This window comes from Kitasatospora sp. NPDC006697 (assembly GCF_042869935.1).
Classification (GTDB): domain Bacteria; phylum Actinomycetota; class Actinomycetes; order Streptomycetales; family Streptomycetaceae; genus Kitasatospora.
Genome location: NZ_JBIAGU010000005.1, coordinates 1 through 55,141, shown reverse-complemented (window position 1 = coordinate 55,141; position 55,141 = coordinate 1). Strand labels below are relative to the sequence as shown.

The following is a 55,141-nucleotide window of genomic DNA, read 5'->3' as shown; positions in this document are numbered from 1 at the left end:
TCCTTGAAGTCGAGGCCCTGGCCGAGCACCCTGATCACCGGGAGCCACAACCGTGGCGAGACCGGTGCCCGACTCCGGAAGGCGACCACCGTGCACTCCGTCGAAGAGCCCAATGACCGGCCCGCGCCCACCACGGCCGGCGGCATCGAGCCGAGCGTCGGCGCCGCACCCGCCGGCGCACCGTCCTTCGAGCCCTACCACCATCCGGCGGCCGGCTGGGGTGCGGCCAAGAGCGTCACCAAGTTCCTGGTCCGCGAGGGCGAGTACCTGGACGGGCCGCGCGCGATCATGAAGATGAACCACGAGAACGGCGGCTTCGACTGCCCGGGCTGCGCCTGGCCGGACGACATCAAGGGCCTGAAGCTCGACCTGTGCGAGAACGGCATCAAGCACGTCACCTGGGAGATGACCCGCAAGCGGGTCGGCGCGGAGTTCTTCGCCGCGCATACCGTCACCGAACTCGAACAGTGGTCCGACTTCGCGCTGGAGGACCAGGGCCGGCTCACCGAGCCGATGGTCTACGACCCCGCCACCGACCGCTACGTCCCGATCGCCTGGGCGGACGCCTTCGAGCTGGTCGGCCGCACCCTTCGGGAGCTGGACGACCCGAACCAGGCCGCCTTCTACACCTCCGGCCGGCTGGGCAACGAGGCCACCTTCCTCTACCAGCTGATGGCCCGTGAGCTGGGCACCAACAACCTGCCCGACTGCTCCAACATGTGCCACGAGGCCAGCGGCCGCGCCATGCAGGCCTCGCTCGGCACCGGCAAGGGCACCGTGGACCTGAAGGACTGGGAGTCGGCCGACGCCCTGTTCATCCTGGGCGTCAACGCCGCCTCCAACGCCCCGCGGATGCTCACCGCGCTCGCCGAGGCGCACAAGCGCGGCGCGCAGATCGTGCACGTCAACCCGCTGGTGGAGGCCGCCGCCCGGCGCACCATCATCCCGCACGACTTCGTCGACATGGCGCTGAACAAGGCGACCGCGACCAGCACGCTGAACATCCAGCCGCGGATCGGCGGCGACATGGCCCTGCTGCGCGGCATCGCCAAGGCCGTGCTGGAGTCCGCCGGCACCGACCCGCAGGCGCTGGACAGCCTCTTCATCGAGCGCCACACCAGCGGCTTCGAGGAGTACCGCGCGGTCTGCGAGGCCACCGGGTGGGAGGAGATCGAGCGGCAGAGCGGCGTGCCCCGCGCGCAGATCCTGCGGGCCGCCCGGATCTACCGGGACGCGGACCGCAGCATCATCAGCTGGTGCCTGGGCGTCACCCAGCACGAGCACGGCGTGGACACCGTCCGGGAGATCGTCAACCTGCTGCTGCTGCGCGGCAACCTGGGCCGGGAGGGCGCGGGCCCCTCGCCGGTGCGCGGTCACAGCAACGTCCAGGGCAACCGCACCTGCGGCATCGACCACCGGCCGGCCCGGGCCTTCCTCGACCGGCTCGCCGAGGTCTGCCGGATCGACGTCCCGCGCGAGCACGGCAAGGACACCGTCGCCACCATCGAGGCAATGAACCGCGGCGAGGTCCGGGTCTTCGTCGGCATGGGCGGCAACTTCGCGCTGGCCGCGCCCGACACCGTGTACACCTACGCCGGGCTGCGCGCCTGCGAGCTGACGGTGCACGTCTCCACCAAGCTGAACCGCAGTCACCTGGTGCACGGCCGGCAGGCGCTGATCCTGCCCTGCCTGGGCCGCACCGAGAAGGACCTGCAGCGCGGCGGCGAGCAGCAGACCTCGGTCGAGGACTCGATGAGCATGGTCCACCTCTCCAAGGGGATGAAGCGCCCGGCCTCCACGCAGCTGCTCTCCGAGCCGGCGATCATCGCCGGCCTGGCCGCCGCCGCGCTGCCGCAGAGCGGGACGCCGTGGCAGTGGTACGTCGAGGACTACGACCGGATCCGCGACACCATGGCGCAGGTCCTGGACGGCTTCGAGGACTTCAACCGGCGGGTACGGCTGCCGCTGGGCTTCAGGATCAAGCAGCCCGCCCGCGAGCTGGTCTTCCTCACCCCGTCCGGCAAGGCCGAGTTCTCCGCCGCCCCGCTGCCCGACGTGGTCCCCGCCCCCGGCACCCTGGCGCTGGGCACCATGCGCTCGCACGACCAGTGGAACACCACCATCTACTCCGACGACGACCGCTACCGGGGCGTCAAGAACCTGCGCACCCTGGTCTTCATGAACCCGGACGACATGCGCGAGCGCGCCATCGCCCGGTTCGACCCCTGCGAGATCACCGCCACCGCCCGCGACGGCTCCACCCGGTCGCTCAGCGGCTACCTCGCCATCCCCTACGACATCCCGCGCGGCTGCGCGGCCGGCTACATGCCGGAGATGAACGTGCTCTGCGCGATCGGCGACTACTCCACCCAGAGCGACCAGCCGATCATGAAGCACCTCAAGGTGACCATCGAGCCCACGCCGGCAGGCGCCCGCTGAACAGCTCGGCCACCCGTGCCGGTCAGCCGTGGTGGAGGCGGTCCAGCAGCAGGTAGGCGCGCTCCTCGGCGGCGGCGAGCACGGCCGGGTCCACCCCGGCCTCCCACAGCTCGCCCGCCGCCGCGTCGTCGGCCTCGCGCAGCTCCACCACGGCGCTCGCCAGCCGGACCTGCACCTCCGGCGACCCGCCGCCGGGCCCGGCCAGCGCGCCTTCGGCCGCCCGCACGGCCGCCGCGCAGGCCGCCAGCGCCCGGTCCACCCGCACCGCCGCCCGGTCGTGCACCACCAGCAGGGCGCAGAGCAGCCCGACACCGATGCCCAGCAGGCTGCCCAGCCCCCGGTCCAGCACCAGGTCCTCCGTGGAGGTCGGGGCCGCGAGCTCGCTCATCAGCAGCGCCAGCGGCGTCACGAACACCACCCCCAGCGCGTAGTTGCGCACCACCAGGTACTCCAGCCCGAACTCCAGCAGCACCACCACCAGCACCAGCGCCACCGGCCCCGGCCGCGCCGCCAGCACGGCCACCGCGATGCCCAGCCCGGTCAGCGTGCCCAGCGTGCGCTGGACGGCCCGCTGCACCGTGGTCCGCACGTTCACCGAGTGCAGCACGGCCGCCGCCGAGATCGCCGCCCAGTAGCCGTGGCCCAGCCCCAGGCCCAGCGCCAGCAGCCCGGCCGCGCCCGTGCCGAGAGCCATCCGCAGCGCCGGGACCGCGAAGATCCCGAGCCGCCGCCCGTGGCCGCCGAGGAGTTCGGCCGCCCGGCCGCCGACGGCCGGCCCGCGGCCGCGCCGGGACAGCCAGAGGTCCGCCAGCAGCACCGGTGAGCGCCGCCGGTCGCCCAACAGGCGGCCCTGCGCCCGCAGCTGCCCCGCCAGCGCCGCCCGGTCCCCGGCGGGCCACCGGGCCGAGCCGACCAGCACCGACCACGCCAGGTCCGCCAGCGCCAGGCACACCCCGCCGCGCACCGCCCGCTCCCCACCGCCCGGCGGCCGCGCCCCCAGCGTGCCGTAGGCGGCCAGCACGAGGGCCGTCGCCCGGTACCGCGCCCGGGTCCGGCCGATCCGCGGATCGGCCTCCAGCAGTTCGGCCACCGCACGCAGCGCGGCGGCGACCGCCAGGCGCTGCGGCCGGTCGGGGTGCCAGAGCCGGCCGGCCAGCGACAGCGCGTACGCGGTCGCCGCGCCCACCGCGGCCACCGCCGTCCGCTGCAGCACATCGGTCCCGCTCGGCGCGCCGTTGGCGGCGACGGCGAAGGAGAACAGCACCAGCACGGCACCCAGCCCGCTCAGCCGCGCCGCGTCACAGGCGAACTTCGCCGCCCCCGCCACCGCCCCCGTGGCCACGACCACCACGGCCGCACCCCATCCGCCCTGCTCGGGCCGCACCACCCACGCCAGCAGCGACCCGGCGCCCACCGCGGCCGTCATGGCGACCGCCACCAGCGCCAGCACCCACGCCCGCCGCCGGTAGGCGAGCCCGCGCCCGAAGGTCGTGGTGAACGCCCCCAGCATCGCGTACACCGCCAGCCGCGCCTGCTCGCCCACCACCAGCGGCAGCGCGGGCAGCGCCATCGCCAGCGCCGCCCGCACCGCGAACCCCAGCGCACCGTCCACGGGCACCAGCACCAGCGCACCCCGCGGCGACACGGCCCGCACCACCCCGGCCCTCGACAGCCGCCGGGGACCGGAACGCGGAGCGGGGGGCGAAGTGCGTGGCACGGGCATACCTGCTGTATACCAGCCCTGACCAGGCCCGAAGCCGCCCGCACGGTGTTGCTCCGGATCTCCCCGGACAGTCAGCAGAAGGTCAGCATCGGTACGAGCAGACCCCGTTGTCCGCGTGTGAACCTGAGAACAGGTCACCCTCCCCCGGGACGCCTGAACCGGCCGCCAGCCGCACGTTTCCGCAGGTCAGCTCTCCCGCCCCCGCGCCCGCAGCACCCCAGGCGGCAGCGCCGGAGCGTGCAGCCGCTCCCCGTCGTACCCGTGCACCGCACCGAACCGGTCGCCCGTCTCCCAGTCCTCCCGCGCCTGCGCGATCTCCTCGTGCGTGCGGCCCACGAAGTTCCACCACATCACCAACCGCTCCTCGAACGGCTCCCCGCCCAGCAGCAGCAGCGACGCGTCCGTCCGTGCCAGCAGCGGCAGTTCGCGCCGGCCGCAGCCCAGGTAGAGCAGTGAGCCGGGCTCGACCCGCACGCCGTCGACGTCGACGCTGCCGCTGATTGCCAGGGCGGCGTACTCGAAGCCCGGGTCGAGCGGGAGGTGCCGGACGGTGCTGGACTCGGCGAGGGTGAGGTCGACGCCCATCAGCGGCGTGTACGTGGTCCCCGGCGAGGCGGCGCCGTCGACCGACCCCAGGATCACCGTGCCGTGCAGGCCGGCGATCGAGACCGTGGGCAGCTCGGCGTGGTGCTCGAAGGCGGGGGCGGTGTGGCGGTGGGCGTCGGGGAGGGCGACCCAGAGCTGGGCGCCGTGCAGCAGGCGGGCGTGCTCGCGCGGGGACTCCTCGGAGTGCGAGATGGCCCGGCCGGAGGTCATCAGGCCGAGCTGGCGCGGCCGCACGGTCTGCAGGCTGCCGAGGCTGTCGCGGTGCAGCACCTCGCCGTCGTGCAGCCAGCTGACGGTCTGCAGGCCGAAGTGCGGGTGCGGCGGCACCTGCATGCCGGGCTCGTCGGCGATGTCGTCGGGGCCGTAGTGGTCGACGAAGCACCAGGCGCCGACCATCCGGCGGCCGAGGGTGGGCAGCAGGCGCCGCACCTGGGTGCTCTCGCCGAGCTGCACGGTCCGACCCGTCAGCAGGTCGCGGGTCGGACCGGCGCTGGCGTCGCCGCCGCACAGGGTGGTCACGGGCTTGAGGTCGAGGTTGCTCACCCGCCCACCGTAACCCGCCGGCCCCCTACGCAGCGTCAGTGCGAGCAGGCCCACCCGGCGTTGGCGGTGGCGGCCTCGGCCTGGGCGCGCAGGGCGCGCACCGCCTCCGCCGGGTCGGCGGCGCCGTAGACGGCGGAGCCGGCCACGAAGACGTCGGCGCCGGCCTCGGCGCAGCGCTCGATGGTGCTCGCGGAGACGCCGCCGTCGACCTGGAGCCAGAGGTCCAGGCCGTGCTTGCCGATCAGCTCCCGGGTGCGGCGGATCTTGGGCAGCATGATGTCCAGGAAGGCCTGGCCGCCGAAGCCGGGCTCGACGGTCATGATCAGCACCATGTCGAGCTCGGGCAGCAGGTCCTCGTAGGGCTCGATCGGGGTGGCGGGGCGCAGCGCCATCGAGGCGCGGGCGCCCTTGGCGCGGATCTCCCGGGCGAGCCGGACCGGGGCGGCGGCGGCCTCCACGTGGAAGGTGACCGAGCCGGCGCCGGCCTCCACGTACTGGGGGGCCCAGCGGTCGGGCTGTTCGATCATCAGGTGGCAGTCGAGCGGGGTGCCGGTGGCCCGGGCCAGCGACTCGACCACCGGTACGCCCAGGGTGAGGTTGGGCACGAAGTGGTTGTCCATCACGTCGACGTGCAGCCAGTCGGCGCCGCGCACCGCCTCGGCCTCCTGGGCGAGGCGGGCGAAGTCCGCGGACAGGATGCTGGGGTTGATCTGGGCCATGGCCGACTACCTTCACGCGAGTACGAGAGCGAGTGCGGCCCCATCATCGCGCGCCGCACCGCCGGCCACCGCACGGCACGGCCCCGGGTGATCGTGATCACACCGCGCCCGGGGTTACCGGCGGCGCCGCCGTGGCCATCAGACCTGAGCATCCCCAGCAGCGAGGAAGGTCTCCCGATGTCCGCTCCCGTCCCGCCCGCCCGCGCGCTCTGGCGGCTCTTCGAGCCGGTGTACGCCGTGGCCTTCCTGCAGCCCGAGAGCCGGGCCGAGTTCGAGGCGGCGGGGCTGGACGGCGGCTGGCGCGGCTACTTCGCCGGCCGCGCGGCCCCGCTCGGCGCGGTGGACGCGCCGACCGTGGTGGCCGCGTTCTTCAGCTTCGCCCCGGCGATGGTCGAGCGCGCGGTGCCGCGGGTCTGGGCGCACGCCTCCCCCGAGCAGGTGCTGGCGGCCCGGACCAGGGGCGCGGCGGCGGCGCTGGCCCGGCTGCTGGAGCCCGTGCCGGCCGAGCAGGTCGAGGCGGCGGCCGCGGCGCTGGAGGCGGCGGTGGGCCGGCTGGACTGCGCGGGGCGGGTGCTGGGCGCGGCCAACGCGGCACTCCCCCGGCCGGCGGACCCGTACGGACGGCTCTGGCAGGCGGCGAGCACACTGCGCGAGCACCGCGGGGACGGCCACCTGGCCGCGCTGGTCTCGGCGGGGCTGGACGGCTGCGAGGCGCCGGTGCTGCACTGCGCGCTGGACGCCAGCCGCGAGGTGCTGCAGCCGCTGCGCGGGTGGACGGACGAGGAGTGGGAGGCGGCCGGGGCGCGGCTGGCGGAGCGCGGCTGGCTGACGGCGACGGGCGAGGCCACCGAGCTCGGCCGGCTCCGGCACCGGGCGGTGGAGGAGGCCACCGACCTGGCGGCGGGCCGGGTCTGGGCGGCGCTGACCCGCTCCGAACTCGACGGCCTCGCGGCAGCCCTGCGGCCGATCGCGGTGCTCTGCCAGGAGCGGATGCCGATCAACCCGCTGGCGATGCCCCCGCTGGACGCGTAGCGAGCTCCAGCACCAGCACGTCGTACCGCTCCAGCACCGGCCCGCCGCCGCCCGCCGCCGCGGCAGCGGCCAGCCGGGCCAGTCCCGCCGCGAACTCCCCCTCGCTCAGCGCCCGCAGCTTGGACTCGGCGCGCAGCGCGTACCGTTCGCGCAGTTCGGCGAGCGAGCCGGCGATCGGCTGGGCGAAGGAGTGCACGGCCAGCAGGCCGAAGCCCGCGCCGGCGAAGTCGGCGACCAGCTCGGCCTCGCCGGCGAACCGCCGGGAGTCCACCGCGAGCAGCTGCGGCCAGTAGGTGTAGACGGGGCTGTCCAGCCGCTCGCGCACGGTGGTGCGGATCACCACCCGGCTGCCGGGGCGCAGCACCCGGGCGAGTTCGCGGGCGGCGGCGGGGCGGTCGGGCAGGTGGTGCACCACCCGGGAGAGCAGCGCGCCGTCGCAGGAGGCGTCGGGCAGCGGCAGGGCGTCGGCGGGGCCGGGCAGGTAGCGCACCCGGGGGTGCGGGTGGTGGCGGGCGGCCTCGGCGAGCATCGGCCCGCTGGGGTCGACACCGGTGACCTCGGCCCCGGGCAGCCGGTCGGCGAGCGCGGCGCAGAACACCCCCGTCCCGCAGCCGACCTCCAACGGGCGCTCCACCGGCCCCAGCTGACGGATGATCAACTTCGCCCAGGCGCCCAGACCTTCCGCCGGCAGGGCGTTGCCGCGCTCATAGGCGCCGGCCAACCCCGGGTCACGGTGCGCGATGGCGCCACTGTTGCCCTCGGTACTGCTCACAGGAATCCCCCAGCGGTTCGCTGCTCGTAGACTTACAATACATTGTGCCTCGAAATTGCGATGCCGCTTCTCCGGAGCCTGGAGCTGAGACCGTGTCACAGTCGTCCCCTCGCACCATCCTGATCACCGGCGCCACCGATGGGCTCGGCCGCGCCCTGGCCGTCCGGCTGGCCGCACCGGGCACCCTGCTCCTGCTGCACGGCCGTTCCGCCGAGCGCGCCGAGGAGACCGCCCGCCAGGTCCGCGCCCTGGGCGGCGCGGCCGAAGTGCACCTCGCCGACCTCGGCGGGCTGCGCCAGGCGGACCGGCTGGCCGAGACCGTCCTCGGCGCCCACGGTCACCTGGACGTGCTGGTCAACAACGCCGGAGTCGGCGCCGGCGCCCCCGGCGCACCCCGCGAACTCAGCGCCGACGGCTATGAGTTGCGCCTCGCCGTCAACTACCTCGCGGGCTTCCTGCTGAACGGCCGGCTGCTCGGGCTGCTCGACGCCGCCCCGCTCGGCGGACGGATCGTCAACGTCGCCTCGGCCGGCCAGGCCCCGGTCGACTTCGCCGACCCGCACCTCAGCCGGGGCTTCGACGGCTTCGAGGCGTACCGCCGTTCCAAGCTCGCGCAGATCCTGCACACCTTCGACCTCGCCGAGCGGCTGGCCGCCGGGCGGTCCCGGGTGACCGTCAACGCCCTGCACCCGGCCAGCATGATGGCCACCACCATGGTCCGCGAGGCCGGCATCGAGCCCTGGAGCACGGTCGAGCAGGGCGTCGAGGCGGTGCACCGCCTGGTGGCCGGGCCGGCCGGCGAGCGCGGCGGGCGCTACTACGACGGCACCCGGGAGGCGCGGGCCGCCGACCAGGCGTACGACCCGCGCGCCCGCGCCCGGCTGCGCCTGCTCTCCGAGGAGCTCGTCGGCAAGGCGCTCGCCGGCTGACCGGCTGCTACCAGGCGTAGTCCTCCGGCGCCGGCCGGTGGCCGGGGAAGATCTCGTCCAGCCGGTCCAAGGCCTTCTGGTCCAGGGTCAGTTCGACGGCGGCCAGCGCACTCTCCAGCTGCTGCAGGGTGCGCGGGCCGACGATCGGCGCGGTCACGGCGGAGCGGCTGAGCAGCCAGGCCAGCGCCACCTCGCCGGGCTCGTGGCCGAGTTCGGCGGCGAACTCCTCGTAGGCGGCGATCTGCTCGTGGTGCTTCTCGAGGTCGGCGGAGACCCGCTCGCCGGCCCGGCGCCCGGTCTCCCGCTCCTTGCGCAGCACCCCGCCGAGCAGGCCGCCGCAGAGCGGGGACCAGGGCAGCACGCCGATCCCGTAGTGCTCGGCGGCCGGCAGCACCTCCAGCTCGACGGTGCGGCGCAGCAGGTTGTAGTAGGACTGCTCGCTGACCAGGCCGAGGAAGTGCCGTGCCCGCGCGGTCTCCTGGGCCTGGGCGAGGTGCCAGCCGCCGAAGTTGCTGGAGCCCACGTAGAGCACCTTGCCCTGGGCGACCAGCTGCTCCATCGCCTGCCAGACCTCGTCCCAGGGGGTGTCCCGGTCGATGTGGTGCATCTGGTACAGGTCGATGTGGTCGGTCTGCAGGCGGCGCAGGCTCGCCTCCACCTCGCGCCGGATGGCGAGCGCGGAGAGCCCGCGCTGGTTCGGCCAGTCGCCCATCGCGCCGTAGAGCTTGGTGGCGAGCACGGTCTTCTCCCGGCGGCCGCCGCCCTGGGCGAACCAGTTGCCGATGATCTTCTCGGTGATGCCCTCGCCCTGGACCCATCCGTAGACGTTGGCGGTGTCGAAGAAGTTGACGCCCTGCTCCAGGGCGGTGTCCATGATCAGGTGGGCGTCGGCCTCGCTGGTCTGCGGACCGAAGTTCATGGTGCCCAGGCAGAGGCGCGAGACGCTGAGGCCGGTGCGGCCGAGGTGGGTGTACTCCATGATCCCCACTCTCTGCCACACCGGCCGCACTGTCCAGGGTGAATCGCCCGTTCTCGACTCCCCTCCTACCGCCCGTGCCGGCCGTAACTGCGCACCGCCAGCGGGGCGTAGAGCAGCAGCAGCGCCGCCGACCAGCCCAGGATGCCGACGACCGGGTGCTGCAGAAACCAACTTCCGCCACCGGCACCGGCATTGCCGAAGAACTCCCGGCAGGCGGCGACCAGCAGGCTGACCGGGTTCCACTCGGCCAGGGCGCGCAGCCAGCCGGGCATGCCGCCGGTCGGCACGAAGGTGTTGGTGATCATCGCCACCGGGAACGTGAGAGCGGCGAGTTGACCGGCCATCTGCTCGTCGGGCATCAGCAGGCCCAGGCAGGTGCCCAGCCAGGTCATGGTGAACCGGAAGAGCAGCAGCAGGCCGAAGCCCGCCAGCGCGAGGCCGAGGCCGCGGTGCGCCCGCCAGCCGGCCGCCAGGCCGACGGTCGGCCTGGCCGGGCAGAACGCTGCCGTGGACGAGGGTTCGCCGACTGGGAGCGGGCCACCGCGGCGGCGAGCCAACCCGGGCGCTGGCACCGCGATCTGATCGCCTACCTCACCCAGGTCGCGGGGGAGGGCCGCCACCCGCACCTGACGGCGGCCCTGGCCGAAGGCGGCGGCGCGCCCGCCCCGGACCCGGACGCGACCTTCGCGCGCTTCCTGGACCGCCTGCTCACCGTGCTGTTCCAGACCTGACGGCGCCCGCCGCCGGCCGAGGCCCTATCGTCCCACCCATGACAGAGCAGCGACAGCGCCGCAGCATCCTCAGCGGCTCCCCCTTCGAGGAGAAGGCCGGCTACGCCCGCGCCCTGGTGGACGGCGACCTGGTGTACGTCTCCGGCACCACCGGCCTGGACTACGCCACCGGGACCATGTCCGAGGACATCGCCGAGCAGGCCGAACAGGCCCTGCGCAACATCGCGGACGCCCTCGCCGAGGCCGGCGGCACCCTGGCCGACGTGGTCCGGGTGCGCTACCTGCTGCCCGACGCCACGGAGTTCGAGCGCTGCTTCCCGGCCCTGTGGCGCGCCTTCGGCGAGATCCGCCCGGCGGCCACCGCGATGATCTGCGGCCTGCCCGACCCGCGCGTCAAGATCGAGATCGAGGTCGACGCCCGCCTCCGGCACCAGGCCTGACCAGCCGTCAGTCCGGGTACGCCGCCAGCGCCTCCCGCGCCCCGCGCCGCACCACCCGCCGCGCCTCCTGCGCCCGGTGCGCCAGCCAGCGCCAGCCGGTCTCCACCGGCAGGCCCTGGCGCCGCCGCCCCAGGTCCCGCAGCAGCGCCGCCGAGACCCCGAACTCCGGTAGCACGTCCAGTGCCTGACTCTTCGTCAGCAGACTGCCGTCGCGCAGCGTGGCGGTCGCCCGGGCCAGCGTGAAGAGCCCGAGGTCCACCCAGACGTCCCGCCGCCAGCGCAGCCACCCGCCGGTGGCGGGCAGCCAGAACTCGGCCAGGTCCCGCCGGATGAAGGCCCGCAGTGCGGCCTGGTCCACCGGCGGCGTCAACTCCCCCGGCGGCGGCCCGAGCAGGCAGCGGCCGCCGAGCTCCAGCTCCCGCCAGGTCACCAGCGTCACCGGCCGCTCCATCAGCTCCCGGTGCGCCCAGGTGAGTTGGCACTCCCCCGCGATGGCCCCGGCCAGCTCCCCCGCCACCAGGTACGAGCAGTGCAGCCTCTCCGCGACCGCCGACCCGCGCTCCAGCCGCTGGTGCAGCGCCGTCAGCGCCGCCAGCTCACCGGCATCCGGAGCGCGCTCCAGCACCGCCAGCACATCCAGGTCGCTGCGCCCCGGCTGGTAGTCGCCGAGCGCCAGCGAGCCGTGCACCCAGAGCGCCACCAGCGGGACGGCACCCGCCAGTTCGGCGCCGAACCGCTCCAGCACCTGCTCGGTCGCCGTGTCCCCGCGCATCCATGGCCTCCCCCGGCTCAGGCGAGCACCCTACCCCTCAGCCCACCCGCCGCAGCAGCGCCAGGTACATCGCGTCCGTCCCGTGCAGGTGCGGCCAGAGCTGGACGTCCGGGCCCTCGCCGAGCCCCGGCATGCCGGGCAGCAGCGGGCGCGCGTCGACGAACTCCACGTCGCCCCGGCCGCGCAGCACGTCGTCCACCACCGCGCGGGTCTCCGCCAGGTGCGGCGAGCAGGTCGCGTAGCCGACCACCCCGCCCACCCGCACGGCGTCCAGCGCCGAGCGCAGCAGCCCGCGCTGCAGCGGGCCGAAGCCGGCCACGTCCTCCGGCCGGCGCCGCCAGCGCGCCTCGGGCCGGCGCCGCAGCGCGCCGAGCCCGGAGCAGGGCACGTCGACCAGCACCCGGTCGAAGCTGCCGGGCTGCCAGGCGGGCCGGGTCCCGTCGGCGGTGATCACGGTGTACGGACCGGGGTTGCCCGCCAGCGCCCGGGCCACCAGCCGGGCCCGGTGCGGCTGCCGCTCGGAGGCGACCAGCGCCGCGCCCCGCTCGGCGGCCAGCGCGCCGAGCAGCGCGGCCTTGCCGCCGGGGCCGGCGCAGGCGTCCAGCCAGCGCGCGTCGCGGCCCTCCACCGGCGCGGCGGCCAGCGCGAGCGCGACCAGCTGGCTGCCCTCGTCCTGCACGCCGGCCCGGTTCTCCTGAACGGCCGTCAGCTCGGCCGGGTCGCCGCCCTCGGCCAGCCGCACCGCGTACGGCGACCAGCGGCCGTCCTCGCTGCCGGTCAGCTGCTCGGCCAGCTCCGCCACCGCGATCCGCCCGGGCCGGGCGACCAGGGTGACGGCCGGGCGCTCGTTGTCGGCCCGCAGCAGCTCCTCGATCGCGGCCCGCCCGGCCGAGCCGGGCTGCCAGCGCCCGAGCGCGTCCCAGAGCGCGGCGACCACCCAGCGCGGGTGCGAGTGGACCACGGCCAGGTGGTCCTCGGCGTCCTCCTCGAACGGCGGGGCGACCTGGGCGATCCAGCTCTCCAGGTCCTGCGCGCTGATCCGCCGCAGCACGGCGTTGACGAACTTCGCCCGCCCGTCGCCGAGCACCACCCGGGCCAGCTCCACGGTGGCGGAGACCGCCGCGTGGGTGGGGATCCGGGTGGCCAGCAGCTGGTGCGCGCCGAGCGCCAGCACGTCCAGCACCGGCGGATCGACCTCGCGCAGCGGCCGGTCCACGCAGGCGGCGATGATCGCGTCGTAGCTGCCCTGGCCGCGCAGCGTGCCGTAGACCAGCTCGGTGGCGAGCGCCGCGTCCCGGCGGTCCATGCCCTGCTTCTCCGCCTCGCGCAGCAGCGGCGGGAGCACCAGGTTGGCGTAGGCGTCGCGCTCGTCCACCGCCCGCAGCGCGCGGAAGGCGGTGATCCGGGCCGGGTCCTTCTTGGGGCGGCGGTGCGGACGGGGCGGGCGCTTGGCGCCGGGGGCGGTGCTCATCTCAACAGGCCTTCGGGACGGAAAAGTGCGGGCAAACAGGTCAACAGTACGTCAGGCGCCGAGCGTCTCGCCGCTCTCGATCCGCGCCCCGCGGGCCCAGTCGGCCGCGCGCATCGGCTTCTTGCCCTGCGGCTGCACCTCGCCCAGCTCCAGGTCGTGGCTGCCGGTGCCGACCCGCACGCTGTTCTTGCCGACGGCCAGCTCGCCCGGCTTCAGCGTGCTCTCCCCGGGCAGCAGCTTCACCGGGCCGGAGAGCTTCAGCCGCTCCTGCCGGAACAGCGTCCAGGCGCCGGGCGCGGGCGCGCAGCCGCGCACCACCCGGTCGATCCGCAGCGCGGGGTGGCTCCAGTCGATCCGGGCGTCCTCGACGGTGATCTTGGGGGCCAGGGTGATGCCGTCGACCGGCTGCTCCACGGGGACCAGGCTGCCGTCCTCGATGCCGTCCATGGTGGCGGTGAGCAGGCCGGCGCCGGCCCGGGCCAGCCGGTCCAGCAGCACGCCGCTGGTGTCGCCGGGGCGGATCTCCTCGGTGATCACGCCGAAGACCGGGCCGGAGTCCAGGCCGTACTCGATCCGGAAGGTCGAGGCGCCGGTCACCTCGTCGCCGGCCAGCACCGCGTGCTGCACCGGCGCCGCGCCGCGCCAGGCGGGCAGCAGCGAGAAGTGCAGGTTGACCCAGCCGTGCACCGGGATGCTCAGCGCCGGGTCGCGCAGCAGCGCGCCGTAGGCGACCACGGGGCAGCAGTCGGGGGCGAGTTCGGTCAGCCGGGCGACGAACTCCGGGTCGCTGGGCTTCACCGGCTTCAGCACCTCGATGCCGGCCGCCGCGGCCCGCTCGGCGACCGGGCTGGCGACCAGCCGGCGGCCGCGCCCGGCGGGGGCGTCTGGGCGGGTGACCACCGCGACCACCTCGTGCCGGTCGGAGGCGAGCAGCGCCTCCAGGGCGGGGACGGCGACCTCGGGGGTACCGGCGAAGACGAGACGCAAGGTGACAGCCTTTCGGAGATGGACGGGTCAGCTGATCGGGCCGAAGGTGCGGTGCGGCGAGAGCCGCACCTCGGGGGCGGGCCCGGAGCCCCAGTCGGCCTCCCGGATCGCCCGCATCGCCTCCTTGCGGCGCTCCCGGTCGAGCCGGTCGATGAAGATGATCCCGTCCAGGTGGTCGGTCTCGTGCTGGATGCAGCGGGCCAGCAGCTGGGTGCCCTCGACGGTGACCGGGTCGCCGTACTCGTTGAACCCGCGCGCCACCACGCCGAACGCGCGCCGGGTGTCGAACCGTAGGCCGGGCAGCGAGAGGCAGCCCTCGGGGCCGTCCTGCTCCTCCTCGGTCAGGCTGAGGTCCGGGTTGATCAGGTGCCCCGTCACCCCGTCCACGTGGTAGGTGAACACCCGCAGCGAGATGCCGAGTTGCGGGGCCGCCAGGCCGGCGCCGGGGGCGTCGAGCATGGTCTCGGTGAGGTCCTTGACGAGGGTCCGCAGCTCCTTGTCGAAGGTGGTCACCGGCTGCGCCTTGGCCCGCAGGACCGGGTCGCCGAAGATCCGGATCGGCTTGATGGCCACGTGGTTCGGCTCCTTCTGGTCACGGTGGACGGGCACCCCAGTCTATGCGTCCGCCGACGGCCCCGGCCGAAGTGGGGCGGCCCGGGGCGTGACCTGGACCGCGCTCGGGACGTTGGTCAAAAAGGATTGACCGTGATGCACACCGGGCCGGCGCGAGGCCCACTCACTGGCACGGAAGGTGGCCTGACCACAATGGCCGAGCAGATCAACCACGACACCCGGGCGCGCGCGAGCCTGCACCTGCTGGTGCGCGACATCGAGCGGGTCCGCCGCCAGGTGGACGCGCTGCGCACCCTCACCGCCCAGCTGGGCAACGTCTACCGGCCGCGCCGGCCCAGCAGCTCCGGCGGCTTCGTGGTCTACGGGCGGGCGCCCGCGCCGACCGTCCGGCTGGCCCAGGAGCTGCGGGAGAGCGTGGAGACGCTGGTCGCGGCGGCGGTGGAGTTCGACCGGGCCCTGGGGTTCTCCTGGGACTCGGTCGGCTCGGCGCTGGGCGTGACCAAGCAGGCGGTGCACCGGCGGTACGGCATGCGGCGCTCGACCGAGCTGATCGGCGCGGCGGGCGGCGGCACGCTGCCCGCCCAGCCGACCGCGCCGGCGCTGCCCGGGCCCACCGCGCCCCGGGACGACGAGCCGGTCCAGCCCCCGGCGGCGGCCGGCGGGCTGGCCCGGACCGTGCCGGCGGCCCGGCAGGGCGGCCTGGACCGGCAGGGCGTGCACAACTGACCTGGCGTCAGCTCCGTTGACCGCGCAGGAAGTCGGCCAACCCGACTTCCTGCGCACGCCCACGCCCCGAACACGCCGTCACTCCGAACACGCCGTCACTCCGAACACCCCGTCACCCCGAACACCCCGTCACCCGATGTCGGTCGGATCGATCCGCACCTTCACCGGCTCCGACCCCTTCAGCGCCAGCCGGGCGATCTGCGCCGCCTTGAGCGCCGCCGCCAGCGCACCCCCCTGCCCCGGCCGGACCCGCAGCAGTGCCCGCTCCCGCTCCTCCCCCCGCAGCGGCGGCAGCCCCACCGGCCCCAGCACGTCCGCCCCGTCCGGCAGCCGGGCCACCCCGAGCAGGTCGGCCACCGCACTCGGCGTGCCGGTCACCGCCGCCATCCGGGAGACCGGCGGGAACCCCAGCTGCGCCCGCTCCGCCAGCTCCAGCTCGGCCAGCCCCGCCGGATCCCAGCGCACCAGCGCCTGCACCGGCCGCGCCGTCGGCTCCGCCACGACCACCACCAGCCCGCCCTCGCCGGCCGGCCGGACCAGCGCGGCGGCCGTCAGCCAGAGCCGCAGCGCCTCCTCCGCCGCCCGCAGGTCGGGCCGGTTGAGCAGCGCCCAGCCGTCCAGCAGCAGCGCCGCCGCGTAGCCGGCCCCCTCGGCCACCGGCTCGGCACCGGGCGTGGAGATCACCAGCGCCGGCTCGTCCGGCACGGTGGCCAGCACCGACTCCCGCCCGGAGGTCCGCACCGGGATGCCGGGGAAGGCCTTGCCCAGCTCCTCCGCCGTCCGCCGGGCGCCGACCACCTGCGCCCGCACCCGGAACGAGCCGCACTCCACGCAGTGCCAGTCCGGCTCCTCCACCCCGCACCAGGCGCAGCGCAGCACCTGCCCGGCCCCGGGCGACTCCAGCGGCCCGGCGCAGTGCGCGCAGCGGGCCGGCTCCCGGCAGCGCTCGCAGGCCAGTCGCGGCACGTAGCCGCGCCGCGGCACCTGCACCAGCACCGGCCCGGAGCGCAGCGCCTCGCGCGCCGCCTGCCAGGCCACGCTGGGCAGCCGGGCCGCCTGGGCGGCCGCGTCCCGGGCCTGGTCGGTGTCCTCCACGGTGCGCACCCGGGGCGCGGCGGCCCGCACCCCGGCCCGGTCGGCGGCCAGCGGGCGGGCCCAGCCGGTGCGCAGCAGCTGCGCGGCCTCCACGGTGGTGGACAGCCCGCCGAGCAGCACCCCGGCGCCCTCCTCGGCGGCCCGCAGCAGCGCCACCTCGCGCACGTGCGGGTGCGGGGCGCGCGGGTCGCTGTGGCTGCTGTCGCCGTCCGACCAGACCACCAGCAGGCCGAGGTCGTGCACCGGTGCGAAGACGGTGGCCCGGGTGCCGATCACGGCGTGCACCGAGCCGCGGCTGACGGCCAGCCAGTTCCGGTAGCGCTCGCGCGGCCCGAGGTCGGCGGTGAGCACGGCGTGCCGCTCGGCGCCGCCGAGCAGCTCGGTGAGCGCCCGGTCCACCCGGTCCACCGACCGCCCGTCCGGCAGCACCACCAGCGCGCCGCGCCCGCCGGCCAGCGTGGCGGCGACGGCGAGCGCGATCTCGCGCGGCCAGTGCGGTCCGGGCAGCGCCGTCCAGACCGCCCGGGGCGCGTGGCCGGCGGTCAGCGCGGCCAGGAACTCGGGGCCCTGCTGGTAGCGCTGCCAGCTGTCGGGCGCGGGGGCGGGCGGCGGGGGCAGCGGGGCGGGCGAGGGCTCGGCCTCGGCCTTGGCGTGCCGCGGCGGCACGGCCAGCTGCAGCACGTCGGCCAGGGTGCCCGCGTAGCGGTCGGCGACGGTCCGGCTGAGCGCCAGCAGCGCCGGACCGAGCACCGGCTCCGGGGAGAGCACCTGGGCCAGCGGCGCCAGCACCCCGGGGTAGTCGCTGGCGGCGAGCCGGGCCACGATGAAGCCGTCGTGCAGCTCCCCGCCCTCGCGCCGCCCGGCCGAGGTCATCCGGGCGCCGAACCGCACCCGCACCCGCACCCCGGGCTGGGCGCTCTCCGCCATCGCCACCGGCACGGCGTAGTCGTAGTACTGGTCGAGGTGGAGCAGCCCCTTGTCCACCACCACCCGGGCCACCGGCAGCTCCTCGGCCAGGTGGGCGCCGCGCCAGGTGCGGGGCTTGGCCCGGCGCACCGTCTCGCGGATCAGGGCCAGCTGCTCGGGAGGGTTCTCGCTGCTCATCTCAGGTCAGTCGTACCACGTGATCACGACAGCACGAGGCGGTGGCCACCCCGCGGGGTGGCCACCGCCTCGGTGCGGAAGCGGGCTCAGGCCTGGACGGCGGCCTTCAGCAGCTCGGCGCGGTCGGTGCGCTCCCAGGTGAAGTCCGGCAGCTCGCGGCCGAAGTGGCCGTAGGCGGCGGTCTGCGAGTAGATCGGGCGCAGCAGGTCCAGGTCGCGGATGATCGCGGCCGGGCGCAGGTCGAAGACCTTGGTCACGGCCTCCTGGATCTTCAGCACCGGGACGGTCTCGGTGCCGAAGGTCTCCACGAACAGGCCGACCGGCTCGGCCTTGCCGATCGCGTAGGCGACCTGGACCTCGGCCCGCTTGGCCAGGCCCGCGGCGACGATGTTCTTGGCGACCCAGCGCATGGCGTAGGCGGCCGAGCGGTCGACCTTGGACGGGTCCTTGCCGGAGAAGGCGCCGCCGCCGTGGCGGGCCATGCCGCCGTAGGTGTCGATGATGATCTTGCGGCCGGTCAGGCCGGCGTCGCCCATCGGGCCGCCGATCTCGAAGCGGCCGGTCGGGTTCACCAGCAGCCGGAAGTCGGAGGTGTCGATGTCCAGGCCCTGCAGCACCGGCTCCACGACGAACTCGCGGATGTCCGGGGTGAGCAGCGAGTCCAGGTCGATGTCGCTGGCGTGCTGGGTGGAGACCACCACGGTGTCCAGCCGGACGGCCTTGTCGCCGTCGTACTCGATGGTGACCTGGGTCTTGCCATCGGGGCGCAGGTACGGGATGGTGCCGTTCTTGCGGACCTCGGTCAGCCTGCGGGCGAGCCGGTGCGCCAGGGTGATCGGCAGCGGCATCAGCTCGGGGGTGTCGTCGCAGGCGTAGCCGAACATCAGGCCCTGGTCGCCCGCGCCCTGCCGGTCCAGCTCGTCCTCGTCGCCCTCGACCCGGTGCTCGTGGGCACTGTCCACGCCCTGGGCGATGTCCGGGGACTGGGCGCCGATCGAGACCGAGACGCCGCAGGAGGCGCCGTCGAAGCCCTTCTTCGAGCTGTCGTACCCGATCTCCAGGATCTTGTCGCGGACCAGCTGGGCGATCGGCGCGTAGGCCCCGGTGGTGACCTCACCCGCGATGTGCACCTGACCGGTGGTGATCAGCGTCTCGACGGCGACCCGCGAGCTGGGGTCGTCCTTCAGCAGGGCGTCGAGGATGGTGTCGCTGATCTGGTCGGCGATCTTGTCGGGGTGGCCCTCGGTGACGGACTCCGAGGTGAACAGGCGGCGAGACACAGCGCTCCCTGGGGTTGCAGCGGCTGCTGACTGAATGCTTCCGGGCGGTCCCGGGGCATCCTGAAAGACTTGATGCCTGGAGTGTAACGGTCAGCTATCGGCGTTCAAGACTCTCCGGCGGATTCGGTCACTCCTGTCTCAAACCGTGAGAGTGCGACCGTCTCCCGGGCCCGGGATCACAGCAGGTCAGCCGTGCTCCGCACCCCCTCGCGGGCCACCTGTTCAGACCAGCCGGGCGGCCACCTGGTCCCAGATCAGGTCGGCCAGTTCCTCCTTCGCGCCCAGCGGCAGCGGCAGCTCGCCGCCGTCGGCGGCCAGCAGCACGGCCTCGTTGGTGTCGGTACCGAAGGCCTTGCCGTCGCCGACCTCGTTCACCACCAGCAGGTCGCAGCCCTTGCGGGCCAGCTTGGCCCGGCCGTTCTCCAGCACCTTGTCCGTCTCGGCCGCGAAGCCGACCACCAGCTGGCCCGGGCGGGCCCGGTGCGCGGAGAGCTCGGCCAGGATGTCGGGGTTGCGGACCAGCGCCACCGGGGCCGGCTCCTGGCCCTCGACCTTCTTGATCTTGCCCTCGGCGTAGACGGCGGGACGGAAATCGGCCACCGCGGCGGCCATCACCACGGCGTCCGCGTCGGCGGCCGCCCGCAGCGCGGCCTCGCGCAGTTCGAGGGCGCTGGAGACCCTGACCACGTCGACCCCGGCCGGGTCCGGCAGCTCGGTGTTGGCGGCCAGCAGGGTGACCCGGGCCCCCCGCGCGGCGGCGGTGACGGCCAGCGCGTAGCCCTGCTTGCCGGAGGAGCGGTTGCCGAGGAACCGCACCGGGTCCAGCGCCTCCCGGGTGCCGCCGGCCGAGACCACCACGTGGCGGCCGGCCAGGTCGGGCGCGGCCGCGCCGCGGTCCAGCACCCGGCGGCAGGCGGCGAAGATCGCGTCCGGGTCGGGCAGCCGGCCCTTGCCGGTGTCCTTGCCGGTCAGCCGGCCCACCGCGGGCTCCAGCACCACGGCACCGCGCCGCCGCAGGGTGGCGACGTTCTCCTGGGTGGCCGGGTGCTCCCACATCTCGGTGTGCATGGCGGGCGCGAAGACCACCGGGCAGCGGGCGGTCAGCAGGGTGTTGGTCAGCAGGTCGTCGGCCATCCCGTGCGCGGCCTTGGCCAGCAGGTCGGCGGTGGCGGGGGCGACCACCACCAGGTCGGCCTGCTGCCCGATCCGCACATGCGGCACCTCGTGCACGCGCTCCCAGGTCTCGGTGGCCGCGGGCCGCCCGGAGAGCGCGGCCCAGGTCGCCTCGCCGACGAAGTGCAGCGCGGCCGCGGTCGGCACCACCGTCACCTGGTGGCCCGACTCGGTGAACCGCCGCAGCAGTTCGCAGGCCTTGTAGGCGGCGATCCCACCGCTCACGCCGAGCACCACACGCGGAGTCTCACTCATGCGCACACCTTAGGACATGCGAAGAGGCCCACCGGACAGTGTCCGGTGGGCCTCTCGAAGCGCCGTCAGGCCGCGTCGACCGCCTCGGCGGTCAGCATGCCGGCGTTGATCTCGCGCAGCGCGATCGACAGCGGCTTCTCGTGCACGTGGGTGTCGACGAGCGGGCCGACGTACTCCAGCAGACCCTCGCCGAGCTGCGAGTAGTACGCGTTGATCTGGCGGGCACGCTTGGCCGCGTAGATCACCAGGCTGTACTTCGAGTCCGTGGCCTCGAGGAGCTCGTCGATCGGCGGGTTGATGATGCCCTCGGGCGCGGTCATGGAAGAGGACACGCGAAAACCTTCCGAAAGGGTGGAAAAACTTAAAAGGTCAGGCTACACCGAGCAAGGCTAGCAGCTCGGCCGCTACCTGCTCGACGGAGGTGTTGACCAGCGTCGTGTCGAACTCCGGCTCCGCGGCCAGCTCGACCCTGGCGGCGGCCAGCCGCTCGTCGATGACCTCCTGCGGCTCGGTGCCGCGGCCGGTGAGCCGGCGGACCAGCTCCTCCCAGCTCGGCGGAGCCAGGAAGACCAGCTGCGCGTCCGGCATCGACTCGCGCACCTGCCGGGCGCCCTGCAGGTCGATCTCCAGCAGCACCGGCTCGCCCCGGTCCAGCCGCTCCTGCACGGCCGAGCGCGGGGTGCCGTACCGGTTGCCGGCGAAGACGGCCGACTCCAGCAGCTCGCCGTTGGCGACCAGCTTGTCGAACTCGTCGGGATCGACGAAGTAGTAGTGCACCCCGTTCCGCTCGCCGGGGCGCGGACGCCGGGTGGTCACCGAGACCGAGAGCCAGACCTCGGGGTGCTGCTGCCGCATATGGGCGACGACCGTGCTCTTGCCGACCCCCGAGGGGCCGGAGAGCACGGTCAGCCGCGGACGTTCACTCATGCACCGATTATCCCGGATCCCGGACGGTCCGGAGACCACCCGGCGCCCGGGGCGCCCTGCTCAGGACGCGGTGCCACCGAACTCGCGCTCCAGCGAGGCGATCTGGTTCGTACCGAGGCCGCGAACCCGGCGGCTCTCGCTGATGCCGAGGCGCTCCATGATCTGCTTGGCGCGGACCTTGCCGACGCCCGGAAGGCTCTCCAGCAGTGCGGAGACCTTCATCTTGCCGATGACCTCGTTCTCGGCCTTGCCGGCCTTGATCACCTCGTGCAGGGAGGCGCCCGAGTGCTTGAGCCGGTTCTTCACCTCGGCGCGCTCCCGGCGAGCCTCGGCGGCCTTGGCCAGCGCGGCGGTGCGCTGTTCAGGGGTAAGGGGCGGAAGAGCCACGCCGTTCACCTCAGGGTCTGGAAGGAATTGAAGTGCTAGGACATTGGTCGAACCAGGGGCCTGCCACTGCCCGTTGAGGCGTGGCCGCAGTGGAACCTAGCCGCTCTGACCTGCGAGAGCAACGAAGATCCGGTTGCCTGGGGCTCCCTACCGCCGGACACTACCCGGATTGTGGGCCCGCGTCAGGAAAAGAAGCCGAAAAGTCCTGGTCAGCACAGGTAGGCCAGGACTTTTCGGTAGAAAACGGCCCGGTTTGGGCCCTCCTGATCAGTCGAGTGTGACAGCCCTCACATCGTCGACGAACCGCTGCGCGGCCTCCCGCAGCCCCGTCACGGACGGTCCGTGCTTGAGCACGTCCCGGCTGACGCTCGGCACCACGGCCGGCACGGCCGCCCCGAACACCCGCGGCAGGTCGGCCATGGTGGCCCCCTGGGCGCCGATCCCGGGCGCCAGCAGCGGCCCGTTGATCGCCAGGTCCGCGCCCGCGTCGGCGAGCGTCGCGCCGACCACCGCGCCGAAGGAACCCAGCGGCTCGGCCCCGGCGTTCTCCGCCGCCAGCCGGTTCAGCACCTGCTGCGCCACGGTCACGCCGTCGGCGGTGCTGGCCCGCTGCACCTCGAAGCCCTCCGGGTTCGAGGTCAGCGCCAGCGCGAAGATGCCGCAGCCGTGCTCCCGCGCCAGGTCCAGCGCCGGCTGCAGCGAGCCGAAGCCCAGGTAGGGGCTGACCGTCAGGGCGTCCGAGAAGAGCGGGCTGCCGGGGCTGAGGAAGGCCTCGGCGTAGGCGGCCATGGTGGAGCCGATGTCGCCGCGCTTGGCGTCCATCACCACCAGCGCCCCGGCCGCCCGGGCCTCGGCCACGGTGGCCTCCAGCACCGCGACGCCCTTGCTGCCGAACCGCTCGAAGAAGGCGGCCTGCGGCTTCAGCACCGCGACCCGGTCGGCCAGCGCCTCGACCACGGTGCGGCTGAAGGCCTCCAGCCCGGCCAGGTCGTCGCCCAGGCCCCAGGCGGAGAGCAGCGCGGCGTGCGGGTCGATGCCGACGCACAGCTGGCCGCGCTCGGCCATCGCCTGGTGCAGCCGGGCGCCGAAGGGGGTCGTCATGCCTGAGTCCTTAGCTCTCTGCGCGGTGGGCCACTCCCACCGCGTCGGTGTACTTGGCGAAGCCGCGGGCCGCGAGCAGCGCCCGCAGCTCCTCGAGGATCCGCAGGGGTGCGGCCGGGTCCCGGAAGAGCGCGCTGCCGACGGCCACGCCGCTCGCACCGGCCAGGGTGAACTCCAGTGCGTCCCGGCCGGTGCGCACCCCGCCCATACCGAGGATCGGCACCCGGGGTATCCGCCCGGCCAGCATCGCGGCGTGCACCTGGTAGACGCAGCGCACCGCGACCGGCCGCACCGCGGGCCCGGAGAGCCCGCCGGTGCCGGCCGCCAGGGCGGGCCGCAGGGTCTCGGTGTCGATCACGAGTCCCGCCATGGTGTTGATCATTGACAGTCCGTCGGCTCCGGCGCGGACGCAGGCGTCGGCCACCTCGGTGATCGAGGCGGTGTCCGGGGAGAGCTTGGCGTAGACCGGCAGCCCGGGGTCGGTGACGGAGCGCACGGCCCGCACCACGTCGTAGCTGACGGCCGGGTTGCCGGCGAACAGCAGCCCGCGGTCGGCGGTGTTGGGGCAGGAGATGTTGAGCTCCAGCCCGGCCACCCCGGGCCGGCCGTTCAGCCGCTCGGCGGTGGCGGCGAACTCCTCCAGCCGCTCCCCCGCGATCGAGACCAGCACCCGGGCGCCGCGCTCGGCCAGCCAGGGCAGCTCCTCGCGGACCAGCGCCTCGATGCCGCAGCCCTGCAGCCCGATCGCGTTGAGCAGCCCGGAGGGGGTCTCGGTCAGCCTGGGGATGGCCAGGCCGGCCCGCGGGGCGGCCATCACGCTCTTGGTGGTGAGGGTGCCCAGCTGGTCCAGCGGCACGAACCGGGCCAGCTCCCGCCCGTACCCGGCGCAGCCGGCGGCGGCGCCGATCGGGTTGGGCACGGTGAGCCCGCCGAGCGGGGCGGTGAGGTCGACGTCCTCGGGGCGCAGCGCGGTCACCGGCGGGCCCCCGCACTTTCGAGGTCGGCGGGGACGGTGCCGATCTGCTCCCAGCGCACCTTGGCGCCGTCGAAGACCGGGCCGTCGGTGCAGGCCCGAGCGGACCGGGGCTTGCCGTCGGCGCCGACCACCGGCAGCACGCAGCCCATGCAGAGACCGGTGCCGCAGGGCATCGGCAGCCGCACGGCGGTGTGGCAGCGCACCGCCCGGTCGGCGGCGGCCCGGGCCGCCGCGGCCAGGGTGTGCGGGCGGCCGGCGGCGTAGAGCACGGTGGCGCCGATCGCCTCGATCGCCTGGGCGAGCGGTGCCGACACCTCGCCGGCCAGCCCGGCGCTGCCGTCCTCGGTGAGCACCAGCACGTCGCCGGTGAGCTCCCGGGCCCGCCGCACGCCGTGCAGCCGCCCGGCGGTGGCGGCGCCGAGCACGAAGCCGAGCTGGCCGCCGCGGCGCCGCAGCTCGGTGCCGAGCTCCAGCAGCGGCCCGGCGGCGCTCTCCTCGCCGACCAGCAACGCGCTGACCGGCCCCTCGGGCAGCGGGAACGGGGTGCCGAGCGGGGCGAGCAGGTCGAGCTCGGCCCCGGCGGGGGTGTCGGCCAGGCCCGCGCCCTCGGCCTCGGCCGGGTCGAGCACCAGCTCGACCGTCCCGGCCGCCGGGTCGGCCCGGTGCAGGGCGAAGGCCCGGCGAGCCAGCAGCGGCGAGTCGGGCCCGCCCACCGCCAGGGCGGCGAAGTGCCCGGGCCGGACCCGGCCCGGCACGCCGGGTGCCCTCAGCACCAGGCGCCGGTACGCCCCTTCGGGCTGGTTGGCGAGCACCTCGGCCCGCATGTGCAGGGGGTTGGCCATGCCTGGGCACCTTTCGCCGTCGTGCGCGCTGACCGGTCGCCGTCGAACTCTCCCAAACCCGTCCGGCGACCGTCACATCACCCCCCAAATCTGACATCTCGTCAGATAATCCCCATGATCAGGCTCAGGCGCCCGCGCCGACCGCCTCGGTGATCGAGCGGTAGCCGTGCTTGCGCAGCCTGGCCGACAGGCCCTTGTGCACCCGGCGCATCCAGAACGGGCCCTGGTAGATGAAGGCGCTGTAGCCCTGCACCAGGTCGGCCCCGGCCAGGATCCGCTGCCAGGCGTCCTCCGCGGTCTCGATCCCGCCGACCGAGACCAGCACCAGCCGCCCCTCGGTCCGCTTGCGCAGCCGCCGCAGCACCTCCAGCGAGCGGTCCTTCAGCGGCGCGCCGGAGAGCCCGCCCATCCCGATCGCCGCCACCTCGGCGGCGGTGGCCGCCAGGCCCTCCCGCCCGATCGTGGTGTTGGTGGCGATGATCCCGTCCAGGCCCAGCTCCAGCGCCAGGTCGGCGACCGCGTCCACGTCCTCGTCGGCCAGGTCGGGGGCGATCTTCACCAGCAACGGCACGTGGTGCGGGGTGGCCGCGTCGGCCGCCTCGCGCACCGCGCTGAGCAGCGGCCGCAGCACCGAGACGGCCTGCAGGTTGCGCAGCCCGGGGGTGTTCGGCGAGGAGACGTTGACCACCAGGTAGTCGGCGTGGCCGGCCAGCCGCTCGGTGCTCTTGACGTAGTCGGCGACCGCGTCGGCCTCCTCGACCAGCTTGGTCTTGCCGATGTTCACCCCGACCACCGGCGACATCGAGCCGCGCTGGCGCTGCGCCAGCCGGGCGGCGATCCGGGCCGAGCCCTGGTTGTTGAAGCCCATCCGGTTGATCAGCGCCCGGTCCTCGACCAGCCGGAAGAGCCGCGGCTGCGGGTTGCCGGGCTGCGGCTCGCCGGTCACGGTGCCGATCTCGACGTAGTCGAAGCCGAGCATCGCCAGGCCGTCGATCCCGATCGCGTTCTTGTCGAAGCCGGCCCCCAGGCCGAACGGCCCCGGCAGGTCCAGGCCGAGCGCGTTGCTGCGCAGCGCGTTGTCCCTGGGCGCCAGCACCAGGGCGGCCAGCTGCTTCAGGCCGGGCACCGAGGCCGCCAGCCGGATCCAGAAGAACGCCAGGTGGTGCGCCTTCTCGGGGTCCATCTTCCGGAAGACCAGGTTGAACAGGATCTTGTACACGGAGCTCCTCGCATGGGAAGGGGAGGCATCCGGCGACGGATGCCTCCCCTTCAGGATCGGTCTACGGGCGGGCGGAGTTGATCAGCGCCGCGTGCTCCTGCAGCGACATCACCCCGACGTCGCCGCGGGTCAGCGCGTCGATGCCCTGCACGGCCGCACCCATCGCCTGCACGGTGGTCAGGCAGGGCACGCCGCGGGAGACCGCCGCCGTGCGGATCTCGTAGCCGTCCATCCGGCCGCCGGTGCCGTACGGCGTGTTGATGATCAGGTCGACCTCGCCGTCGTGGATCAGCTGCACGATGGTCCGCTCGCCGTTCTCGCCCGGGCCGTCGCTGTGCTTGCGCACCTGGGTCGACGGGATGCCGGCCCGCTGCAGCACCTCGGCGGTGCCCGCGGTGGCCAGCACCTCGAAGCCCAGCTCGACCAGCGCCCGGGCCGGGAAGACCAGGTTGCGCTTGTCCCGGTTGGCGACCGAGACGAAGACCCGGCCCTTGGTCGGCAGCGAGCCGTAGGCGCCCGCCTGGGCCTTGGCGTAGGAGGTGCCGAAGACCTTGTCGATGCCCATGACCTCGCCGGTCGAGCGCATCTCCGGGCCGAGCACGGTGTCCACCCCGCGGCCGTGCACGTCGCGGAAGCGCGACCACGGCATCACGGCCTCCTTGACCGAGATCGGGCAGTCGGCCGGCAGCGTGCCGCCGTCGCCCTCGGCCGGCAGCAGGCCCTCGGCGCGCAGCTCGGCGATGGTGGCGCCGAGCGAGACCCGGGCCGCCGCCTTGGCCAGCGGCACCGCCGTGGCCTTGGAGGTGAACGGCACGGTCCGGGAGGCGCGCGGGTTGGCCTCCAGCACGTAGAGGATGTCCCCGGCCAGCGCGAACTGGATGTTGATCAGACCGCGCACCCCGACGCCCTTGGCGATCGCCTCGGTGGAGGCGCGCAGCCGCTTGATGTCGAAGCCGCCGAGGGTGATCGGCGGCAGCGCGCAGGCCGAGTCGCCGGAGTGGATGCCGGCCTCCTCGATGTGCTCCATCACGCCGCCGAGGTAGAGCTCCTCGCCGTCGTAGAGCGCGTCCACGTCGATCTCGACCGCGTCGTCCAGGAACCGGTCGATCAGCACCGGGTGCTCGGAGATCAGGCCGGCGTGCCGCTCCAGGTAGGAGGCGAGGCTGGCCTCGTCGTAGACGATCTCCATGCCGCGCCCGCCGAGCACGTAGGAGGGGCGGGCCAGCACCGGGTAGCCGATCTCGTCGGCGATCGCCTTGGCCTCCTCGAAGGAGAAGGCGGTGCCGTGCTTGGGCGCCGGCAGGCCGGCGTCGCGCAGCACCCGGCCGAACGCGCCGCGCTCCTCGGCCAGGTCGATCGCCTCCGGCTGGGTGCCGACGATCGGCACGCCGTTGTCCTTGAGCGCCTGCGCCAGGCCGAGCGGGGTCTGGCCGCCGAGCTGGACGATCACGCCCGCCAGCGGACCGGCCTGCTGCTCGGCGTGCACGATCTCCAGCACGTCCTCCAGGGTGAGCGGCTCGAAGTAGAGCCGGTCGGAGGTGTCGTAGTCGGTGGAGACGGTCTCCGGGTTGCAGTTGACCATCACCGTCTCGTACCCGGCCTCGGCGAGCGCGAAGGAGGCGTGCACGCAGGAGTAGTCGAACTCGATGCCCTGGCCGATCCGGTTCGGGCCGGAGCCCAGGATGATCACGGCGGGCTTGGAGCGCGGCGCGACCTCGCTCTCCTCGTCGTAGGAGGAGTAGAAGTACGGGGTCTTGGCGGCGAACTCGGCGGCGCAGGTGTCCACGGTCTTGAAGACCGGGCGGATGCCCAGCGCGTGCCGCACCTCGCGGACCACGTCCGGCTTGAGGCCGCGGATCTCGCCGATCTGCTGGTCGGAGAAGCCGTGCCGCTTGGCGTGCCGGAGCAGCTCCGGCTCCAGCAGCTCGGCGCCGGCCAGCTCCTCGGCGATCTCGTTGAGCAGGAAGAGCTGGTCCACGAACCACGGGTCGATCTTGGTGGACTCGAAGACCTCCGCCGGGGTGGCGCCCGCCCGGATCGCCGCCATCACGGTGTTGATCCGGCCGTCGGTCGGCACCTGGGCCTTGACCAGCAGCTCGGCCTTGTCCCCCACCTCGCCGGTCCAGGAGAACTGCGAGCCCTTCTTCTCCAGCGAGCGCAGCGCCTTGTTCAGCGCCTCGGGGAAGTTGCGGCCCAGCGCCATCGCCTCGCCGACCGACTTCATGGTGGTGGTCAGCGTGGCGTCCGCGCTCGGGAACTTCTCGAAGGCGAACCGCGGGACCTTGACCACCACGTAGTCGAGGGTCGGCTCGAAGGAGGCCGGGGTCTCCTCGGTGATGTCGTTGGGGATCTCGTCCAGGGTGTAGCCGACGGCCAGCTTGGCGGCGATCTTGGCGATCGGGAAGCCGGTGGCCTTGGAGGCCAGCGCCGAGGAGCGGGAGACCCGGGGGTTCATCTCGATCACGATCACCCGGCCGTCCTCCGGGTTGACGGCGAACTGGATGTTGCAGCCGCCGGTGTCCACGCCGACCTCGCGGATCACCGCGATGCCGATGTCGCGCAGGATCTGGTACTCGCGGTCGGTCAGCGTCATGGCCGGTGCGACGGTGATCGAGTCGCCGGTGTGCACGCCCATCGGGTCGAAGTTCTCGATCGAGCAGACCACCACGACGTTGTCGTTCTTGTCGCGCATCAGCTCGAGCTCGTACTCCTTCCAGCCGAGGATGGACTCCTCCAGGAGCACCTCGGTGGTCGGCGAGAGGGCCAGGCCCTGGCCGGCGATCCGGCGCAGGTCCTCCTCGTCGTGCGCGAAGCCGGAGCCGGCGCCGCCCATGGTGAAGGAGGGGCGGACCACGACCGGGTAGCCGCCGAGCGTCTCCACGCCGGCCAGCACGTCGTCCATCGAGTGGCAGATCACCGAGCGGGCCGACTCGCCGTGGCCGATCTTGGCCTTGACGGCCTCCACGACCTGCTTGAACAGCTCGCGGTCCTCGCCCTTGTTGATCGCCTCGACGTTGGCGCCGATCAGCTCCACGCCGTACTTCTGCAGCGTGCCGGCCTTGTCGAGGGCGATCGCGGCGTTCAGCGCGGTCTGCCCGCCCAGGGTGGGCAGCAGCGCGTCCGGCCGCTCCTTGGCGATGATCTTCTCGACGAACTCCGGGGTGATCGGCTCGACGTAGGTCGCGTCGGCGATCTCCGGGTCGGTCATGATGGTCGCCGGGTTGGAGTTGACCAGGATCACCCGCAGGCCCTCGGACCGCAGCACCCGGCAGGCCTGGGTGCCCGAGTAGTCGAACTCGGCCGCCTGGCCGATCACGATCGGGCCGGACCCGATGACCAGGACGGACTTGATGTCGGTGCGCTTAGGCACGCTGGCCCTCCATGAGCGAGACGAAACGGTCGAACAGGTAGGCCGCGTCATGCGGGCCGGCCGCCGCTTCGGGGTGGTACTGAACGCTGAACGCCGGGGTGTCCAGGCACTGCAGGCCCTCCACCACGTCGTCGTTGAGGCAGACGTGGGAGACCTCGGCGCGGCCGAACGGGGTGTCGCTCACCCGGTCCAGCGGCGCCTCCACGGCGAAGCCGTGGTTGTGCGCGGTCACCTCGACCTTGCCGGTGGTGCGGTCCTGCACCGGCTGGTTGATGCCGCGGTGGCCGTACTTGAGCTTGTAGGTGCCGAAGCCCAGCGCCCGGCCGAGGATCTGGTTGCCGAAGCAGATCCCGAAGAACGGGGTCTTCTTCGCCAGCACCTCGCGCAGCACGGCGACCTGGTGGTCGGCGGTGGCCGGGTCGCCCGGGCCGTTGGAGAAGAACACGCCGTCCGGCTGGACCGCGGCGATGTCCTCGGCGGTGGCGTTGGCCGGCAGCACGTGCACCTCGATGCCGCGCTCGGCCATCCGGTGCGGGGTCATGCCCTTGATGCCCAGGTCCACGGCGGCGACGGTGAACTTCTTCGCACCGATCGCCGGGACCACGTAGGTCTCGGTGGTGGCGACCTCGGCGCACAGGTCGGCGCCCTTCATCTCGGGCGCCCGCAGCACCCGCTCCAGCAGCTCGGCCGGCTCGGCCAGCCGCTCGCCGGAGAAGATGCCGACCCGCATCGCCCCGCGCTCGCGCAGGTGCCGGGTGAGCGCCCGGGTGTCGATGCCGCTGATCCCGACGATGCCCTGGTCCACCAGCGCCTCGTCCAGCGAGCGGTTCGACCGCCAGTTGGAGGCGACCCGGGCGGGGTCGCGGACCACGTAGCCGGCCACCCAGATCTGCTTGGACTCGTCGTCCTCGTCGTTCCAGCCGGTGTTGCCGATCTGCGGGGCCGTCATGACCACCACCTGGCGGTGGTAGGACGGGTCGGTCAGGGTCTCCTGGTAGCCGGACATGCCGGTGTTGAAGACCGCCTCGCCGAAGGTCTCGCCGTGCGCGCCGTAGGCCTGCCCGCGGAAGGTGCGACCGTCCTCCAGGACCAGCAAGGCTGGCACGCGCTCCCGCCAGGAGCGCGGCGTGGTGGGGGCAGGTGCGGTCATCGTGTTACGCCTTCCGTCTTCGTCGTACGTGTTGCGAGGTCCGTCAGGGTGGTGACCCAGACGGCGTGCTGCTCCGGGTGGTCCAGCCGGACCCCCGACTCCAGCTCCCTGAATCCCTGCTCGCCGTCCTGCAGCCGCCAGCCGATCACCAGCAGGCCGGCCGGGACCACCTTGCCGGCGTGGCCGGTGTCGGTGCGGGCCCCGGTGATCCGGTCGGCCGGGATCCAGAGGTCCGCGTCGCCCGGACGGGCGATCAGCAGGCCCTGCCCGGTCAGGGTCAGCTCCGCCAGGCTCCGGGTGCCCAGACCGTGCGCGACCACCCGGTCCAGCCAGTTCCCCGCGGTGGTGGTGCCGTGGTAGCGGCCGCTGCCCTCCAGGATGGCCGTGCCCGGGTCCTGCGGCACGGCGGGCGGCTCGGGCAGGTCGGACTGCAGGGTGCGCCGCCAGTTCCAGCCCTGCCGCATCAGCCAGTAGACCAGCCCGATCAGGATCAGCAGGCCGACGATCCACCCGATGTGGGTGGGCCAGTCGTGCACCACCGCCTTGGTCATCGCCAGCCGGCCCGCCTGGGTGGCCTGGGCGCTCACGCCGGCTCGCCCGGCTCGACCAGCTCGCCGGCCAGCACGGTGGCCCGGCCGCGCAGGAAGGTGGCGTGCACCCGTCCCGGCAGGTCGAGGCCCTTGTAGGGCGTGTTGCGGCTGCGGGTGGCGAAGCTCTCGGGATTCACGGTGCCACGGTACGCGGGATCGAAGAGCACCAGGTTCGCCGGCTCACCGACCGAGACGGGGCGGCCCTGCCCGGTGAGACGCCCGATCCGGGCCGGGCGGTGCGACATCCGGTCGGCCACGCCCTCCCAGTTCAGCAGGCCGGTGTCGACCATCGCCTGCTGCACCACGGAGAGCGCGGTCTCCAGGCCGACCATGCCCATCGCGGCGACCGCCCACTCGCAGTCCTTGTCCTCCGCGGGGTGCGGCGCGTGGTCGGTGGCGACGGCGTCGATGGTGCCGTCGGCCAGCGCCTTGCGCAGCGCCTGCACGTCCTCGGCGGTGCGCAGCGGCGGGTTGACCTTGTAGGCCGGGTCGTAGGAGCGGACCAGCTCGTCGGTGAGCAGCAGGTGGTGCGGGGTCACCTCGGCGGTGACGTTCCAGCCCTTGCCCTTGGCCCAGCGGATCAGCTCGACCGAGCCGGCGGTGGAGACGTGGCAGACGTGCAGCCGGGAGCCGACGTGCGCGGCCAGCAGCACGTCGCGGGCGATGATCGCCTCCTCGGCGACGGCCGGCCAGCCGCCCAGGCCGAGCTCGCCGGAGACCCGGCCCTCGTTCATCTGGGCGCCCTCGGTCAGCCGGGGCTCCTGGGCGTGCTGGGCGACCACGCCGTCGAAGGCCTTCACGTACTCCAGCGCGCGGCGCATGATCACCGCGTCGTCCACGCACTTGCCGTCGTCGGAGAAGACCCGCACGCCGGCCGCGGACTCGTGCATCGCGCCCAGCTCGGCGAGCTTCTTGCCCTCCAGGCCGACCGTGACGGCGCCGACCGGCTGCACGTCGCAGTAGCCGGACTCCTTGCCGAGCCGCCAGACCTGCTCGACCACGCCGGCGGTGTCGGCCACCGGGAAGGTGTTGGCCATCGCGTGCACCGCGGTGTAGCCGCCCATGGCGGCGGCCTGGGTGCCGGTGAGCACCGTCTCGGCGTCCTCCCGGCCGGGCTCGCGCAGGTGGGTGTGCAGGTCCACCAGGCCGGGCAGGGCGACCAGGCCGCTCGCGTCGATCTCCACGTCGGCGGTGGCGTCCAGGCCGGCGCCGATCCGCTGGAAGAGTCCGCCGGCGATCAGGATGTCCTGCGCCTCGCCGCCGAGCAGCCGGGCGTTGCGGATCAGGTACGAAGTCACTTGGCGGCCTCACTCTGGTTGGTGCTGGTGGCGTCGGCCAGGGTCGCCCCGCCGAGCAGGAGGTACAGGACGGCCATCCGGATGGAGACGCCGTTGGCGACCTGCTCGACCGCGGTGCAGCGCGGGGAGTCGGCCACCTCGGCGGTGATCTCCATGCCGCGGACCATCGGGCCGGGGTGCATCACGATGGCGTGCTCCGGCAGCTTGGCCAGCCGGCCGCCGTGCATGCCGTAGCGGCGCGAGTACTCGCGCTCGGTGGGGAAGAAGGCGGCGTTCATCCGCTCGCGCTGGACCCGCAGCAGCATCAGCGCGTCGGTCTTGGCGAGCGCGGCGTCCAGGTCGTAGGAGACCTCGCAGGGCCAGGAGTCGATGCCCACCGGCACCAGGGTCGGCGGGGCGACGAAGGTCACCTGGGCGCCCAGGGTGTTCAGCAGCAGCACGTTGGAGCGGGCCACCCGGCTGTGCAGCACGTCGCCGACGATGGTGATCCGGCGGCCGGCCAGGTCCTTGCCCGTGCCCGGGTTGAGGTGGCGGCGCATGGTGAAGGCGTCCAGCAGGGCCTGGGTGGGGTGCTCGTGGGTGCCGTCGCCGGCGTTGATCACGCTGCCGTGCAGCCAGTCGGACCCGGCCAGCCGGGCCGGCGCGCCGGAGGCGTGGTGGCGGATCACCACGGCGTCGGCGCCCATCGCCTGGAGGGTGAGCGCGGTGTCCTTCAGGCTCTCGCCCTTGGAGACCGAGGAGCCCTTGGCGGCGAAGTTGATCACGTCGGCCGAGAGGCGCTTCTCGGCGACCTCGAAGGAGGTCTTGGTGCGGGTGGAGTCCTCGAAGAAGAGGTTGACGACGGTGCGGCCGCGCAGCGTGGGGAGTTTCTTGACGGCCCGTCCGGAGAGCTGGGCCAGCTCCTCGGCGGTGTCCAGGATCAGCAGCGCGTCGTCGCGGCTGAGATCGGCGGCGGAGACGAGGTGGCGCTTCACGTGGGGCTTCCTACTCGGGCTGGGGCGGTTCGGCGGCGAACGCCTGGGAGCTGCGGGCGGCGTAGTCGCGGTCCCCGACCAGCACGGCGTCCTCGCCGTCCTGGTCGGTCAGCCGGACCTGCACGGCCTCGCGGAGCGAGGTGGGGAGGTTCTTGCCCACGTAGTCGGCGCGGATCGGCAGCTCGCGGTGGCCGCGGTCGACCAGCACGGCGAGCTGCACGGCGCGCGGCCGGCCGATGTCGCCGAGGGCGTCCAGCGCGGCGCGCACGGTGCGGCCGGAGAAGAGCACGTCGTCGACCAGGATCACCAGGCGGCCGTCGATCCCGGCGGCCGGGATCTCGGTGTGCTCCAGGGCCCGGGCGGGCTTCAGCCGCAGGTCGTCCCGGTACATGGTGATGTCGAGGGTGCCCAGCGGGATGTCCCGGCCGGTGATCTGGGTGAGCCGGGTGTGCAGCCGGCGGGCCAGGTGGACGCCGCGGGTGTGGATGCCCAGCAGCACGACGTCCTCCGCACCCTTGGCGCGCTCGACGATCTCGTGCGCGATCCGGGTGATCACCCGGGTGATGTCCGCGCCGTCCAGCACCTGGTGCGGCGGACGCGGTGTGTCGGAACTCGTGTTCGTGGTCATGCCGAAGCGGACCTCCTTCCCCGCCTCACGGGACGGGCCTTAAAGGATGTCTGGAAGTGGCTGCCCGTTAACGTGGCGGACGCCTCGCCCATGCTAGCAGGGCGGTCATCGGCTGCCCGACCAGGGTCGTGTCGTGTTCACGCAGAGGTAGCGGACCATTCGCACGACTGCCCCATTCGGCTTGACGCAGCAACCTCACTCTACGTAACATCACAGTGAGTTACGGAACAGGCGTCGACCCACCGGTAGGACGCACCGGGCTGTCGGGCTCCCTGTCACCTTTCGGGCCCGCTCCCCCGTGACCACCTTGAACCAGCAATTCTCGTCCGGGGAGATCAATGTCCAGCGACTACGCGAAGCAGCTCGGAGGAAAACTCCGCGCCATCCGCACTCAACAGGGGCTGTCCCTGCACGGTGTCGAGGAGAAGTCCCAGGGGCGCTGGAAGGCCGTCGTCGTCGGCTCCTACGAGCGCGGCGACCGTGCTGTGACCGTGCAGCGCCTTGCCGAACTGGCCGAGTTCTACGGCGTCCCGGTGCAGGAGCTGCTGCCCGGCGGCACCCCGGGCGGCGCGGCCGAGCCGCCGCCGCGCCTGGTGCTCGACCTGGAGAGACTGACCCAGGTGCCCAGTGAGAAGGCCGGCCCGCTGCAGCGCTACGCGGCCACCATCCAGTCCCAGCGCGGGGACTACAACGGCAAGGTGCTGTCGATCCGCCAGGACGATCTGCGCACCCTCGCCGTGATCTACGACCAGTCCCCCTCGATCCTCACCGAGCAGCTGATCAGCTGGGGCGTGCTGAACCCGGACGCGCGCCGTGCGGTGCGCGAGGACGACGCGAGCTGACCCGCCGCCCGTCCTCACGGTCCTGAAGAAACGTCACGGCGCGGCCCTCGCGGGCCGCGCCGTCGATGTCGTCCCACGCGCCGGGCGCACGGATGCGCAGGGAACGCTCCCCGTGCGCCTCGGGCGCCGTTCTCAGCCCTGGCGCGGGACCCGGGCCAGCTGGCGCGACTGGGCGACCAGCCGGCCGGCCTCGTCCCAGATCTCGCAGTCCTCCTCGAAGTACCCGCCGGCCAGGTTGCGGGTGGCGTGGCTGACCCGCAGCCAGCCCGGCGCCGGCTTGGCCCGCAGGTGCACGGTCAGCTCCACGGTGGGCGCCCAGCCGGGCAGGCCCAGGTCGTAGGTGACCGGCGGCAGCGCGTCGGCGACCAGCAGCAGCGAGAGCGGGTCGGGCTGGCGCCCGTCGGCCAGCCGGAACCAGCCCTGGATCCGCCCCCGCATGGCCGGCGCGCCGACCGCCCAGCCCACCGTGGCCGGGTCCAGCCGCAGCTCGAACCGCTCCAGCAGCGCCGCCTGCGCGATCAGCTCGCGCGGCGCCAGCTCCATGCCCACGCAGGCCTCCCGCGGCGGCAGCGCCGGCGGCTCGGCCGAGGTGCGCACCGGGCCGTCCAGCTCGCCCAGGTCGGCGAAGCTGGCCAGCACTCTCAGCCGCTCGACCTCCTCGCCCCGCTCGTCCGGCTGGCTGAGCGAGACGGTGCCGGTGGAGAGCCCGCGGCCGCGGCGGACCAGCTCCGTCCGCGCGGTGACGGGGCCGGGGTGCGAGGTGGCGAGGTAGTAGCCGCTGATCGAGACCGGGTCCGGGTGCTCCGGCAGCTCCTGGCGCAGCGCGTTGGCGGCCACCGCGAGCAGCAGGCCGCCGTTGACCCCGCCGCCGATCTGCCAGCCCTCGCCCAGCTCGCCGCGGTACTCGCCGGCGCCGGCGGCCCGCAGCGCGATGCCCCGGTCGAACTCGCTACTGGTCACGGTGGTCATGACGGTGCCGCCCTTCGGTTAAGTTACCGGCCAGTAGGAAGCTTACGCCAGCCCCCGGACAGCGCAACGGCCGCCGCCCCCCTTCGAAGGGGGGCGGCGGCCGTTGCGCAGGGCGCGGGACCGGCGGGCCGATCGGCTGCTCAGCGGCGGATCGACGCCTTGTTCTCCTGGAAGCGTGCCAGCAGCCCGTTCACGAAGCCGGGCGAGTCGTCGGTGGAGAACTCCTTGGCGATCTCCACGGCCTCGTCCAGGACGACCGCGTCCGGCACGCCGTCCTCCCAGATCAGCTCGTAGGCCCCGAGCCGCAGGACGTTGCGGTCCACCAGCGGCATCCGGTCAAGGGTCCAGCCGACCGCGTAGGCCGCGATCAGCTCGTCGATCCGGCGGGCGTGCTGCACATAGCCCTCGACCAGCAGCATGGTGTACTCGGCGACCTGCGGGATACCGTCACCCGGCTTGGCCTCCCGGCCGCGGGCCACCCAGTCGGCGAGCACGCCCAGCGGGTCGACGTCCCGGTGGTCGGCCTCGAAGAGGATCTGGAAGGCGTGCGTACGCGCCTTGGTGCGTGCGGACGCCACGGTTACTTGTTCACCCGGCCGAGGTAGCTGCCGTCGCGGGTGTCGACCTTGATCTTCTCACCGGTGGTGATGAAGAGCGGCACCTGGATCTCGGCGCCGGTCTCCAGGGTGGCCGGCTTGGAGCCGCCGGTGGAGCGGTCGCCCTGCAGGCCCGGCTCGGTGTGGGAGATGACCAGCTCGACCGAGGCCGGCAGCTCGATGTAGAGCGGGGCGCCATCGTGCACGGCGACCAGGGCCTCGAAGCCCTCGAGCAGGTACTTGGCGGCGTCGCCGACGACCTCGGGACCGATGAAGGTCTGCTCGTAGGTGTCGGTGTCCATGAAGACGAACTGCTCGCCGTCCTTGTACGAGAACTGCATGCCGCGCTTGTCGACGTTGGCGGTCTCGACCTTGGTGCCCGCGTTGAACGTCTTGTCGACGACCTTGCCGCTCAGCACGTGCTTGAGCTTGGTGCGCACGAAGGCGGGGCCCTTGCCCGGCTTCACGTGCTGGAACTCGACCACGGACCAGAGGCCGTTGTCGAGGTTGAGGACCATGCCGTTCTTGAGATCGTTCGTGGAAGCCACGGGCGCACTAACTCCTGCATATAGCTGTCAAGGAACCAAGGAATGCGGGCCTGTCCGCCGGAAGTCCCGGCGGGTCACAGGGCGAGGAGCTCCTTGGTGGTGATGGTGAGCAGCTCGGGCCCGCCCTCGGCAACAGGGCGCACGACGAGCGTGTCCTCGATCCGGACCCCGCCCCGGCCCGGGAGGTGAACCCCTGGGCCGACGGTGACCGGCACGCGGTTGTCCAGTTTACCCGTCTCGCCGGGGCCCAGCTGCGGCGCCTCCCGGGTCTCGAGTCCGACACCGTGTCCGAACGGCCTGGGCGGCTCCTCGCGGTAGCCCGCCGCGGCCAGCAGCTCCCGCGCCGCGCGGTCGGGCGCGGCGCACTCCACCCCCGGCGCCAGCGCCTCCCGGGCGGCCCGCTGGGCCTCGAAGACCAGCCGGTGCAGCTCCACCTGCCAGCCGGCCGGGGCCGCGCCGATCACGAAGGTGCGGGTGGAGCGGACGGTGTAGCCGCGGTACTGCGCGCCCAGCGAGACGGTCAGGAAGTCGCCCTCCTCGACCCTGCGGTCGGTGGGGTGGTGGCCAGCCCGCCCGGAGTGGCCGCCGGTGCCGACCGCGACCGGGAAGGCGGCCCGGTCCGCGCCGTGGTCCACCATCCGGCGCTCCAGCTCCATCGCCAGGTGCCGCTCGGTGCGGCCGACCAGGATCGACTCCAGCAGCTCGCCGAGCGCCTGGTCGCCGATCTCGGCGGCGATCCGCAGGTCGGCGATCTCCTGCTCGTCCTTGACCACCCGCAGCCGCTCCACCACCGGGCCCAGCCCGCGCAGCCGGGGCCCGCCGCGCTCGCCGATCGCCCGGTACCGACTGACCGTCAGGTCGTGCTCCTCCACGGCCAGGTCGGCCGCGCCGAACTCGGCCGCCGCCTCGGCGGCCAGCTCCGCGGTGTCCTGGTCGGGGTGGGCGGCGCTGCGGGTCGGCAGGTCGGCGGGGTAGGGGTGCTCGCCGGAGTCGTCGGGCGGCAAGTCGGCGGGGAGCACCAGCAGCGCCCGCTCCCTGGTCACCAGCAGGCTGGCGCCGCAGGGGGCGCAGCCGCTCAGGTACCGGACGTTGACCGGGCTGGTGATCAGCGCCGCGTCGGCCCCGCCCGCACTGCAGTGCTCCAGCAGCCGCTCCCGGCGGGCCGCGTGCGCATCAGACATGTCCGCCAGCCTAGGGAGCGCGGCGGCCTCCTGCGCGTTCCAGTACGCCGGGCGTGGTGCGCGGTGGTGGGATGGACGGGTGGAGTGGTTCACTGCGCCCGAGTACGCGCTCAGCCGGCTGGTGCTACTGCGCCTGCTGGCCGCCGTCTACCTGGTCGGCTTCCTGGCGGCGGCCCGGCAGTTCCGGCCCTTGCTGGGGGCGCGCGGGCTGCTGCCGATCCCCCGCTACCTGCGGCGCGCCGGGTGGCGGGAGGCGCCCTCGCTCTTCCAGTGGCGCTACTCCGACCGGCTCTTCGCGGGCGTGGCCTGGACCGGGGCGGCGCTGGCCGCCGGGCTCTGCGCCGGCCTGGCGGACGCCGTGCCGCTCTGGGGCTCGATGCTGCTCTGGGCGGTGCTCTGGGCGCTCTACCTGTCGATCGCCAACGTCGGGCAGACCTGGTACTCCTTCGGCTGGGAGTCGCTGCTGCTGGAGGCCGGCACGCTGGCCGTCTTCCTGGGCAACGCCTCGGTGGCGCCGCCCTGGCCGGTGCTGCTGCTGGTGCGCTGGCTGCTCTTCCGGGTCGAGTTCGGGGCCGGGCTGATCAAGCTGCGCGGCGACCGCTGCTGGCGGGACCTGAGCTGCCTGCGGTACCACCACGAGACCCAGCCGATGCCCGGGCCGTTCAGCTGGTACTTCCACCACCTGCCGATGCCGCTGCACCGGGTCGAGGTGGCCGCCAACCACCTGGCGCAGCTGGGCCTGCCGGTGCTGCTCTTCGCGCCGCAGCCGGTGGCCTCGGTGGCGGCGGCCGGGATGGTGGCGACCCAGCTCTGGCTGGTCGCCTCCGGAAACTTCGCCTGGCTGAACTGGCTGACCATCGCGCTGGCCTTCGGCGCGCTGCGGCTGCCCGGCGGGCCGCACCCGCGGGCGGGCGCGCCGCTCTGGTTCGAGGCGGTGGTGCTGGCCTTCACGGCGGTGGTGCTGGTGCTCAGCCGGCGGCCGGCCGGCAACCTGCTCTCCCGGGGGCAGCTGATGAACTACTCCTTCGACCGGCTGCACCTGGTCAACTCCTACGGCGCCTTCGGCAGCATCAGCCGGGTGCGCTTCGAGGTGGTGCTGGAGGGCACGGCGGAGGCCGAGCCGGGGGCCGGCGCGGTCTGGCGGGAGTACGGCTTCCGCGGCAAACCGGGGGCGCTGCGCCGGCGCCCGCGCCAGTACGCTCCCTACCACCTGCGGCTGGACTGGCTGATGTGGTTCGCCGCGCTCTCGCCCTCCTACGCCCGGCCGTGGCTCCCGGCCCTGGTCGACCGGCTGCTCGCGGGCGACCCCGGCACGCTGCGGCTGCTGCGCGACAACCCGTTCCCCGGGGAGCCGCCGCGCCAGGTCCGGGCGGTGCTCTACCGCTACCGGTTCACCACGCCGGCCGAGCGGCGGGCGAGCGGGAACTGGTGGCACCGGGAGCGGGTCGGGCTGTACCTGGCGGCGGTGGGGCGGTGAGTCAGCCGACCCGCAGGACCACCTTGCCCAGGTTGGCGCGGCCGGCCAGCAGGGCGGCGGCCTCGGCGGCCCGCTCCAGCGGGTACTCCACGGAGGCGGGCTTCAGCCGGCCCTCGGCGAGCAGGCGCCAGAGCTCGGCCCGCACCTCGGCGACCAGCGCGGGGCGGTGGCGGGCGAGCTGACCCATCGACAGGCCGGTCACGGTCGCCATCGAGCCGAGCACCGCGCCGGCGTCCAGCGTGCCGCCGTAGCCGGCCATGGTGACCAGCCGGCCCATCGGGCGCAGGGTGCCGAGCGCCCAGGGCAGCACGGTGCCGCCGGCGGCTTCGAGCACCAGGTCGACGGGGGCGGTGCCGGCTGCGTACGCGATCACCTCGTCGGCGCCGCAGCCGCGCAGGAACTCCCCCTTGGCCGCCGGATCGCCGACCGCCGCCACCACCCGGCTCGCGCCGAGCGCCCTGGCCAGCTGCACCATCAGGTGGCCGACGCCGCCGGCCGCGTTGGTGATCAGCACCTGGTCGCCGGAGTCGAACCCGCCGACCTTCAGCGCCGCGAGCGCCACCAGGCCGCCGTGGACGATGCCCAGGGCGTCGGCCGCGTCGACTTCCTCGGGGACGGCGCTGATGGCGGCCGGATGCGCCGTCAGGCAGTCCGCGTAGGCGTCGGCCGCGATGCCGCCGACGCGCTCGCCGAGCCGGTACTCCGTCACGCCCTCGCCGAGCGCCGTGATCCGCCCGACGAAGCCGCCGCCGGGCGAGCCGGGCAGCGCGGCCCCGCCGTCGGGGTGCAGCAGCTTGAGCAGCATCAGGCTCACCCCGGCTGCCTCCACCCGGACCTGCACGGTGCCCGGCGCGGGCTCCGGCACCGCGACCTCGTCGAGCTGCAGCACCTCGGCGCCGCCGTGGCGGTGGAAACGGATCTTGCGCATGGTTGCGTCCCCCTGGTTCGTTGGTGATGCCAACGATAGCAGAAATCATTGGAGCTCCCAATGGCTTCAGTACGATGTCGGCATGACCGACGCGCCCTTCACCCGCCTGCAGACCCTCCCCAGCTGGCTACTCGGCCGCGCCGGTGCCCTCGGCCACCGGCTGGTCGCCGAGGCGATGGCCGAGGAGGGCAGCAGGCTCGGCCACCACGCCGTGCTCTGCGCCGTCGCCGAGTTCGGCCCGCTGGCCCAGGCCGACCTCTCGCGCACCGTGCGGATCGACCCCAAGGACATCGTGGGCATCCTCAACGACCTCCAGGCCAGCGAACTGGTGGTGCGCGGCCGCGACCCGCGCGACGCCCGGAAGAACGCCATCGCCCTCACCCCGGCCGGCGCCGACCTGCTCTTCCGGCTGCGCGAGCGGTCCGACCAGGCCAACGAGGAACTGCTCGCGCCGCTCGATCCGGCGGAGCGGGAGCAGTTGCTGACGCTGGTCCGCAAGGTGATCGAGGGTCGCGCGGGCTAGCGTCGGCACGGCGCCCGCACAGCACTCGCCGCAGCACTCCCCGCAGCCTCCCCGCAGCGCTCGCACGGTGCTCGCGCCGCCCGTTCCGGGCCGCAAATTTTACTGTACGATCGTTCGTATATGCCATCCGTGGCATGGCAGGATGGGACGCATGAGCGAGCTTGAAACCGCCCCCGTCCCCTCCGACCAGCGGCTGCTGCGCGGAGCCAGAGCCCGACAGGCCATCGCCCGCCACGCCGCTGACGTCGCCTCACTCGAGGGGCTCAGCGGCCTCAGCATCGGCCGGCTGGCCACCGACCTGCAGCTCAGCAAGAGCGGCATCGCCACCCTGTTCGGCACCAAGGAGCGGCTGCAGCTCGCCGCCGTCGCCGCCGCCCACGAGGCCTTCCTGGACGCCGTGGTCCGCCCCACCACCGCCGCGGCCCCCGGCGCCGACCGGCTGCGCGCGATCACCGAGCGGTGGATCGAGTACATCTGCACCCCGCTCTTCCCCGGCGGCTGCTTCTGGGTCGCCAACCTCGCCGACTTCGACAGCCGCCCCGGCCCGGTGCGCGACTCGCTGCTGCGCAAGCACCAGGACTGGCTGGCGCTGATCGCCGGCGAGTTCCAGTCCGCGGTGGACCAGGGCCAGATCCCCGACACCGACGTCGAGGTGGCCACCTTCCAGCTCGCGGCGGTCCTGGCCGCCGCCAACACCGCCGTGCTGATCGACGACCCCAGGGCCGGCGACAAGGCCCGAAAGATCCTCGAAAGCCTCCTGGCGCCCAGGACGGCCGCGTAGCCGGAGCCGGTGGGCGCCACCCTCAGCGCCCGCTCCTCCCCTTCGCTCAGGAGTCGTAGCGGTGCACGGCCGGGCGCCCGGGGCAGCGGCGGCACTCGAAGAGGTACACCCCGCCGAGGTCGCCGAGGCACAACTCCGGCCCCGCGATGCGGTCTTCGCGATCCTCCAGCGGTGTCCACGCCCGCCGCGCGTCGTGCTCCTCGCAGCTCTCGACCGTCAGCAGGTGCTCCATCAGCGCGCCGCAGCCGGCGCAGTCGGGCCACCGCGGGTCCTGCGACCAGCCGGGGTAGCCGGCCAGCTTCACGCCCGGGGCGGTGGAGAGGTGGTACTGGTAATCCCAGCCCGTCTGGCGCTCCAGCTGCTCGAACCGCTCCTCCAGCGCATCCCAGAGGTTCTGCGGCAGGTCCCAACTCGGATACTCCGACACCGTTTCGGGGTGCAGCACGCAGGGCCTCGGCACACTGCCGCGCCGGGCCGCCCGCGGTGGCATCAGCGCCTCCCGCACCGCCGCCACCTCGTCCTGCGCCCGCCAGCGGACCAACGGCACCACCCAGCTCCCGTGCTCCAGCGCGCACCAGAGCACCTGCAGCAGGTCGCAGCCCGCGGGGAACGGCACCACGCCCAGCGCGTCCGGCGCGCGCAGCTGGACCACCGGCACCATCGCCACCCCGGCGTGCTCGGGGCACCGGGGCCAGGGCTCGTCCGCCGGCCAGAGCAGCGGGCCGCCCACCGAGCTCTGGCGGCAGGTCGGTCGGCCGGCACGCGGGTGCAGCCGCACGGCGGTCCGGCGGAAGGGCGCGAGCTCGGGGAAGACCGCCTCGACGTCCACGGGGCGGGGCGGGGTGCTTCGGACCATGTGGCGCACGCTAGCGGGGCCCCGGCACCCGGGGCACCCGGGGTTTCCCCGCTCGGCCAGTATCGGGACCATGACGACGGATCAGCACCCTTCGCGCCCCCTCTCACGCTGGCCGGGCTTCGCCGTGGCCGCCTGGGGCCTCTCCTTCGCCGTGCCCAGCTTCGTCCGGGCCCTGGGCGGCACGGCCGGGGCCTCGTCCACGGTCGCCCCCGCCCTGGTCGAGGCGGCGCAGCGGCACGATCCCGGAATCATCGCGGCGCTCTGGGCCACCGGCGTGCTCAAGGTGGTCGGCGCCCTGCTCGGCCTCGCCCTGGCCAGGCGGCGGCCCTGGCCGCAGCGCGGCGAGTCGGCACTGCGGTTCCTCGCCTGGGGTGCGGGGGTCCTGCTGGTCTGGCACGGCCTGCTCTTCATCGCCCACGGGGTGCTGGTGGCGACCGGCGCGCTCACGATCGCCGACGACCTGCGCACGGTGAGCCGCTGGTACACGTTCCTCTGGGGCCCGTGGTTCGTCCTCGGCGGCGTCTGCTTCCTGCTGGGAGCGCGCAGCCGCCGTCCGCTGGCCGGCGATCCGGCGGCGGCGCGGCGGGCCGCCCGGCTCGGCGGCTGGGGAGCGGTGGCGCTCTCGGCACTCATCCTGGTCGGCGGCCTCGACTAGGCACGGCACGGCGCTCGACTCTGTCTCGACATGAAGTATCTTGACATCAAGATTTTTGTCGGCCAGGCTACTCCGTGAACGATGCGAACGGGGGGCACCGATGCGCCACGACGACCAGGGGCTGCTGGCCCAGCTCCGCCGACCGCCGGGCGGCCGGGACGCCCGGCGGATGCTGACGGCCCAGGCCCTGGACCGGACGGGGACCGGCATGTGGTGGGGCATCTCGGTGCTCTACTTCACCTTCGTCGCCCACCTCGACGCCCGCCAGGTCGGCCTGCTGATCGGCGTGGCCGCGGTGGCGGGGGTGATCGGCTCACCCGTTGCCGGGTCGCTGGCCGCGCGGATCTCCGTGCGACCGCTGCTGATCGCCTGCCACCTGCTGCGGCTGGTGGCGATGCTGCTCCTGCTGGTCTGCCACGGCTTCGCGGAGCTGCTGCCGCTGGTAGCCCTGACCAGCCTCGGCGACCGGGCTGCGAAGACCCTGGAGATGCTCTTCGCCACGCGCGTCGCGGGCGAGCAACGGACCGTCTACCAGGCGCTGTTCCGTACGATCGCGAACGCGGGCTACGCGGTGGGCGCGGGGCTCGCGGCGATCGGGCTGGCGATCGGGACGGTGGGGGCGTACCAGACCCTGATCGTGGCCAATGGGGTGTCGTACGTGGGGGCGGCGCTGCTGGTCCGCACCACGGCGCGCGAGGAGGTGGTCCGGGGCGGGCCGGAGTCGGCCGCTGCTTCCGGCACCGGAGAGAGCCCCTGGCGCGACGGCGGCTACCTGCTCTTCGCCGCCCTGGACATCCTGATGAGCCTGGACGACTCGGTGCTCAATGTCGGACTCCCGCTCTGGCTGGTCCACCACACGCATGCGCCGACGGTGATCGTGCCGGGGTTCATGGTGATCAACACGGTGATGGTGGTGGTCCTGCAGCTGCGGTTCTCCGCCTGGGCCGCCACGCCGAGTCGGGCGGCGAGGGCGGTGGCGCTCAACGGCGCGACGATGCTGGCGTGCGGTGCGGTGCTCGCGTCGGCCACGGGCGGCGGGGCGTTGAGCGCCGCCCTCGCGATGATCGCCGCCGCGATGCTCACCACGGTGGCGGAGCTGCTGCGGTCGGTGAGTTCGTGGGAGCTGGCGGTCAGCCTCGCCCCGGTGGAGGCGCGCGCCTCGTACCTGGGCGTGGCGGGCATGTCCCAGGCGATCCAGCGGGCAGCCGGGCCGCTGTTGTTGACGGGCGCGGTCTTCGCGGCGGGCCCGGCGGGCTGGCTGATCCTGGGAGCTGCGATGACGGGCGCCGGAGAGGTCCAACGCCGGTCGTGCCTAAGGCGGTTGGCGAGGATGCGGTCGGCGGCCGTGCAGCCGACACCCACCGGCTCACCCGTTGCCGCATAGCTCACCGACCAGGACGTCAGCGGCCCCCACGCGGTCGCCGCCCGTGCCGCCCCTGCCGCAGTGCGCGGCCGTCGCCTGCCGCCGACCCGGCTGCCAGCCGGTCGGTGAGCAGCCCGGCCATCGCGCGCACGCCGTGGCCGATCGCCCGTTCGTCGGCGGCGAAGTCCAGGGTGTGCGGCGCGCCGTTCATCCCCGTCTCGGCGTCCGCCACGCCGAGGTAGAACTGCGCGCCCGGCGCCTCGTCGAGGAAGAGCGCGAAATCCTCGCAGTTGAACGGCCACGACGCCCGGGTCCAGAGGACGGAGTCAGGCCCGAGCGCTGCGCTCAGGTAGCGGCCGGCCGCGGTGCTGAGCTCCGCCGAGTTCACCAGGGCGGGGAACGGATCCTTCGGGAACTCGACGTAGCCGCCCGCGGCCGCCGCGAGCCGCTCGACCCGCGCGCGCAGCTCCGGATTCCGCTCCTGGGGCCAGACCCGCAGCATGACGTTGGCGACGGGCCGTCCGTCGGGCGTCTGCTCGGTCCAGTGGGCCACGCACACGGACTCCTGCGCCGTCGCGGCACTGCCGGGATCCAGCAGCGCCTGGAAACCCGCGTGGTACTCGGCGACGCTCTGCGGGAACCCGACGGTGCCGAGCCGCGCGACCTCGGCCAGGAACGCGGAGAGCGCCGCGCCGTCCCCGCTCGGCAGCACGACCCGGACGAGGTCGAGCCCGGGCAGGCCGTATCCCGGCGAGACCGCGATGGTGCCGACGGGGAACGGGGCGCAGTGCAGTGCGTAGAACTCGCGCGGCGCGAGCCCCTGCACCAGGCCGGTGTCCAGCATCGCCCGCGCGCCCTGCAGCGGTTCCTCGGCCGGCTGGAAGACGAACACCACCCGGCCGCGCACCGGCCCGGGGCCCTGCGCCAGCGCCCGTGCCACGCCGACGCCGATCGCGGTGTGCAGGTCGTGCCCGCACAGGTGCGCGACGCCGGGAACGCGCGAGGTGAAGCCCTCGTCGAACACCGTGCCCGACCGCGGGCAGGGCAGGACGTTCACCCGCGCGTCGACGGCGTCCAGGTCCGCCCGGTACGCCACGGTCGGGCCGTCCGCGGAACCGTCGAGCACCGCGATGACGCCGTGCCCGCCGACCCCGGTCGTCACCTCGAGCCCTGCCGCGCGCAGGTGCTCCGCGACCAGGCCGGCCGTCTCCCGCTCCTCGCCGGCGAGCTCGGGGCGGCGGTGGATCTCCCGGCGCAGCTCGATCAGTTCGTCGTCCAGTGGGGTCACCCGGCAAAGGTCGCGAAGCGGCTGCCGAACCGCAACCGGTTATCGCGCCGCCGCTGTGACGTCGGAGAGGATTGGCCTTGAGTCTCCAGTGGGGGGAGACACCAGGGTGGGGGCATGGAGGACGACACGCTTTACACGATCGGAGCGCTGGCCCGGCGGACCGGGCTGACGGTGAAGACCATCCGGTTCTACTCCGACGCCGGAATCGTGCCGTCGACCGACCGCAGCCCGGCCGGCTACCGGCTCTACGACCTCCGCGCGCTCGCGCGCCTGGACCTCGTGCGGACCCTGCGTGACCTGGGAGTCGACCTCGCCGTCATCCGGCGGGTGCTCGACCGGGAGGTCACGGTTCCCGAGGTCGCGGCAGCGCACGCCGACGCCCTGGACGTGCAGATCCGCACCCTGCGCCTGCGTCGCGCGGTCCTTCGAGCGGTGGCCGAGCGGGGCTCCACCCCCGAGGAGATGGACCTCATGCACAAGCTCGCGAAACTCTCCGACGACGCGCGCCGACGCCTCGTCAACGACTTCATCGACGACACCTTCGGCGGCCTGGACGCCAATCCCGACCTCGTGGCCATGATGCGCTCCGCCATGCCCGACCTGCCGGACGACCCGGCCCCCGACCAGGTCGAGGCCTGGGTGGAACTCGCCGAACTCACCCAGGACCCGGACTTCCGCTCCGCGGTGCGCCGGATGGCCGAGCACCAGGCAGCCGAACGCGCCCAGGGCGACACCACCGGCCTGCACCACGAGCTCACCGAGGCGGTCCGCGAACAGGTCGGCCAGGCCCTTGCGGCCGGCATCTCCCCCACCTCCGCCGAGGCGGCGCCCGTCGTCGACACCCTCACCGCCCGCTACGCCCAGGTCTTCGGCCGCGCCGACGACGCGGACCTGCGCCGCTGGCTGCTGACCCGTCTGGAGGTCGGCAACGACCCGCGCACGGAACGCTATTGGCAGCTGCTGGCCGTCATCAACGGCTGGCCCGTCCCGCCGACCCTGACACCGGTGTTCGCCTGGTTCACCGAGGCCCTGCGAGCCGGGCGGTGAGCTCACACCCGCGCGACTCCGTACCGTTCGTACACCACCCGCGACATGAACACCCGGCTCTCCAGCAGCTCCAGCCGCACCGCCTCCCGCACCGGCGGCAGCAGCGGCGTGCCGCCCCCGACCACGATCGGGGCGCGGAAGATCCGCAGGTCGTCCACCAGACCGAGCTCGAACGCCTGGCCGGCCAGCCCGGCGCCGCCGATCTCGACGTCCTTGTCCGTCCCGGCGAGCGCCGCCGCGACCTCCTCCGCCACCGAGCCCTGCGCGAGCCGCGCATTGCCCTCGACGGTCTTCAGGCTGCGGCTGAAGACGATCTTCGGCAGCGCCGACCAGACGTCGGCGAACGCCGCGCCCAGGTCGGTCTCGCGCAGCGACGGGTCGGTCTCCCAGACCAGCATCGTCTCGTACAGCCGGCGCCCGCACAGGTGAGCGCCCAACTCGCTCACCCGGGCGAGGTGGAAGGCGAAGAGTTCGTCGTCCGGGGCCGACCAGTTGAACCCGCCCGCGCGGTCGGCGATGAAGCCGTCCACCGAAGCGCCCATCGAGTAGATCAGCACGGCTCCTCCTGCGGTCTGTCCGTCACCCATCCTCCGGCGTAAGACCGTACCGACCGCCTCCGACACGCCCTCAGGCCCGACGGCCGATCCACTCCAGCGTCTCGGCGCGGCGGTTCCAGGCGATCACGGCGAGCGGGACCATGAAGAAGAACGGGGTCCCGGCGTTCTCGCCGTGCATCGCGGTCAGCTGGGTGAGGAAGGCGAAGACCAGGAAGACGATCAGCGCCGTCGCGGCCGGCCCGGCCAGCCGGCGCAGGAGCAGGCCGACCGCGCCGGCCAGCTCGATCGCGCCCGTGAGGTACATGAACCAGTGGCCCGCCCCGATCGCGTCGAAGACCACGGTCGCCGAGGAGAGCGCGAGCAGCTTGGGCAGGGCGCTGGCGAAGGCGAAGAAGAGCGCGAGCAGGATCCGCAGCGTCCAGACGGTGCGGACGACGGCCTTGCTGGACGGAGCGGCAACGGCGGCGGTGCTGGTGGTGGTGCTGGACATCTGCGGTCTCCCAGAGTCGGGTGTCGGCTTTCACAGGGTGGACGACCGCCGCCGCGCGGACTCATCGGCGAAAAGAAGTAGTTGATATGCAACAATCTTTTCTGTGACCAGCACCCCCACCCCGAGCCACGCCCAGGCCTGGGCCGCCGTGCACGCCTTCATCACCGCCCAGGACCGCCGCCGGACCCTCCGCCGCGAGCTGGACCTCGGGCCGGGCAACGCGGAGCAGCTGATCAACCTCGCCCGGGCGCCCATGACGATGCGTGAGATCGCGCAGGCGGCCGCCGTCGACCCCTCCGCCGTCACCGTGGCCATCGACCGCCTGGAGCGGCGGGGGCTGGTGCGCCGCGAGGGGCACCCGGAGGACAAGCGCCGCAAGGTCGTCCACCTCACCGAGCGCGGCCGGGCGACCGCCGCCGCCGCCCAGCGCATCCTCACCGCGCCGCCCAGCGGCTTCGAGGAGCTCGACGGCCACGACCTCGCGGCGCTCACCCGCATCTTCACCGAGCTGAACTCCCGGGAGGAGTCCTGATGGCCGTGCTCGGCACGCTTCTGCGCAACCGCCGCCCCGACGAGCGGAACCAGGCCTGGAACCGGGCCAACCTGGCCGGCCCGGAGACCCTGACGCTCACCAGCGAGGACTTCGCCGACCACGGCACCCTCGGAACCCGCCACAGCGGCCGCCGGGTCGGCGGCCAGAACCTCTCCCCGCAGCTCGCCTGGAGCGCCCCGCCCGCCGGCACCGCCGAACTGCTGCTGGTGGTCGAGGACATCGACGTCCCGCTCGGCTCGCACCCGGCCGTCCACTGCCTGGCGGTCATCGACGAGACCGTGCGCGAGCTGCCCACCGGCGCCCTCGGCAAGCAGGCCGCCACCCCGGGCGTGACCCTGCTGCGCTCGGTGCTCAGTCGCGGCTACTACGGCGCCGAACCGCTGAAGGGCCACGGCCCGCACCGCTACGTCTTCGAGCTCTACGCCCTGGGCGCGAGCCTGCCGGACCGCGCGGCGCTGCCCAAGGTCCGCCCCCGCCGCCTGCTGGCCGGCATCGACGCCCCGGTCCTCGCGCGCGGCCGCCTCACCGGGATCAGCGAGCGCTGAGCGGATCCCGGGGCGGTTGCACATAGTGCAGCCGCTGTTGCGGAGCGCGAACCCGCCCCTTTAGATTTCCTCGCATGCGGCCCAACTACCTTGTGCCGCAAGGAAACAGATCGGGAGGATTGCATGGAGGGAAAGCTCGCGAAGACCGCCCTGGCCACGGTCGCGGCGGCCCTGCTGACCGGCGTCGCGCTCGCGGCCCCGGCCTCGGCGGCCGCCGCCGCGGCGGCCCGGGGGCAGCTGACGGTGGCCTCGTCCGGCTACGAGATCTATGTCACCGGGATCGCCGGCTCGCTGGACGGCGCCCACGCGGCCGCGGACTACAAGGTCCCGCAGGGTTGCTCGCCTGAGGGCATCGTGGCCAGCGGCACCACGGGCGACGGCGAGATCTGGGTGACCGTCAGGGCGATCTGTTCGCAGTGACCGACACCGGCACGGCAGTGACCGGCACGACAGTGACCGAGGGGCGCCGACGCAACCGGCGCCCCTCGGGGCCCTGAACGCCCCCCGAACTCCGCGGCTGCCGCCCGAGCCGCCCTCAGCGCCGCTGGCAGCGCGGGCACCAGAACAGGTTCCGCGCCGCATGCTCCTCCGTGCGCACCTCGGTACCGCAGACCAGGCACCCCTGCCCGGCGCGCCGGTAGACGTAGACCTCGCCGCCGTGGTCGTCGACGCGCGGCGGCCGTCCCATCGCCTCCGGGGTGTGTTCGGGGCGCACGGTGTCGATCCGGCCGATGGCGGCGCCCTCCGCCATCAGGGCCGCCAAGTCCTCCCAGATGCCGAGCCATTCGGCACGGCGCAGCTCGCGCCCCGCCCGGTGCGGGTCGATCCCGTGCCGGAACAGCACCTCGGCGCGGTAGACGTTGCCGACCCCCGCCAGCACCTTCTGGTCCATCAGCAGCGCGGCCACGGTGGTGCGGCTGCGCGAGATCCGGTCCCAGGCACGGTCCGGGTCGGCGTCGGCGCGCAGCGGGTCGGGGCCGAGGCGGGCGTGCACCGCGTCCTTCTCGGCGGGCGTGAGCAGTTCGCAGGTGTTGGGCCCGCGCAGGTCGGCGTAGTGCTCCTCGCCCTCCAGCCGCAGCCGGATCAGGCCGACCGGGTCGGGGGCGGGGGAGGCGCCGAAGGTGTAGCCGCCGTAGAGGCCGAGGTGGATGTGCAGCCAGCCGGCCGGAAAGCCGAGGAAGAGGTGCTTGCCGTCGGCCTCGGCCCGCTCCAGCACCTGGCCGTCGAGCAGCTTGGCGCCGTCCGCGAACCGGCCCTGCGGGCTGGAGACGGCGACCGGGTGTCCGCCGAACAGCCGTCGGTGTTCGTTGGCGAGGCGGTGCAGGATGTGGCCTTCGGGCATGCGGGCAGTGCTTCCTCAGGAGACGTCAGCGGACCGGGCGGCCGGCCAGCCGGGCGGAGATCATCCGGTCCAGCGCATCGGCGGTCTCGGCCACGTCCAGCTGGGTGTTGTCGATGATCGGCAGGCCGGAGTTGTACCAGCCCGCCATCCGCCCGTGGATCAGCGCCACCTGCTCGTCGCTCAGTCGCCGGTTGCCGGAGCGCCGGGCGTTGCGGGTCAGCACGGTGTCCAGGCCGGGCAGCAGCACCACCGGGATCATGCCGGGGCCGATGTGCCGCTTCCAGCCACCCAGGCCGATCGCCGGGCGGTCGGGGAAGACGGCGTCGTCGATGATGCAGGAGATGCCGTTGGCCAGGTAGTTGCGGCAGGCGAAGCCGCAGGTGCGGCGGGCCAGCCGGTACTGGGCCTCGGTGTCGTTGTTCCAGCCGGACTGCGGGTTGGCGAAGCCGGACTGCACCCACTCGCGGACGTCGTCCAGGCTGATGTGCGCGGTGGGCACGGAGCGGCGCTCGGCCCAGTGCCGCGCCACCGTGGTCTTGCCCGCGCCGGCCGGGCCGATCAGCAGCACGGCCAGCGGGCCGGTCGGCCGCGCCGGGCCGGCGGTGGGCAGCTGCACCGGCGCCCCGGTCGGGAGCACGAAGTGGCCGGTGCTGCCGGGCGGCACGGCCACGGTGGGCGCGGCCAGCAGCTGCCGGCGCGGCGGCCCGGCGGGCGGCGGGGACGGCGGGCCGACGGAGGCCGAGGGCGCGCCGCTGGGCACCGAGGGCACCAGCGGCGGAGCAGCGGGGCGCGGGGGCACTCCCCCGCCGTACTGCTGCGTCACGACAACACACCTCCCGGTGTGGACACTACACGGCGTCCCGGTGGCTGGACGAGCCCGCCACCGGGACACCACCCGTGCTCAACCGCCGGTCAACCGCTCCGCGAGGGCCCGCAGGGCGAGCTCGTAGGAGCCGATGCCGAACCCGGCGATGGTCCCGGAGGCGATCCCCGAGATCACCGAGGTGTGCCGGAACTCCTCGCGGGCGTGCGGGTTGGAGATGTGCACCTCGATCAGCGGCGCGGTGCGCTGCGAGGCGGCGTCCCGCATCGCGTACGAGTAGTGCGTGAACGCGCCCGGGTTGATCACCACGGGGGTGCGCTCGTCGGCCGCCCAGTGCAGCCATTCGATCATCTGCTGCTCGGAGTTGGTCTCCTTGACCTCCACCTGGAAGCCCAGCTGCTTGCCGAGCGCGACACAGCGCTCGACCAGGCCGGCGTAGGAGGTGGAGCCGTAGACGTCCGGCTCCCGGCTGCCGAGCCGGCCCAGGTTGGGACCGTTCAGCACCAGCACCCGGGGCAGCAGGCCCTCGCTCACTCCGACACCTCCGCGTACGCGCCGACCAGCAGGGACGGGTCGGGGCCCTCCAGCACGGAGGTCTTGCCCAGGCCGTCCAGCACGATGAAGCGCAGCAGGTCGCCGCGCGACTTCTTGTCGATCTTCATGGCGTCCAGCAGCTTCGGCCAGGCGTCCGCCCGGTAGCTCAGCGGCAGGCCCACCGAGGCCAGCACGGACCGGTGCCGGTCGGCCGTGGCGTCGTCCAACCGCCCGGCGAGCCGGCCGAGTTCGGCGGCGAACACCATGCCGATGGAGATCGCCGCGCCGTGCCGCCACTTGTACCGCTCGTTGCGCTCGATCGCGTGGCCCAGGGTGTGGCCGTAGTTGAGGATCTCCCGGCGGCCGGACTCCTTGAGGTCGTCCGAGACCACGTCGGCCTTGACCTGGATCGCCCGGCGGATCAGCTCCACCGTGTGCGGGCCGGCCGGGGTGGTGGCGCCCTCGGGGTCGGCCTCGATCAGGGTGAGGATCTCCGGGTCGGCGATGAAGCCGCACTTGATCACCTCGGCCAGGCCGGAGACGTAGTCGTGCTTGGGCACGGTCTCCAGGGTGGCCAGGTCGGCCAGCACGCCCACCGGCGGGTGGAAGGCGCCGACCATGTTCTTGCCCTCGGCGATGTTGATGCCGGTCTTGCCGCCGACGGCCGCGTCCACCATGCCGAGCAGCGTGGTGGGCATGGAGACCCAGCGCACCCCGCGCAGCCAGGTGGCGGCGACGAACCCGGCCAGGTCGGTGGTGGCGCCGCCGCCCAGGCCGACGATCACATCGCTGCGGGTGAAGCCGGTCTGGCCGAGCACCGACCAGCAGTAGGCGGCCACCTCGGCGCTCTTCGCCTCCTCGGCGTTGGGCACCTGCAGCGCGATCGCCTCGTAGCCCTCGGCGGCCAGGTCCTCACGGACCGCCTCGCCGGTGGCGGCCAGCGCCTCGGGGTGGATGATGGCCACCCGGCGGGCCTGGGTGCCGATCAGTCCGGCCAGCTCGCCCAGCAGTTGACGGCCGATCAGCACGTCGTACGGGTCCGTGCCGGCGGTGCCGCCGACGTGGATGGTGACGGTGTCGCTCATGCTTCCTTCAGCTCCAACGATACGAGAACGGCCTCGGCGACCTGCTCGGGCGTGCGGTCCTCGGTACTGATCACGGCGGCGGCCACCTCCAGGTAGAGCGGTCGCCGGCGCTCCATCAGCTCCCGCCACTGCTGGCGCGGGTTGACCGCGAGCAGCGGGCGGGGCGCGTCCAGGCCGACCCGCCTGACCGCATCGGCGAGCGCCACCTCCAGGTAGGCCACCTTGCGGTCCTTCAGCAGCGCACGGGTGGACTCGGCCAGCACCGCGCCGCCGCCCAGCGCGAGCACCCCGGGGTGCTCGGCCAGCGCGGCGGCCACCGCCTGCTTCTCCAGCTCGCGGAAGTGCGGCTCGCCCTCGTCGACGAAGATGTCGGCGATCGGCTTGCCCGCGGTGGCGACGATGTCGGCGTCGGTGTCGCGGAACTCCACGCCCAGCCGCTCGGCCAGCAGCCGGCCGACGGTGCTCTTGCCGGACCCGGGCGGGCCGACCAGCACCAGCCGCGGACCCACCGGTCCGGTCACCGGACCACCAGGTTCTCGAGGTAGCCCTGCACGTTGCGGCGGGTCTCGGAGACGTGGTCGCCGCCGAACTTCTCGATCACGGCGTCGGCCAGCACCAGGGCGACCATCGCCTCGGCGACGATGCCGGCGGCCGGCACGGCGCAGACGTCGGAGCGCTGGTGGTGCGCCTTGGCCGGCTCGCCGGTGCGCACGTCGATGGTGCGCAGCGCCCGCGGCACGGTGGCGATCGGCTTCATCGCGGCGCGCACCCGCAGCAGTTCGCCGGTGGACAGGCCGCCCTCGGTGCCGCCGGAGCGGCCGGAGACCCGCTTGACGCCGTCCTCGGTCGGGACGATCTCGTCGTGCGCCTGCGAGCCGGGGATCCGGGCCAGCTCGAAGCCGTCACCGACCTCGACGCCCTTGATCGCCTGGATGCCCATCAGCGCGGCGGCCAGCCGGGCGTCCAGCCGGCGGTCCCAGTGCACGTGCGAGCCCAGGCCCACCGGCACGCCGTAGGCCAGCACCTCGACCACACCGCCGAGGGTGTCGCCGTCCTTGTGCGCCTGGTCGATCTCGGCGACCATCGCGGCCGAGGCCTCGGCGTCCAGGCAGCGCACCGGGTCCTCGTCCAGCCGGGCCTCGTCGGCGGGCTTGGGCAGCACGCCGGCCGGGGCCTTGGCGGCGCCCAGCTCGACCACGTGCGAGACGATCTCGATGCCGCAGGTCTCCTTGAGGAAGGAGCGGGCGACGGTGCCGAGGGCCACCCGGGCGGCGGTCTCCCGGGCGCTGGCGCGCTCCAGGATCGGCCGGGCCTCGTCCAGCGAGTACTTCTGCATGCCCGCCAGGTCGGCGTGGCCGGGGCGGGGACGGGTCAGCGCCTCGTTGCGGGCCAGGCCGGCCAGGATCTCCGGGTCGACCGGATCAGCCGACATCACCTGATCCCACTTGGGCCACTCGGTGTTGCCGACCATGACCGCCACCGGGCTGCCCAGCGACTCGCCGTGCCGGACGCCGCCGAGGAAGGTCACCTCGTCCTGCTCGAACTTCATCCGCGCGCCGCGGCCGTAGCCGAGCCGGCGGCGGGCCAGCGCCTCGGCCACCGCGGCCGTGGTCACGGGCACGCCGGCGGGCAGGCCCTCCAGAGTGGCAACCAGTGCGGGACCGTGCGACTCCCCCGCCGTCAGCCAGCGCAACGTACCCAACGGTGCTCCTTCATCAGCGGTCCGGGCACCCGGCGCCCTCGGCGGCGCCGACCCGGCCGGGCTCCATCGGGCCCTGCTGCGGACCCTCGACCCGATCCTTTCATGCCCCCAGGGTGGTCCGGGCCACAGTCCGGTTGGCGGACGACACGCGTTCACCAGGGCGTCGCACGGCTCACCGGGCGGGCCTGGCCTTCCGGTGCGGATCCTGCACAATGGAGGGATTGCCGCCCTCCCGCGGCCACCGGACGAGACGCGCCGTACCCGGACCGACAAGACGACGCACCCGTCAGGAGGACGCCGGTATGGAGCAGGTCGTGCAGGTCATCGGATCGATTCTGATCCTCGTTCCGTTCGCGCTCGCCCAGTGGGGCCGGATCAGCGCGCACTCCCGCGGCTACCTGCTGCTCAACCTCTGCGGCTCCGCCATCCTCGCGGTGCTCGCCGGGCTCACCTCGCAGTGGGGGTTCCTGCTGCTGGAGGGGGTCTGGGCGGTGGTCTCGGCGAACAGCCTGCTGGCCGTGCTCCGCGGCCGGACCCCCAGCAGCACCCACTGATACGAAAATCCACTGTTTCTGCAGGTCAGGCCACCTCCACCGATTGGAGCGAGACTTGGTAGCCAAGCTGGTTGAGTTGGCCGACAAGGCG

At 73.7% G+C, this 55,141-nt stretch carries 58 protein-coding genes and 1 riboswitch; of the genes, 17 read left to right on the top strand and 41 right to left on the bottom strand.

Annotated elements, in window-relative coordinates; genetic code table 11:
* Positions 1-90: 90 nt before the first annotated feature.
* A complete protein-coding gene (locus tag ACFYNO_RS09090) occupies positions 91-2,439 on the top strand; it encodes an FdhF/YdeP family oxidoreductase (protein ID WP_388007750.1) in 2,349 nt (782 codons plus the stop codon).
* Positions 2,440-2,461: 22 nt separating this feature from the next.
* Here ACFYNO_RS09090 and ACFYNO_RS09085 read toward each other — a convergent pair whose 3' ends face one another.
* From ACFYNO_RS09085 to rpe, 3 genes are all read right to left on the bottom strand, one after another.
* Positions 2,462-4,162, bottom strand: a complete 1,701-nt coding sequence (locus ACFYNO_RS09085; RefSeq protein WP_388007747.1) for an FUSC family protein — start codon at positions 4,160-4,162, stop codon at positions 2,462-2,464.
* 186 nt (positions 4,163-4,348) lie between these two features.
* On the bottom strand, positions 4,349-5,311 hold the full coding sequence (locus ACFYNO_RS09080) for a pirin family protein (protein WP_388007744.1): 963 nt from the start codon (positions 5,309-5,311) through the stop codon (positions 4,349-4,351).
* A gap of 35 nt (positions 5,312-5,346) precedes the next feature.
* On the bottom strand, positions 5,347-6,030 hold the full coding sequence (gene rpe / locus ACFYNO_RS09075; RefSeq protein ID WP_388007741.1) for a ribulose-phosphate 3-epimerase: 684 nt from the start codon (positions 6,028-6,030) through the stop codon (positions 5,347-5,349).
* A 177-nt stretch (positions 6,031-6,207) separates the two neighbouring features.
* Between rpe and ACFYNO_RS09070 the strand changes: the two genes are divergently transcribed.
* Complete coding sequence (locus tag ACFYNO_RS09070) at positions 6,208-7,062, top strand: hypothetical protein (RefSeq protein ID WP_388007738.1); 855 nt, start codon at positions 6,208-6,210, stop codon at positions 7,060-7,062.
* Here the strand turns inward: ACFYNO_RS09070 and ACFYNO_RS09065 are convergent.
* A complete protein-coding gene (locus ACFYNO_RS09065; protein WP_388007735.1) occupies positions 7,028-7,834 on the bottom strand; it encodes a class I SAM-dependent methyltransferase in 807 nt (268 codons plus the stop codon). The genes ACFYNO_RS09070 and ACFYNO_RS09065 overlap by 35 nt on opposite strands.
* Before the next feature lie 92 nt (positions 7,835-7,926).
* On the opposite strand from ACFYNO_RS09065, the gene ACFYNO_RS09060 reads away from it, so the two are divergent.
* Positions 7,927-8,763, top strand: a complete 837-nt coding sequence (locus tag ACFYNO_RS09060; protein WP_388007732.1) for an SDR family NAD(P)-dependent oxidoreductase — start codon at positions 7,927-7,929, stop codon at positions 8,761-8,763.
* Between the two features lie 7 nt (positions 8,764-8,770).
* Here the strand turns inward: ACFYNO_RS09060 and ACFYNO_RS09055 are convergent, their stop codons facing one another.
* Together ACFYNO_RS09055 and ACFYNO_RS09050 are read right to left on the bottom strand one after the other, a co-directional pair.
* Positions 8,771-9,742: an aldo/keto reductase gene (locus ACFYNO_RS09055; RefSeq protein ID WP_388007729.1), complete on the bottom strand. Its 972-nt coding sequence runs from the start codon at positions 9,740-9,742 to the stop codon at positions 8,771-8,773.
* Between the two features lie 65 nt (positions 9,743-9,807).
* A complete protein-coding gene (locus ACFYNO_RS09050; RefSeq protein WP_388008360.1) occupies positions 9,808-10,299 on the bottom strand; it encodes an ABC transporter permease in 492 nt (163 codons plus the stop codon).
* Here ACFYNO_RS09050 and ACFYNO_RS09045 point away from each other — a divergent pair.
* Both ACFYNO_RS09045 and ACFYNO_RS09040 read left to right on the top strand, forming a co-directional pair.
* Complete coding sequence (locus tag ACFYNO_RS09045) at positions 10,192-10,473, top strand: hypothetical protein (protein WP_388008369.1); 282 nt, start codon at positions 10,192-10,194, stop codon at positions 10,471-10,473. The genes ACFYNO_RS09050 and ACFYNO_RS09045 overlap by 108 nt on opposite strands.
* A gap of 38 nt (positions 10,474-10,511) precedes the next feature.
* A complete protein-coding gene (locus ACFYNO_RS09040; protein ID WP_388007726.1) occupies positions 10,512-10,913 on the top strand; it encodes a RidA family protein in 402 nt (133 codons plus the stop codon).
* A gap of 7 nt (positions 10,914-10,920) precedes the next feature.
* Here ACFYNO_RS09040 and ACFYNO_RS09035 read toward each other — a convergent pair whose 3' ends face one another.
* Genes ACFYNO_RS09035 through def form a run of 4 tightly spaced genes read right to left on the bottom strand, consistent with a single transcriptional unit; the run spans position 10,921 to position 14,716 of the window.
* Positions 10,921-11,685 (bottom strand): nucleotidyltransferase domain-containing protein, encoded by a 765-nt coding sequence (locus ACFYNO_RS09035; protein ID WP_388007723.1) that lies wholly within the window; start codon positions 11,683-11,685, stop codon positions 10,921-10,923.
* Positions 11,686-11,722: 37 nt separating this feature from the next.
* A complete protein-coding gene (locus ACFYNO_RS09030) occupies positions 11,723-13,156 on the bottom strand; it encodes an RsmB/NOP family class I SAM-dependent RNA methyltransferase (protein WP_388007720.1) in 1,434 nt (477 codons plus the stop codon).
* A gap of 51 nt (positions 13,157-13,207) precedes the next feature.
* Positions 13,208-14,143 carry a methionyl-tRNA formyltransferase gene (fmt, locus tag ACFYNO_RS09025; protein ID WP_388007717.1) on the bottom strand — a complete coding sequence of 312 codons (936 nt, stop codon included), beginning with the start codon at positions 14,141-14,143 and terminating at the stop codon, positions 13,208-13,210.
* Between the two features lie 27 nt (positions 14,144-14,170).
* The gene (def, locus tag ACFYNO_RS09020; protein WP_388007714.1) at positions 14,171-14,716 is read right to left on the bottom strand and encodes a peptide deformylase; all 546 of its coding nucleotides are present in this window, start codon (positions 14,714-14,716) and stop codon (positions 14,171-14,173) included.
* A gap of 192 nt (positions 14,717-14,908) precedes the next feature.
* On the opposite strand from def, the gene ACFYNO_RS09015 reads away from it, so the two are divergent.
* Positions 14,909-15,442, top strand: coding sequence for a hypothetical protein (locus ACFYNO_RS09015; RefSeq protein WP_388007711.1), 534 nt, complete (start codon positions 14,909-14,911; stop codon positions 15,440-15,442).
* Positions 15,443-15,571: 129 nt separating this feature from the next.
* Here the strand turns inward: ACFYNO_RS09015 and ACFYNO_RS09010 are convergent, their stop codons facing one another.
* The 16 genes from ACFYNO_RS09010 to pyrR all read right to left on the bottom strand — a co-directional run bounded on the left by ACFYNO_RS09010 (position 15,572) and on the right by pyrR (position 33,811).
* Entirely contained in the window at positions 15,572-17,641 is a 2,070-nt protein-coding gene (locus ACFYNO_RS09010) for a primosomal protein N' (protein WP_388007708.1), read from the bottom strand.
* A gap of 86 nt (positions 17,642-17,727) precedes the next feature.
* The gene (gene metK, locus ACFYNO_RS09005; protein ID WP_388007705.1) at positions 17,728-18,921 is read right to left on the bottom strand and encodes a methionine adenosyltransferase; all 1,194 of its coding nucleotides are present in this window, start codon (positions 18,919-18,921) and stop codon (positions 17,728-17,730) included.
* A 222-nt stretch (positions 18,922-19,143) separates the two neighbouring features.
* Positions 19,144-20,349: a bifunctional phosphopantothenoylcysteine decarboxylase/phosphopantothenate--cysteine ligase CoaBC gene (gene coaBC / locus ACFYNO_RS09000; RefSeq protein ID WP_388007702.1), complete on the bottom strand. Its 1,206-nt coding sequence runs from the start codon at positions 20,347-20,349 to the stop codon at positions 19,144-19,146.
* Positions 20,350-20,414: 65 nt separating this feature from the next.
* Positions 20,415-20,681: a DNA-directed RNA polymerase subunit omega gene (gene rpoZ, locus ACFYNO_RS08995; RefSeq protein ID WP_035840778.1), complete on the bottom strand. Its 267-nt coding sequence runs from the start codon at positions 20,679-20,681 to the stop codon at positions 20,415-20,417.
* A 37-nt stretch (positions 20,682-20,718) separates the two neighbouring features.
* Entirely contained in the window at positions 20,719-21,276 is a 558-nt protein-coding gene (gmk, locus tag ACFYNO_RS08990; protein WP_388007699.1) for a guanylate kinase, read from the bottom strand.
* Positions 21,277-21,336: 60 nt separating this feature from the next.
* Positions 21,337-21,663, bottom strand: coding sequence for an integration host factor, actinobacterial type (mihF, locus tag ACFYNO_RS08985; RefSeq protein WP_388007696.1), 327 nt, complete (start codon positions 21,661-21,663; stop codon positions 21,337-21,339).
* Between the two features lie 267 nt (positions 21,664-21,930).
* Positions 21,931-22,764 (bottom strand): orotidine-5'-phosphate decarboxylase, encoded by an 834-nt coding sequence (gene pyrF / locus ACFYNO_RS08980; RefSeq protein ID WP_388007693.1) that lies wholly within the window; start codon positions 22,762-22,764, stop codon positions 21,931-21,933.
* A 10-nt stretch (positions 22,765-22,774) separates the two neighbouring features.
* Positions 22,775-23,740, bottom strand: a complete 966-nt coding sequence (locus ACFYNO_RS08975; RefSeq protein ID WP_388007690.1) for a dihydroorotate dehydrogenase — start codon at positions 23,738-23,740, stop codon at positions 22,775-22,777.
* Positions 23,737-24,582 carry a dihydroorotate dehydrogenase electron transfer subunit gene (locus ACFYNO_RS08970; RefSeq protein ID WP_388007687.1) on the bottom strand — a complete coding sequence of 282 codons (846 nt, stop codon included), beginning with the start codon at positions 24,580-24,582 and terminating at the stop codon, positions 23,737-23,739. The genes ACFYNO_RS08975 and ACFYNO_RS08970 overlap by 4 nt, the downstream gene beginning before the upstream one ends.
* A gap of 124 nt (positions 24,583-24,706) precedes the next feature.
* Positions 24,707-25,801 carry a quinone-dependent dihydroorotate dehydrogenase gene (locus ACFYNO_RS08965; RefSeq protein ID WP_388007684.1) on the bottom strand — a complete coding sequence of 365 codons (1,095 nt, stop codon included), beginning with the start codon at positions 25,799-25,801 and terminating at the stop codon, positions 24,707-24,709.
* Between the two features lie 61 nt (positions 25,802-25,862).
* Complete coding sequence (carB, locus tag ACFYNO_RS08960; protein WP_388007681.1) at positions 25,863-29,171, bottom strand: carbamoyl-phosphate synthase large subunit; 3,309 nt, start codon at positions 29,169-29,171, stop codon at positions 25,863-25,865.
* Entirely contained in the window at positions 29,164-30,321 is a 1,158-nt protein-coding gene (gene carA, locus ACFYNO_RS08955; protein WP_388007678.1) for a glutamine-hydrolyzing carbamoyl-phosphate synthase small subunit, read from the bottom strand. The genes carB and carA overlap by 8 nt, the downstream gene beginning before the upstream one ends.
* A complete protein-coding gene (locus ACFYNO_RS08950) occupies positions 30,318-30,872 on the bottom strand; it encodes a hypothetical protein (RefSeq protein ID WP_388008357.1) in 555 nt (184 codons plus the stop codon). Before ACFYNO_RS08950 ends, carA begins: the two co-directional genes overlap by 4 nt.
* Positions 30,873-30,904: 32 nt before the next feature.
* Complete coding sequence (locus tag ACFYNO_RS08945; RefSeq protein ID WP_388007675.1) at positions 30,905-32,209, bottom strand: dihydroorotase; 1,305 nt, start codon at positions 32,207-32,209, stop codon at positions 30,905-30,907.
* A complete protein-coding gene (locus ACFYNO_RS08940; protein ID WP_388007672.1) occupies positions 32,206-33,183 on the bottom strand; it encodes an aspartate carbamoyltransferase catalytic subunit in 978 nt (325 codons plus the stop codon). Before ACFYNO_RS08940 ends, ACFYNO_RS08945 begins: the two co-directional genes overlap by 4 nt.
* A gap of 10 nt (positions 33,184-33,193) precedes the next feature.
* The gene (gene pyrR, locus ACFYNO_RS08935) at positions 33,194-33,811 is read right to left on the bottom strand and encodes a bifunctional pyr operon transcriptional regulator/uracil phosphoribosyltransferase PyrR (protein ID WP_388007670.1); all 618 of its coding nucleotides are present in this window, start codon (positions 33,809-33,811) and stop codon (positions 33,194-33,196) included.
* Between the two features lie 338 nt (positions 33,812-34,149).
* Here pyrR and ACFYNO_RS08930 point away from each other — a divergent pair, with 338 nt between their 5' ends.
* Positions 34,150-34,653, top strand: coding sequence for a transcriptional regulator (locus ACFYNO_RS08930; RefSeq protein WP_388007667.1), 504 nt, complete (start codon positions 34,150-34,152; stop codon positions 34,651-34,653).
* Between the two features lie 132 nt (positions 34,654-34,785).
* Here ACFYNO_RS08930 and ACFYNO_RS08925 read toward each other — a convergent pair whose 3' ends face one another.
* From ACFYNO_RS08925 to ACFYNO_RS08910, 4 genes are all read right to left on the bottom strand, one after another.
* Positions 34,786-35,622 (bottom strand): thioesterase family protein, encoded by an 837-nt coding sequence (locus ACFYNO_RS08925; protein WP_388007664.1) that lies wholly within the window; start codon positions 35,620-35,622, stop codon positions 34,786-34,788.
* 140 nt (positions 35,623-35,762) lie between these two features.
* Positions 35,763-36,200 carry a transcription antitermination factor NusB gene (gene nusB, locus ACFYNO_RS08920; protein WP_388007661.1) on the bottom strand — a complete coding sequence of 146 codons (438 nt, stop codon included), beginning with the start codon at positions 36,198-36,200 and terminating at the stop codon, positions 35,763-35,765.
* A 2-nt stretch (positions 36,201-36,202) separates the two neighbouring features.
* A complete protein-coding gene (efp, locus tag ACFYNO_RS08915) occupies positions 36,203-36,766 on the bottom strand; it encodes an elongation factor P (protein WP_388007658.1) in 564 nt (187 codons plus the stop codon).
* Between the two features lie 74 nt (positions 36,767-36,840).
* Positions 36,841-37,947: a M24 family metallopeptidase gene (locus ACFYNO_RS08910; RefSeq protein ID WP_388007655.1), complete on the bottom strand. Its 1,107-nt coding sequence runs from the start codon at positions 37,945-37,947 to the stop codon at positions 36,841-36,843.
* Between the two features lie 79 nt (positions 37,948-38,026).
* Between ACFYNO_RS08910 and ACFYNO_RS08905 the strand changes: the two genes are divergently transcribed.
* Positions 38,027-39,424, top strand: a complete 1,398-nt coding sequence (locus tag ACFYNO_RS08905; protein ID WP_388007652.1) for a lipase maturation factor family protein — start codon at positions 38,027-38,029, stop codon at positions 39,422-39,424.
* A 1-nt stretch (position 39,425) separates the two neighbouring features.
* Here the strand turns inward: ACFYNO_RS08905 and ACFYNO_RS08900 are convergent, their stop codons facing one another.
* Positions 39,426-40,352, bottom strand: a complete 927-nt coding sequence (locus ACFYNO_RS08900; protein ID WP_388007649.1) for a zinc-binding alcohol dehydrogenase family protein — start codon at positions 40,350-40,352, stop codon at positions 39,426-39,428.
* A gap of 82 nt (positions 40,353-40,434) precedes the next feature.
* On the opposite strand from ACFYNO_RS08900, the gene ACFYNO_RS08895 reads away from it, so the two are divergent.
* Entirely contained in the window at positions 40,435-40,875 is a 441-nt protein-coding gene (locus tag ACFYNO_RS08895) for a MarR family winged helix-turn-helix transcriptional regulator (RefSeq protein WP_388007647.1), read from the top strand.
* A gap of 151 nt (positions 40,876-41,026) precedes the next feature.
* Entirely contained in the window at positions 41,027-41,656 is a 630-nt protein-coding gene (locus ACFYNO_RS08890) for a TetR/AcrR family transcriptional regulator (RefSeq protein ID WP_388007645.1), read from the top strand.
* A 46-nt stretch (positions 41,657-41,702) separates the two neighbouring features.
* On the opposite strand, the gene ACFYNO_RS08885 is transcribed toward ACFYNO_RS08890, so the two are convergent.
* Positions 41,703-42,512, bottom strand: coding sequence for a DUF1963 domain-containing protein (locus tag ACFYNO_RS08885; protein WP_388007643.1), 810 nt, complete (start codon positions 42,510-42,512; stop codon positions 41,703-41,705).
* 70 nt (positions 42,513-42,582) lie between these two features.
* Between ACFYNO_RS08885 and ACFYNO_RS08880 the strand changes: the two genes are divergently transcribed.
* Together ACFYNO_RS08880 and ACFYNO_RS08875 are read left to right on the top strand one after the other, a co-directional pair.
* Complete coding sequence (locus ACFYNO_RS08880) at positions 42,583-43,167, top strand: DUF3995 domain-containing protein (RefSeq protein WP_388007640.1); 585 nt, start codon at positions 42,583-42,585, stop codon at positions 43,165-43,167.
* Positions 43,168-43,267: 100 nt separating this feature from the next.
* A complete protein-coding gene (locus tag ACFYNO_RS08875; RefSeq protein WP_388007637.1) occupies positions 43,268-44,551 on the top strand; it encodes an MFS transporter in 1,284 nt (427 codons plus the stop codon).
* Positions 44,552-44,567: 16 nt separating this feature from the next.
* Here the strand turns inward: ACFYNO_RS08875 and ACFYNO_RS08870 are convergent, their stop codons facing one another.
* On the bottom strand, positions 44,568-45,818 hold the full coding sequence (locus tag ACFYNO_RS08870; protein WP_388007634.1) for a M20 family metallopeptidase: 1,251 nt from the start codon (positions 45,816-45,818) through the stop codon (positions 44,568-44,570).
* A gap of 114 nt (positions 45,819-45,932) precedes the next feature.
* On the opposite strand from ACFYNO_RS08870, the gene ACFYNO_RS08865 reads away from it, so the two are divergent.
* Positions 45,933-46,865 (top strand): MerR family transcriptional regulator, encoded by a 933-nt coding sequence (locus tag ACFYNO_RS08865; protein WP_388007631.1) that lies wholly within the window; start codon positions 45,933-45,935, stop codon positions 46,863-46,865.
* A gap of 2 nt (positions 46,866-46,867) precedes the next feature.
* On the opposite strand, the gene ACFYNO_RS08860 is transcribed toward ACFYNO_RS08865, so the two are convergent.
* Positions 46,868-47,422 carry a dihydrofolate reductase family protein gene (locus ACFYNO_RS08860; protein ID WP_388007628.1) on the bottom strand — a complete coding sequence of 185 codons (555 nt, stop codon included), beginning with the start codon at positions 47,420-47,422 and terminating at the stop codon, positions 46,868-46,870.
* Positions 47,423-47,492: 70 nt separating this feature from the next.
* A complete protein-coding gene (locus ACFYNO_RS08855; protein ID WP_388007625.1) occupies positions 47,493-47,912 on the bottom strand; it encodes a DoxX family protein in 420 nt (139 codons plus the stop codon).
* Positions 47,913-48,015: 103 nt separating this feature from the next.
* Between ACFYNO_RS08855 and ACFYNO_RS08850 the strand changes: the two genes are divergently transcribed.
* The 3 genes from ACFYNO_RS08850 to ACFYNO_RS08840 all read left to right on the top strand — a co-directional run bounded on the left by ACFYNO_RS08850 (position 48,016) and on the right by ACFYNO_RS08840 (position 49,430).
* Positions 48,016-48,444 (top strand): MarR family winged helix-turn-helix transcriptional regulator, encoded by a 429-nt coding sequence (locus ACFYNO_RS08850; protein WP_388007622.1) that lies wholly within the window; start codon positions 48,016-48,018, stop codon positions 48,442-48,444.
* Positions 48,444-49,010, top strand: a complete 567-nt coding sequence (locus tag ACFYNO_RS08845) for a YbhB/YbcL family Raf kinase inhibitor-like protein (RefSeq protein ID WP_388007619.1) — start codon at positions 48,444-48,446, stop codon at positions 49,008-49,010. Before ACFYNO_RS08850 ends, ACFYNO_RS08845 begins: the two co-directional genes overlap by 1 nt.
* Positions 49,011-49,133: 123 nt before the next feature.
* A complete protein-coding gene (locus ACFYNO_RS08840) occupies positions 49,134-49,430 on the top strand; it encodes a hypothetical protein (protein ID WP_388007616.1) in 297 nt (98 codons plus the stop codon).
* 115 nt (positions 49,431-49,545) lie between these two features.
* Here ACFYNO_RS08840 and ACFYNO_RS08835 read toward each other — a convergent pair whose 3' ends face one another.
* From ACFYNO_RS08835 to aroC, 6 genes are all read right to left on the bottom strand, one after another.
* Positions 49,546-50,352, bottom strand: a complete 807-nt coding sequence (locus ACFYNO_RS08835; protein WP_388007613.1) for an Fpg/Nei family DNA glycosylase — start codon at positions 50,350-50,352, stop codon at positions 49,546-49,548.
* A 25-nt stretch (positions 50,353-50,377) separates the two neighbouring features.
* Positions 50,378-51,175, bottom strand: coding sequence for an AAA family ATPase (locus ACFYNO_RS08830; RefSeq protein WP_388007610.1), 798 nt, complete (start codon positions 51,173-51,175; stop codon positions 50,378-50,380).
* 78 nt (positions 51,176-51,253) lie between these two features.
* Positions 51,254-51,697 (bottom strand): type II 3-dehydroquinate dehydratase, encoded by a 444-nt coding sequence (gene aroQ, locus ACFYNO_RS08825; RefSeq protein ID WP_388008354.1) that lies wholly within the window; start codon positions 51,695-51,697, stop codon positions 51,254-51,256.
* 8 nt (positions 51,698-51,705) lie between these two features.
* Positions 51,706-52,794: a 3-dehydroquinate synthase gene (gene aroB, locus ACFYNO_RS08820; RefSeq protein WP_388007607.1), complete on the bottom strand. Its 1,089-nt coding sequence runs from the start codon at positions 52,792-52,794 to the stop codon at positions 51,706-51,708.
* Positions 52,791-53,315, bottom strand: coding sequence for a shikimate kinase (locus ACFYNO_RS08815; protein WP_388007604.1), 525 nt, complete (start codon positions 53,313-53,315; stop codon positions 52,791-52,793). Before ACFYNO_RS08815 ends, aroB begins: the two co-directional genes overlap by 4 nt.
* The gene (gene aroC, locus ACFYNO_RS08810; protein ID WP_388007601.1) at positions 53,312-54,496 is read right to left on the bottom strand and encodes a chorismate synthase; all 1,185 of its coding nucleotides are present in this window, start codon (positions 54,494-54,496) and stop codon (positions 53,312-53,314) included. The genes ACFYNO_RS08815 and aroC overlap by 4 nt, the downstream gene beginning before the upstream one ends.
* A 218-nt stretch (positions 54,497-54,714) precedes the next feature.
* A riboswitch (guanidine-III (ykkC-III) riboswitch) is annotated at positions 54,715-54,780 on the top strand.
* An 18-nt stretch (positions 54,781-54,798) separates the two neighbouring features.
* Between aroC and ACFYNO_RS08805 the strand changes: the two genes are divergently transcribed.
* Positions 54,799-55,050 (top strand): hypothetical protein, encoded by a 252-nt coding sequence (locus tag ACFYNO_RS08805; protein ID WP_388007598.1) that lies wholly within the window; start codon positions 54,799-54,801, stop codon positions 55,048-55,050.
* Positions 55,051-55,141 lie beyond the last annotated feature (91 nt).

Coding starts and splice junctions, on each gene's coding strand:
- ACFYNO_RS09085 (WP_388007747.1), bottom strand. CDS start 4,162: ATGCCCGTGCCACGCACTTCGCCCCCCGCTCCGCGTTCCGGTCCCCGG.
- rpe (WP_388007741.1), bottom strand. CDS start 6,030: ATGGCCCAGATCAACCCCAGCATCCTGTCCGCGGACTTCGCCCGCCTC.
- ACFYNO_RS09070 (WP_388007738.1), top strand. CDS start 6,208: ATGTCCGCTCCCGTCCCGCCCGCCCGCGCGCTCTGGCGGCTCTTCGAG.
- ACFYNO_RS09055 (WP_388007729.1), bottom strand. CDS start 9,742: ATGGAGTACACCCACCTCGGCCGCACCGGCCTCAGCGTCTCGCGCCTC.
- ACFYNO_RS09040 (WP_388007726.1), top strand. CDS start 10,512: ATGACAGAGCAGCGACAGCGCCGCAGCATCCTCAGCGGCTCCCCCTTC.
- ACFYNO_RS09035 (WP_388007723.1), bottom strand. CDS start 11,685: ATGCGCGGGGACACGGCGACCGAGCAGGTGCTGGAGCGGTTCGGCGCC.
- ACFYNO_RS09030 (WP_388007720.1), bottom strand. CDS start 13,156: ATGAGCACCGCCCCCGGCGCCAAGCGCCCGCCCCGTCCGCACCGCCGC.
- ACFYNO_RS09015 (WP_388007711.1), top strand. CDS start 14,909: ATGGCCGAGCAGATCAACCACGACACCCGGGCGCGCGCGAGCCTGCAC.
- ACFYNO_RS09010 (WP_388007708.1), bottom strand. CDS start 17,641: ATGAGCAGCGAGAACCCTCCCGAGCAGCTGGCCCTGATCCGCGAGACG.
- coaBC (WP_388007702.1), bottom strand. CDS start 20,349: ATGAGTGAGACTCCGCGTGTGGTGCTCGGCGTGAGCGGTGGGATCGCC.
- gmk (WP_388007699.1), bottom strand. CDS start 21,276: ATGAGTGAACGTCCGCGGCTGACCGTGCTCTCCGGCCCCTCGGGGGTC.
- pyrF (WP_388007693.1), bottom strand. CDS start 22,764: ATGACGACCCCCTTCGGCGCCCGGCTGCACCAGGCGATGGCCGAGCGC.
- ACFYNO_RS08970 (WP_388007687.1), bottom strand. CDS start 24,582: ATGGCCAACCCCCTGCACATGCGGGCCGAGGTGCTCGCCAACCAGCCC.
- carA (WP_388007678.1), bottom strand. CDS start 30,321: ATGACCGCACCTGCCCCCACCACGCCGCGCTCCTGGCGGGAGCGCGTG.
- ACFYNO_RS08950 (WP_388008357.1), bottom strand. CDS start 30,872: ATGACCAAGGCGGTGGTGCACGACTGGCCCACCCACATCGGGTGGATC.
- pyrR (WP_388007670.1), bottom strand. CDS start 33,811: ATGACCACGAACACGAGTTCCGACACACCGCGTCCGCCGCACCAGGTG.
- ACFYNO_RS08930 (WP_388007667.1), top strand. CDS start 34,150: ATGTCCAGCGACTACGCGAAGCAGCTCGGAGGAAAACTCCGCGCCATC.
- ACFYNO_RS08925 (WP_388007664.1), bottom strand. CDS start 35,622: ATGACCACCGTGACCAGTAGCGAGTTCGACCGGGGCATCGCGCTGCGG.
- ACFYNO_RS08910 (WP_388007655.1), bottom strand. CDS start 37,947: ATGTCTGATGCGCACGCGGCCCGCCGGGAGCGGCTGCTGGAGCACTGC.
- ACFYNO_RS08900 (WP_388007649.1), bottom strand. CDS start 40,352: ATGCGCAAGATCCGTTTCCACCGCCACGGCGGCGCCGAGGTGCTGCAG.
- ACFYNO_RS08895 (WP_388007647.1), top strand. CDS start 40,435: ATGACCGACGCGCCCTTCACCCGCCTGCAGACCCTCCCCAGCTGGCTA.
- ACFYNO_RS08890 (WP_388007645.1), top strand. CDS start 41,027: ATGAGCGAGCTTGAAACCGCCCCCGTCCCCTCCGACCAGCGGCTGCTG.
- ACFYNO_RS08885 (WP_388007643.1), bottom strand. CDS start 42,512: ATGGTCCGAAGCACCCCGCCCCGCCCCGTGGACGTCGAGGCGGTCTTC.
- ACFYNO_RS08880 (WP_388007640.1), top strand. CDS start 42,583: ATGACGACGGATCAGCACCCTTCGCGCCCCCTCTCACGCTGGCCGGGC.
- ACFYNO_RS08875 (WP_388007637.1), top strand. CDS start 43,268: ATGCGCCACGACGACCAGGGGCTGCTGGCCCAGCTCCGCCGACCGCCG.
- ACFYNO_RS08865 (WP_388007631.1), top strand. CDS start 45,933: ATGGAGGACGACACGCTTTACACGATCGGAGCGCTGGCCCGGCGGACC.
- ACFYNO_RS08855 (WP_388007625.1), bottom strand. CDS start 47,912: ATGTCCAGCACCACCACCAGCACCGCCGCCGTTGCCGCTCCGTCCAGC.
- ACFYNO_RS08845 (WP_388007619.1), top strand. CDS start 48,444: ATGGCCGTGCTCGGCACGCTTCTGCGCAACCGCCGCCCCGACGAGCGG.
- ACFYNO_RS08840 (WP_388007616.1), top strand. CDS start 49,134: ATGGAGGGAAAGCTCGCGAAGACCGCCCTGGCCACGGTCGCGGCGGCC.
- ACFYNO_RS08835 (WP_388007613.1), bottom strand. CDS start 50,352: ATGCCCGAAGGCCACATCCTGCACCGCCTCGCCAACGAACACCGACGG.
- aroB (WP_388007607.1), bottom strand. CDS start 52,794: ATGAGCGACACCGTCACCATCCACGTCGGCGGCACCGCCGGCACGGAC.
- ACFYNO_RS08805 (WP_388007598.1), top strand. CDS start 54,799: ATGGAGCAGGTCGTGCAGGTCATCGGATCGATTCTGATCCTCGTTCCG.